General features: G+C 49.0%; 64 protein-coding genes, 2 pseudogenes and 1 riboswitch (1 of these 67 running past the window's edge). Of the genes and pseudogenes, 39 read left to right on the plus strand and 27 right to left on the minus strand.

The features are described from left to right. The first annotated feature begins 128 nt into the window (after nucleotides 1-128). Complete coding sequence (locus B4C70_RS02275) at nucleotides 129-566, plus strand: GNAT family N-acetyltransferase (protein ID WP_290776783.1); 438 nt, start codon at nucleotides 129-131, stop codon at nucleotides 564-566. On the opposite strand, the gene B4C70_RS02280 is transcribed toward B4C70_RS02275, so the two are convergent. After that, nucleotides 558-941, minus strand: coding sequence for a GNAT family N-acetyltransferase (locus B4C70_RS02280; protein ID WP_290776785.1), 384 nt, complete (start codon nucleotides 939-941; stop codon nucleotides 558-560). The two genes, B4C70_RS02275 and B4C70_RS02280, sit on opposite strands and share 9 nt — an antisense overlap. Then, nucleotides 938-1603 (minus strand): HAD family hydrolase, encoded by a 666-nt coding sequence (locus tag B4C70_RS02285; protein ID WP_290776786.1) that lies wholly within the window; start codon nucleotides 1601-1603, stop codon nucleotides 938-940. The genes B4C70_RS02280 and B4C70_RS02285 overlap by 4 nt, the downstream gene beginning before the upstream one ends. A 39-nt stretch (nucleotides 1604-1642) precedes the next feature. Here B4C70_RS02285 and B4C70_RS02290 point away from each other — a divergent pair, with 39 nt between their 5' ends. Both B4C70_RS02290 and B4C70_RS02295 read left to right on the plus strand, forming a co-directional pair. Next, the gene (locus tag B4C70_RS02290) at nucleotides 1643-2488 is read left to right on the plus strand and encodes an alpha/beta fold hydrolase (protein WP_214729480.1); all 846 of its coding nucleotides are present in this window, start codon (nucleotides 1643-1645) and stop codon (nucleotides 2486-2488) included. Next, nucleotides 2485-3174, plus strand: a complete 690-nt coding sequence (locus B4C70_RS02295) for an alpha/beta fold hydrolase (RefSeq protein ID WP_214729482.1) — start codon at nucleotides 2485-2487, stop codon at nucleotides 3172-3174. Before B4C70_RS02290 ends, B4C70_RS02295 begins: the two co-directional genes overlap by 4 nt. Here the strand turns inward: B4C70_RS02295 and B4C70_RS02300 are convergent. Both B4C70_RS02300 and B4C70_RS02305 read right to left on the minus strand, forming a co-directional pair. Further along, complete coding sequence (locus tag B4C70_RS02300) at nucleotides 3136-4014, minus strand: sensor domain-containing diguanylate cyclase (protein ID WP_214729484.1); 879 nt, start codon at nucleotides 4012-4014, stop codon at nucleotides 3136-3138. The two genes, B4C70_RS02295 and B4C70_RS02300, sit on opposite strands and share 39 nt — an antisense overlap. A 124-nt stretch (nucleotides 4015-4138) precedes the next feature. Then, on the minus strand, nucleotides 4139-4657 hold the full coding sequence (locus B4C70_RS02305) for a DUF4256 domain-containing protein (RefSeq protein WP_290776788.1): 519 nt from the start codon (nucleotides 4655-4657) through the stop codon (nucleotides 4139-4141). Nucleotides 4658-4852: 195 nt separating this feature from the next. Here B4C70_RS02305 and B4C70_RS02310 point away from each other — a divergent pair, with 195 nt between their 5' ends. The 3 genes from B4C70_RS02310 to B4C70_RS02320 all read left to right on the plus strand — a co-directional run bounded on the left by B4C70_RS02310 (nucleotide 4853) and on the right by B4C70_RS02320 (nucleotide 7074). After that, nucleotides 4853-5245 carry a hypothetical protein gene (locus B4C70_RS02310; RefSeq protein WP_290750545.1) on the plus strand — a complete coding sequence of 131 codons (393 nt, stop codon included), beginning with the start codon at nucleotides 4853-4855 and terminating at the stop codon, nucleotides 5243-5245. A gap of 107 nt (nucleotides 5246-5352) precedes the next feature. Continuing rightward, the gene (locus tag B4C70_RS02315; protein WP_290776789.1) at nucleotides 5353-6042 is read left to right on the plus strand and encodes an ABC transporter ATP-binding protein; all 690 of its coding nucleotides are present in this window, start codon (nucleotides 5353-5355) and stop codon (nucleotides 6040-6042) included. 63 nt (nucleotides 6043-6105) lie between these two features. Then, the gene (locus B4C70_RS02320; protein WP_290776799.1) at nucleotides 6106-7074 is read left to right on the plus strand and encodes an LLM class flavin-dependent oxidoreductase; all 969 of its coding nucleotides are present in this window, start codon (nucleotides 6106-6108) and stop codon (nucleotides 7072-7074) included. Between the two features lie 57 nt (nucleotides 7075-7131). Here the strand turns inward: B4C70_RS02320 and B4C70_RS02325 are convergent, their stop codons facing one another. Then, nucleotides 7132-7860, minus strand: coding sequence for an SDR family oxidoreductase (locus B4C70_RS02325; RefSeq protein WP_035407846.1), 729 nt, complete (start codon nucleotides 7858-7860; stop codon nucleotides 7132-7134). An 85-nt stretch (nucleotides 7861-7945) separates the two neighbouring features. Between B4C70_RS02325 and B4C70_RS02330 the strand changes: the two genes are divergently transcribed. The 8 genes and pseudogenes from B4C70_RS02330 to B4C70_RS02365 all read left to right on the plus strand — a co-directional run bounded on the left by B4C70_RS02330 (nucleotide 7946) and on the right by B4C70_RS02365 (nucleotide 13964). Continuing rightward, complete coding sequence (locus tag B4C70_RS02330) at nucleotides 7946-8395, plus strand: hypothetical protein (RefSeq protein WP_290776800.1); 450 nt, start codon at nucleotides 7946-7948, stop codon at nucleotides 8393-8395. A gap of 284 nt (nucleotides 8396-8679) precedes the next feature. Next, nucleotides 8680-9222 carry an alkaline shock response membrane anchor protein AmaP gene (amaP, locus tag B4C70_RS02335; protein WP_290776801.1) on the plus strand — a complete coding sequence of 181 codons (543 nt, stop codon included), beginning with the start codon at nucleotides 8680-8682 and terminating at the stop codon, nucleotides 9220-9222. Nucleotides 9223-9237: 15 nt separating this feature from the next. Further along, the gene (locus B4C70_RS02340) at nucleotides 9238-9444 is read left to right on the plus strand and encodes a DUF2273 domain-containing protein (RefSeq protein ID WP_035407857.1); all 207 of its coding nucleotides are present in this window, start codon (nucleotides 9238-9240) and stop codon (nucleotides 9442-9444) included. A gap of 42 nt (nucleotides 9445-9486) precedes the next feature. Then, a complete protein-coding gene (locus B4C70_RS02345) occupies nucleotides 9487-9924 on the plus strand; it encodes an Asp23/Gls24 family envelope stress response protein (protein WP_035407860.1) in 438 nt (145 codons plus the stop codon). Between the two features lie 135 nt (nucleotides 9925-10059). Further along, a complete protein-coding gene (locus B4C70_RS02350) occupies nucleotides 10060-10398 on the plus strand; it encodes a hypothetical protein (protein WP_214729498.1) in 339 nt (112 codons plus the stop codon). 107 nt (nucleotides 10399-10505) lie between these two features. Next, nucleotides 10506-11260: pseudogene (locus tag B4C70_RS02355) on the plus strand (SDR family oxidoreductase). Nucleotides 11261-11375: 115 nt separating this feature from the next. Continuing rightward, nucleotides 11376-12290: a methyl-accepting chemotaxis protein gene (locus tag B4C70_RS02360; RefSeq protein ID WP_349678010.1), complete on the plus strand. Its 915-nt coding sequence runs from the start codon at nucleotides 11376-11378 to the stop codon at nucleotides 12288-12290. Between the two features lie 384 nt (nucleotides 12291-12674). Continuing rightward, nucleotides 12675-13964, plus strand: coding sequence for an MATE family efflux transporter (locus B4C70_RS02365; protein ID WP_290776804.1), 1290 nt, complete (start codon nucleotides 12675-12677; stop codon nucleotides 13962-13964). A gap of 40 nt (nucleotides 13965-14004) precedes the next feature. On the opposite strand, the gene B4C70_RS02370 is transcribed toward B4C70_RS02365, so the two are convergent. Next, nucleotides 14005-14604: a TetR/AcrR family transcriptional regulator gene (locus tag B4C70_RS02370; protein WP_290776806.1), complete on the minus strand. Its 600-nt coding sequence runs from the start codon at nucleotides 14602-14604 to the stop codon at nucleotides 14005-14007. A gap of 109 nt (nucleotides 14605-14713) precedes the next feature. Between B4C70_RS02370 and B4C70_RS02375 the strand changes: the two genes are divergently transcribed. After that, nucleotides 14714-15241, plus strand: a complete 528-nt coding sequence (locus B4C70_RS02375) for a hypothetical protein (protein ID WP_290776808.1) — start codon at nucleotides 14714-14716, stop codon at nucleotides 15239-15241. Between the two features lie 16 nt (nucleotides 15242-15257). Here the strand turns inward: B4C70_RS02375 and B4C70_RS02380 are convergent, their stop codons facing one another. Further along, nucleotides 15258-15641, minus strand: coding sequence for a hypothetical protein (locus B4C70_RS02380; protein WP_290758543.1), 384 nt, complete (start codon nucleotides 15639-15641; stop codon nucleotides 15258-15260). A 145-nt stretch (nucleotides 15642-15786) separates the two neighbouring features. Between B4C70_RS02380 and B4C70_RS02385 the strand changes: the two genes are divergently transcribed. Next, complete coding sequence (locus tag B4C70_RS02385) at nucleotides 15787-16194, plus strand: hypothetical protein (protein WP_290776810.1); 408 nt, start codon at nucleotides 15787-15789, stop codon at nucleotides 16192-16194. A 26-nt stretch (nucleotides 16195-16220) separates the two neighbouring features. On the opposite strand, the gene B4C70_RS02390 is transcribed toward B4C70_RS02385, so the two are convergent. Continuing rightward, nucleotides 16221-16790 carry a recombinase family protein gene (locus tag B4C70_RS02390; RefSeq protein WP_290776812.1) on the minus strand — a complete coding sequence of 190 codons (570 nt, stop codon included), beginning with the start codon at nucleotides 16788-16790 and terminating at the stop codon, nucleotides 16221-16223. A 199-nt stretch (nucleotides 16791-16989) separates the two neighbouring features. Here B4C70_RS02390 and B4C70_RS02395 point away from each other — a divergent pair, with 199 nt between their 5' ends. Beyond that, entirely contained in the window at nucleotides 16990-17463 is a 474-nt protein-coding gene (locus B4C70_RS02395; RefSeq protein ID WP_214728684.1) for a hypothetical protein, read from the plus strand. A 10-nt stretch (nucleotides 17464-17473) separates the two neighbouring features. Next, on the plus strand, nucleotides 17474-18175 hold the full coding sequence (locus B4C70_RS02400) for a nucleotidyltransferase domain-containing protein (RefSeq protein ID WP_290776815.1): 702 nt from the start codon (nucleotides 17474-17476) through the stop codon (nucleotides 18173-18175). A gap of 67 nt (nucleotides 18176-18242) precedes the next feature. On the opposite strand, the gene B4C70_RS02405 is transcribed toward B4C70_RS02400, so the two are convergent. Beyond that, nucleotides 18243-19028 carry a pentapeptide repeat-containing protein gene (locus B4C70_RS02405; RefSeq protein WP_290776817.1) on the minus strand — a complete coding sequence of 262 codons (786 nt, stop codon included), beginning with the start codon at nucleotides 19026-19028 and terminating at the stop codon, nucleotides 18243-18245. 44 nt (nucleotides 19029-19072) lie between these two features. Between B4C70_RS02405 and B4C70_RS02410 the strand changes: the two genes are divergently transcribed. The 4 genes from B4C70_RS02410 (at nucleotide 19073) to B4C70_RS02425 (ending at nucleotide 20840) form a co-directional block, all read left to right on the plus strand. Then, entirely contained in the window at nucleotides 19073-19501 is a 429-nt protein-coding gene (locus B4C70_RS02410; RefSeq protein WP_290776819.1) for a GNAT family N-acetyltransferase, read from the plus strand. Then, nucleotides 19501-20124 (plus strand): hypothetical protein, encoded by a 624-nt coding sequence (locus B4C70_RS02415; RefSeq protein ID WP_290776821.1) that lies wholly within the window; start codon nucleotides 19501-19503, stop codon nucleotides 20122-20124. The genes B4C70_RS02410 and B4C70_RS02415 overlap by 1 nt, the downstream gene beginning before the upstream one ends. A gap of 31 nt (nucleotides 20125-20155) precedes the next feature. Further along, nucleotides 20156-20485, plus strand: coding sequence for an antibiotic biosynthesis monooxygenase (locus B4C70_RS02420; RefSeq protein ID WP_058703391.1), 330 nt, complete (start codon nucleotides 20156-20158; stop codon nucleotides 20483-20485). Between the two features lie 118 nt (nucleotides 20486-20603). Further along, nucleotides 20604-20840 carry a hypothetical protein gene (locus B4C70_RS02425; RefSeq protein ID WP_290776825.1) on the plus strand — a complete coding sequence of 79 codons (237 nt, stop codon included), beginning with the start codon at nucleotides 20604-20606 and terminating at the stop codon, nucleotides 20838-20840. A gap of 1 nt (nucleotide 20841) precedes the next feature. Here the strand turns inward: B4C70_RS02425 and B4C70_RS02430 are convergent, their stop codons facing one another. Both B4C70_RS02430 and B4C70_RS02435 read right to left on the minus strand, forming a co-directional pair. After that, nucleotides 20842-22113 carry a hypothetical protein gene (locus B4C70_RS02430; protein ID WP_290776827.1) on the minus strand — a complete coding sequence of 424 codons (1272 nt, stop codon included), beginning with the start codon at nucleotides 22111-22113 and terminating at the stop codon, nucleotides 20842-20844. After that, on the minus strand, nucleotides 22110-23378 hold the full coding sequence (locus tag B4C70_RS02435) for a hypothetical protein (RefSeq protein ID WP_290776829.1): 1269 nt from the start codon (nucleotides 23376-23378) through the stop codon (nucleotides 22110-22112). Before B4C70_RS02435 ends, B4C70_RS02430 begins: the two co-directional genes overlap by 4 nt. Before the next feature lie 154 nt (nucleotides 23379-23532). On the opposite strand from B4C70_RS02435, the gene B4C70_RS02440 reads away from it, so the two are divergent. Beyond that, the gene (locus B4C70_RS02440; protein ID WP_290776831.1) at nucleotides 23533-24351 is read left to right on the plus strand and encodes an alpha/beta fold hydrolase; all 819 of its coding nucleotides are present in this window, start codon (nucleotides 23533-23535) and stop codon (nucleotides 24349-24351) included. A gap of 71 nt (nucleotides 24352-24422) precedes the next feature. Here the strand turns inward: B4C70_RS02440 and B4C70_RS02445 are convergent, their stop codons facing one another. The 9 genes from B4C70_RS02445 to B4C70_RS02485 all read right to left on the minus strand — a co-directional run bounded on the left by B4C70_RS02445 (nucleotide 24423) and on the right by B4C70_RS02485 (nucleotide 35331). Beyond that, nucleotides 24423-25454 carry an NAD(P)/FAD-dependent oxidoreductase gene (locus B4C70_RS02445; RefSeq protein WP_290776833.1) on the minus strand — a complete coding sequence of 344 codons (1032 nt, stop codon included), beginning with the start codon at nucleotides 25452-25454 and terminating at the stop codon, nucleotides 24423-24425. A 55-nt stretch (nucleotides 25455-25509) separates the two neighbouring features. After that, the gene (locus B4C70_RS02450) at nucleotides 25510-26232 is read right to left on the minus strand and encodes an energy-coupling factor transporter transmembrane component T family protein (RefSeq protein ID WP_290776834.1); all 723 of its coding nucleotides are present in this window, start codon (nucleotides 26230-26232) and stop codon (nucleotides 25510-25512) included. Continuing rightward, entirely contained in the window at nucleotides 26204-27733 is a 1530-nt protein-coding gene (locus B4C70_RS02455; protein WP_290776835.1) for an ABC transporter ATP-binding protein, read from the minus strand. The genes B4C70_RS02450 and B4C70_RS02455 overlap by 29 nt, the downstream gene beginning before the upstream one ends. Then, nucleotides 27730-28302: an ECF transporter S component gene (locus B4C70_RS02460; RefSeq protein ID WP_290776836.1), complete on the minus strand. Its 573-nt coding sequence runs from the start codon at nucleotides 28300-28302 to the stop codon at nucleotides 27730-27732. Before B4C70_RS02460 ends, B4C70_RS02455 begins: the two co-directional genes overlap by 4 nt. A gap of 100 nt (nucleotides 28303-28402) precedes the next feature. Next, nucleotides 28403-28502, minus strand: a riboswitch (TPP riboswitch). A gap of 95 nt (nucleotides 28503-28597) precedes the next feature. Beyond that, entirely contained in the window at nucleotides 28598-29269 is a 672-nt protein-coding gene (locus B4C70_RS02465; protein ID WP_214728666.1) for a 50S ribosomal protein L25/general stress protein Ctc, read from the minus strand. Nucleotides 29270-29559: 290 nt separating this feature from the next. Beyond that, a complete protein-coding gene (locus B4C70_RS02470) occupies nucleotides 29560-31110 on the minus strand; it encodes a GNAT family N-acetyltransferase (RefSeq protein ID WP_290776837.1) in 1551 nt (516 codons plus the stop codon). Between the two features lie 13 nt (nucleotides 31111-31123). Further along, nucleotides 31124-31654: a glycerol-3-phosphate acyltransferase gene (locus B4C70_RS02475; RefSeq protein WP_290771953.1), complete on the minus strand. Its 531-nt coding sequence runs from the start codon at nucleotides 31652-31654 to the stop codon at nucleotides 31124-31126. Next, on the minus strand, nucleotides 31651-34260 hold the full coding sequence (locus tag B4C70_RS02480; RefSeq protein ID WP_290776838.1) for a DEAD/DEAH box helicase: 2610 nt from the start codon (nucleotides 34258-34260) through the stop codon (nucleotides 31651-31653). The genes B4C70_RS02475 and B4C70_RS02480 overlap by 4 nt, the downstream gene beginning before the upstream one ends. 30 nt (nucleotides 34261-34290) lie before the next feature. Further along, complete coding sequence (locus tag B4C70_RS02485) at nucleotides 34291-35331, minus strand: tyrosine-type recombinase/integrase (protein WP_290776839.1); 1041 nt, start codon at nucleotides 35329-35331, stop codon at nucleotides 34291-34293. 429 nt (nucleotides 35332-35760) lie between these two features. Here B4C70_RS02485 and B4C70_RS02490 point away from each other — a divergent pair, with 429 nt between their 5' ends. The 9 genes from B4C70_RS02490 to B4C70_RS02530 all read left to right on the plus strand — a co-directional run bounded on the left by B4C70_RS02490 (nucleotide 35761) and on the right by B4C70_RS02530 (nucleotide 44894). After that, entirely contained in the window at nucleotides 35761-36162 is a 402-nt protein-coding gene (locus tag B4C70_RS02490) for a CoA-binding protein (RefSeq protein WP_023468336.1), read from the plus strand. 178 nt (nucleotides 36163-36340) lie between these two features. Next, nucleotides 36341-38311: a DNA topoisomerase IV subunit B gene (gene parE, locus B4C70_RS02495; RefSeq protein ID WP_035407952.1), complete on the plus strand. Its 1971-nt coding sequence runs from the start codon at nucleotides 36341-36343 to the stop codon at nucleotides 38309-38311. Next, nucleotides 38304-40709 (plus strand): DNA topoisomerase IV subunit A, encoded by a 2406-nt coding sequence (gene parC, locus B4C70_RS02500; RefSeq protein WP_290776840.1) that lies wholly within the window; start codon nucleotides 38304-38306, stop codon nucleotides 40707-40709. The genes parE and parC overlap by 8 nt, the downstream gene beginning before the upstream one ends. Before the next feature lie 297 nt (nucleotides 40710-41006). Beyond that, nucleotides 41007-41477 (plus strand): NUDIX domain-containing protein, encoded by a 471-nt coding sequence (locus B4C70_RS02505; protein ID WP_230088538.1) that lies wholly within the window; start codon nucleotides 41007-41009, stop codon nucleotides 41475-41477. Nucleotides 41478-41763: 286 nt separating this feature from the next. Beyond that, complete coding sequence (locus B4C70_RS02510; RefSeq protein WP_214723219.1) at nucleotides 41764-42411, plus strand: hypothetical protein; 648 nt, start codon at nucleotides 41764-41766, stop codon at nucleotides 42409-42411. Then, nucleotides 42408-43202, plus strand: a complete 795-nt coding sequence (locus B4C70_RS02515) for a DUF3307 domain-containing protein (RefSeq protein WP_290776841.1) — start codon at nucleotides 42408-42410, stop codon at nucleotides 43200-43202. The genes B4C70_RS02510 and B4C70_RS02515 overlap by 4 nt, the downstream gene beginning before the upstream one ends. A 28-nt stretch (nucleotides 43203-43230) precedes the next feature. Further along, nucleotides 43231-43800 carry a histidine phosphatase family protein gene (locus B4C70_RS02520; RefSeq protein WP_290776842.1) on the plus strand — a complete coding sequence of 190 codons (570 nt, stop codon included), beginning with the start codon at nucleotides 43231-43233 and terminating at the stop codon, nucleotides 43798-43800. After that, nucleotides 43797-44657: a ComEC/Rec2 family competence protein gene (locus tag B4C70_RS02525; protein ID WP_414654415.1), complete on the plus strand. Its 861-nt coding sequence runs from the start codon at nucleotides 43797-43799 to the stop codon at nucleotides 44655-44657. The genes B4C70_RS02520 and B4C70_RS02525 overlap by 4 nt, the downstream gene beginning before the upstream one ends. 21 nt (nucleotides 44658-44678) lie before the next feature. Further along, complete coding sequence (locus B4C70_RS02530) at nucleotides 44679-44894, plus strand: DUF3006 domain-containing protein (protein ID WP_029341721.1); 216 nt, start codon at nucleotides 44679-44681, stop codon at nucleotides 44892-44894. A gap of 33 nt (nucleotides 44895-44927) precedes the next feature. Here the strand turns inward: B4C70_RS02530 and B4C70_RS02535 are convergent, their stop codons facing one another. Beyond that, nucleotides 44928-45155 (minus strand): hypothetical protein, encoded by a 228-nt coding sequence (locus tag B4C70_RS02535; protein WP_058703407.1) that lies wholly within the window; start codon nucleotides 45153-45155, stop codon nucleotides 44928-44930. A gap of 222 nt (nucleotides 45156-45377) precedes the next feature. Here B4C70_RS02535 and B4C70_RS02540 point away from each other — a divergent pair, with 222 nt between their 5' ends. The 3 genes from B4C70_RS02540 to B4C70_RS02550 are packed head-to-tail and all read left to right on the plus strand — an operon-like array spanning nucleotide 45378 to nucleotide 48306. Next, nucleotides 45378-46286 carry an AAA family ATPase gene (locus B4C70_RS02540; RefSeq protein WP_290776844.1) on the plus strand — a complete coding sequence of 303 codons (909 nt, stop codon included), beginning with the start codon at nucleotides 45378-45380 and terminating at the stop codon, nucleotides 46284-46286. A gap of 2 nt (nucleotides 46287-46288) precedes the next feature. Next, the gene (locus tag B4C70_RS02545; RefSeq protein WP_290776845.1) at nucleotides 46289-47335 is read left to right on the plus strand and encodes a DUF58 domain-containing protein; all 1047 of its coding nucleotides are present in this window, start codon (nucleotides 46289-46291) and stop codon (nucleotides 47333-47335) included. After that, entirely contained in the window at nucleotides 47332-48306 is a 975-nt protein-coding gene (locus tag B4C70_RS02550; protein WP_290776846.1) for a hypothetical protein, read from the plus strand. Before B4C70_RS02545 ends, B4C70_RS02550 begins: the two co-directional genes overlap by 4 nt. On the opposite strand, the gene B4C70_RS02555 is transcribed toward B4C70_RS02550, so the two are convergent. Next, a complete protein-coding gene (locus tag B4C70_RS02555) occupies nucleotides 48236-48664 on the minus strand; it encodes a helix-turn-helix domain-containing protein (protein ID WP_349678011.1) in 429 nt (142 codons plus the stop codon). The two genes, B4C70_RS02550 and B4C70_RS02555, sit on opposite strands and share 71 nt — an antisense overlap. Before the next feature lie 111 nt (nucleotides 48665-48775). Between B4C70_RS02555 and B4C70_RS02560 the strand changes: the two are divergent. Next, nucleotides 48776-49452: pseudogene (locus B4C70_RS02560) on the plus strand (SDR family oxidoreductase). A gap of 113 nt (nucleotides 49453-49565) precedes the next feature. Here B4C70_RS02560 and B4C70_RS02565 read toward each other — a convergent pair. From B4C70_RS02565 to B4C70_RS02575, 3 genes are all read right to left on the minus strand, one after another. Continuing rightward, on the minus strand, nucleotides 49566-50084 hold the full coding sequence (locus B4C70_RS02565; RefSeq protein WP_290776847.1) for a hypothetical protein: 519 nt from the start codon (nucleotides 50082-50084) through the stop codon (nucleotides 49566-49568). 326 nt (nucleotides 50085-50410) lie between these two features. Then, complete coding sequence (locus tag B4C70_RS02570; RefSeq protein WP_290776848.1) at nucleotides 50411-50737, minus strand: hypothetical protein; 327 nt, start codon at nucleotides 50735-50737, stop codon at nucleotides 50411-50413. A 159-nt stretch (nucleotides 50738-50896) separates the two neighbouring features. Beyond that, nucleotides 50897-51901 (minus strand): helix-turn-helix transcriptional regulator, encoded by a 1005-nt coding sequence (locus tag B4C70_RS02575; protein ID WP_290776849.1) that lies wholly within the window; start codon nucleotides 51899-51901, stop codon nucleotides 50897-50899. A gap of 113 nt (nucleotides 51902-52014) precedes the next feature. Here B4C70_RS02575 and B4C70_RS02580 point away from each other — a divergent pair, with 113 nt between their 5' ends. Then, nucleotides 52015-52866, plus strand: coding sequence for an alpha/beta fold hydrolase (locus B4C70_RS02580; RefSeq protein WP_290776850.1), 852 nt, complete (start codon nucleotides 52015-52017; stop codon nucleotides 52864-52866). Here the strand turns inward: B4C70_RS02580 and B4C70_RS02585 are convergent. Then, a complete protein-coding gene (locus B4C70_RS02585; protein ID WP_029341707.1) occupies nucleotides 52854-53522 on the minus strand; it encodes a hypothetical protein in 669 nt (222 codons plus the stop codon). The genes B4C70_RS02580 and B4C70_RS02585 overlap by 13 nt on opposite strands. A 145-nt stretch (nucleotides 53523-53667) precedes the next feature. Here B4C70_RS02585 and B4C70_RS02590 point away from each other — a divergent pair, with 145 nt between their 5' ends. Continuing rightward, a complete protein-coding gene (locus B4C70_RS02590; protein WP_290776851.1) occupies nucleotides 53668-54204 on the plus strand; it encodes a flavodoxin family protein in 537 nt (178 codons plus the stop codon). Between the two features lie 79 nt (nucleotides 54205-54283). After that, nucleotides 54284-54601 (plus strand): hypothetical protein, encoded by a 318-nt coding sequence (locus B4C70_RS02595; protein WP_064299885.1) that lies wholly within the window; start codon nucleotides 54284-54286, stop codon nucleotides 54599-54601. A 112-nt stretch (nucleotides 54602-54713) separates the two neighbouring features. On the opposite strand, the gene B4C70_RS02600 is transcribed toward B4C70_RS02595, so the two are convergent. Next, nucleotides 54714-55076, minus strand: the 3' portion of a protein-coding gene (locus tag B4C70_RS02600; protein WP_290776852.1) for a YciI family protein. Its footprint extends 3 nt past the window's final position; the window shows 363 of its 366 coding nt (coding positions 4-366); its start codon lies off the right edge, out of view; it ends in the stop codon at nucleotides 54714-54716.

A 55076-nucleotide genomic window follows, 5' to 3' on the forward strand; every position in this document is an offset into this window, starting at 1 on the left:
TTGATGCGTTTACCGTCTATCAAATCAAGGATGATCCGGTATCTGAGCACGTGCTGGTCGTCGGTGAGGAAGAGGGTCGAGAACGGGTGATGATTCTGTCGCCCACACGATAATGGGGGGAGAGAAATATGACCATCCGGTCTTGGACAACAGACGATCTACCACAATTGGTCGGATTGATGACGCAGCTTGGTTATCCGGCAAGCGAGGACGTCTTACGCGAACGATTTTCGCGGGTCACCCGTCATCCGGATTATGAATTGCTTGTGTTAGAAGACGACGATATTCTTCTCGGCTGCGTCGGTCTGTTTCAGGCGCAAGCGTTCGAGCATGATACGACCTATGTCCGAATCGTCGCGTTTGTCGTCAACGCGAAATATCGTCGGCAGGGAATTGGACGCCGTTTGATCCGAGCAGCGGAAGACTGGGCACACGAAAGAGGAGCAACTGCCGTTTTACTGAACAGTGGTAATCGACCAGAACGCGAAGCAGCCCATCACTTTTATCAAGCGATGGGCTACAGCGTGACGAGCACAAGTTATTCGAAATCACTCGCTTCATCGTGATTTACGGAAACCATGGAAAGCACGAAATCCTTGTTGTTCATAAAAGGAAGCAGCTTGACGGGTTGCCAGGAGATCGATCCGCGTCGGATAGGTGAGTTGCAAGTGATCGAGCAACTGTTGCCCATACCCACGCTTGCGTGCGTCTCGGCTGACGAGGAGCTCACAGACGAACGTCGTCACTGAACCGTCCGTTAAAGCGCGGACATAGGCAAGGATTTCTCCGTCAGACTCAAGGACGAAAGCGGCATTTGCATTCATCCACGCGTTGCGGGTCCGCTCTTGATCAGCGACGAGATCCTGCCATCCTTCTAATGCGTTCAATCGATGAATCTGCTCAAAATCGTCAGGTTGGAAACGGCGAATCTGTTCCGTCATGGCTGGTTCTCCTTTCGTATCAAGTCTTGGAGTGGGGCAGGTAACTGGCGCCAGTCCGAAAATTGCGTGTCAGTCAATGGAACATCGCCTGTGCGCTTCCAAAGCGCCTGCATGCCGAGGGCGCGTGCCGGTAAGATGTCGTGGTCGTAATTGTCGCCAACATAAAGGACTTTGTCCGGGCGAACACCTAAACGATCCGTTAAGCGAAGGAAAAATGTCGGATCCGGTTTACGAACGCCTTCTTGTTCCGAGATCCCGATCTGCGTAAAGGAGGGAGACAGTCCGATGGCGTCACAGACGGCACGTTGGAACGTCGTCCGACCGTTCGACAGTAAGCCGATGGGTAGCTCAGGCGATAATTGCGCAAAAAAGGTGTCGACTCCCGGAAAGCTCCGTGCGAAGAACGGATAACGCGTCACGTAGTCGTGTAGCAGTACTTCAACAGAAAGCGACAATTCGAAGCGACGAATCATTTCCGTATAGACGACGTCCTTCCAGACGCGTCCTTCTTGATCAAGCAATAAGAACGTCGTGATGTAGTCGTCGATCGGAACATGCGCAACTTCACGAAAACGTTGATGCTGATCCCGAAGGAAATAGGGAAGAGAACCGGACCGGTCATGTAACGTCTCGTCTAAATCAAACAATAAAGCACGAATCAAGGTAAACACCATCTTTCAAAGTATAAAGGAGTGATTATAATGGAACGAATTATGCAACATCAGGGAAAACAAGTGACGTATTATGACGACGGTTCGACAGGTCGACCGTTGTTAGTGTTACCCTCGCTCGGTGGGACGTATCAGGACTGGGCGGACATTCTGACGAAACTGACACCGGACTACCGCGTCGTCAGCTTTCATCCACACGAATGGTCGGACGATTACATCGACGGGACGACCGGCATCTTACGGCAAATCAATCAGTTTCTTAACGCGACGAATATCACGACTCCGGTCACACTCGTCGGACATTCCTACGGCGGTCTCGTCGCACAAGCTTTCGCTTTACATTATCCGAAACGTGTCGCCGGTCTCGTCCTTGTCGAGGCGACGTCCGTTGACTTAGCAGAACTCGATCAGCTCGATACACCGACGCTCGACCGAGAAGGGGATGACGCGGTCTGGATCGACCGGTTCGCGGAACTATCAAAAGCAACTGATTTACGTGACCGTTTCCCGGACGGGGATGACCGTACGGATTGGAACCCGGCGTATTACCGGGCGATGCATGCGATCATTTCAAAGTGGAAGAGTGATGCGAAGGCGCTTCAACCACTCATGCGTGACCTTGGGTTCCCGATGACCGTTCTCGGTCGGGATAAAACGAACTCAATCCAGACGATGATAGCAGCCGGTTTTCCGGAAGATGAACTCGAACGAATGGAAATTAAATGGCAGGAATTAATACGGCGACAGGCGAATCTATCCTATCAGGCGAACGTGACGTTCGTTCCGGGTACATCACACCAGATGCATCGCGATCGTCCGGACGTCGTCGCAAGCGCGATTTTGACACTACATCAATTTAAGGAGTTTACCGTATGACACGTATGTATGTACTACATGGTTTAATGGGGACGGCAGCGACACACTTCGCGCCACAACTATCCGCTTTAGCGGATGATTTTACGTTCATTCCGATTGATCTGCCTGGTCACGGAATGACGACGGAGCCGGCAACGGACGATTACTTATCACAAGCAACACGTGCCATCCGCGAACGGATGGCACAGGAAGGTCCAGGATGGATTCTCGGGTTGTCGCTCGGCGCGACGCTTGCGATGCAACTGGCGCTCGACCCACCGGACGAACTCGAAGGTGTATGTATCACGGGTTTTTCACCATTCATTCCTAAAGCGATGGAACCGCTGATGCGCGAACAACGGGAGTTTTTCCTTAACCTCGAACAGCAGGCACCGGAGATTGCCGACCAATTCGAGCAGTTGCATGGTCCTGCCTGGAAAACGACGGCGCGGGCAGTTCTCGATTTGATGACGTTCCGTTTCCCGGCACTGACGGAAACGATGCTGCAGTCGATCACCTTGCCGGTCATCATCCTAAATGGAACGAATGAAACATACGAAGTCGACGCAACCGCGTTCGTTGCGGAACATGTGCCGAACATCATCGTCTTACCAGTCGAGGGAGCGGGGCATACGGCGAATCTCGATCAACCAGAACGCTTCAACGCCTTATTGCTTCAAGCGCATCAATCCATGCTGACGACTTAAGCGATCATTCATCTTTTCTTGATACATCCGTGCATCTGCCTCATGCAGGACGTCGTCGATCCGGCGTCCTGTTGTCGAATGAACGGCACCGATCGCGAGTCCAATCTCGTGCGTCGCGAACGTCGAGCGGACGTGTTCGACGAATGCCTCAAACGTGTCAATCGACGGACTATCGTCGATCAAGACGAATTCATCACCACCGATCCGGTAACCATGATCTGTTAAGCGGCGGATGCAAAGTCCTGTTTGTTCAAGCAAGGCGTCACCGACCGCGTGACCGAATCGGTCGTTAAGCTCCTTTAGTTCATTCAAGTCAAGCAGAATCAATCCATACGTCATCTTCTCTTGATCGAGATCGCGGACAGCCTCGTTGAAGGCATGGCGATTCCCAAGCCGTGTCAAGGCATCGATACGGTATTGATCGAGCAGTGCCTGTTGTGATTTCAACTGCTCGTCAATGTTACGGATCACCCCTTGGATGGCAACAATCTGTCCGTTTTCGCAAATTGGTGTCGCATATTCTTCGAACCAGACGTACGTCCCGTCATTTGTCCGCCAGCGTTGCCGGAACGGTTGATCGTAGTCACAGTCGCCCGAAATCTTCGACATCAAGACTTCGATGTCTTCCGGATGAATCCTTGCAAAACACTGATCCGGATCCATATAGCTGGCTGCTGCCACTCCCTTGCCGATATGGTCATCGAGGGACGGACTGATATATCGGAATCGATATTCCGGATGGACTTCAAACACATAGAAGATATCTTTACATAACGCAATTGTATCCGGTTGTTGCTGGTGGAATAACCGGAAACTGAGCAACATTAAAAGACTACCCATAATCAATCCCAATACAAATATGACGTCCACCTCCTGTACTCAACGTCCATCATATCACGATTGGGTATTATTCCCTATTATTGTAAAAAACCGCTACGTTTGGACTACGAAGCGGTTTTTTGGCTTATTCCAATTCAAGTAAAACACGAAATCCGCGGCTCGCATAATAGGAGTCCACTCCGTTGTGATAGATGAATGTCGTCTCATAACGACGATCTCCAAACAAAGCGCCACCTTTTTGACGAATCACGTCTGGTGTTGCGAGCCAACTGGAGGTCTTTTCGTCAAACGAAAACTGTGTCTGAAGTTTTTGATATTGTTCTGGTGTCAACAGGTCGAGTTCGAGTGCTTCAATCATTGACTCGACGCTAGCTCCGGGCGCATTTTTCTTTCGACCGAGTCGAGCGACTTCGTCAAAACAAACGCTTCGTCGACCAGCTGGACTCTCTTTGACCGTATCGATGATGACGAATCGTCCATCAAGGTTTACGATATTCGGTTCTCCTCCTGTTTGTTCCATCCAAGCGAGTGCTGCTCGTTTTGAAGGTGTCAGGCGTGACTCGACCTCCATAAACGAAAGACCATCGTGGTAATCAGGTGTAGCTTCAAAGAGATCACGAAACACCGTTAATTGTTCATCCATCGATAAAACCTCACTTTCATATTCTCTTTTTTCATTATTCTATGAATTCGCTCTCATTGCAATCGTACATAGACTGAATAAGTCAATCTGAAGATAATTGACAAATGAAATCGAACTACCTACACTAATTGTACATATTTGGTTTCTGTCACGATCGCGTGTACAGGAATAACATTCAGGAGAGGAGCCAACCGTATGCGCTGGATCAGTTATGCGGCTGTCGTGACGATTCTTTCGTTCTTAGCGTTCACGGCGTATTCGTTCCTGACAACGATTGATTTTGAGATCGTCTATCAGTTCGGGACGTTTGCGATGACGTTATCCTATTTTATCTTTGGGTTACCGATGTTATGGATTGTCCGACATTATCCATTGACCCTTCGGTTGCTTATCTACGTGACGACGAGTAGCGTCGTCCTGTTTTTGTTCATTGGTCTATATGAAGTGTGGCACGAAGCATCGCTGTCTCCACTACCACCAATCGGTAGCATGATTCAGTTCACGACTCTTGCATGTATATTGTTCGTCTTACCGTATGAGATCGTCTATCGTAAAAATTTCGTTTCTATTCAACCAAGAGTTTCCTGACAGTATTCTTGTTCCGTAAGAGTACTGTTTCTTTATTTCCTTTCATTTAGAAGGAATTACCAATCTATTCTTGAATAGTAGTTATCAAGAATAATGGAGGGGTACATATGGAAGGAACATTTCAATGCAAACAGATGGCAAAATCATTTGCAGGAGACGGTGTCGAGACACAAGCGTTACAAGACATCGACGTGACACTTGAGGCGGGCGATTTCATTTCGATCATCGGACCTTCGGGATCTGGAAAATCAACGTTACTCAGTCTAATCGGCACGCTCGATCGACCGACGAGCGGGGAGTTGCATTATGACGGGAAACCAATCAACAAATTGAACAGTAAAGAATTATCCGACTTTCGCTTCGAAAACATCGGCTTCATCTTCCAGCAGTTTCATTTGATTCCGACGCTGACGGCGCTTGAAAATGTCATGGCGCCACTGTTCGGTCGGAAAGTACCGTATGATAAAAAAGAACGCGCCGAGCAGTTACTCGCGCAAGTCGGTCTCGCCGATAAAGCAGGCAGTTTGCCGTCGCAACTTTCCGGTGGACAACAACAACGGGTCGCCGTTGCCCGAGCACTCGTTCATGAACCGAAATGGTTGCTTGCCGATGAGCCAACAGGGAACCTCGATACAGATACTGGAGAAATCATCTTCAATCTTTTACGGTCATTAAACGAAGAGAAAGGGTGTGGCGTCTTGTTTGTCACCCACGACCCGGCACTTGCGGAACGAGCGAATCGAACGATCGAGATGCGAGACGGCGTTATTATCGAAGATCGTCTCGTCCGTGTCTGAGCCTCGTTTTTGAACTCCGTTCCTCCACCCTTTACACTTAAGAGGGTAGAGGAGGAATGCGTGATGCGACTAGGAATACTGGATCAAGTACCATTGCATGAGGATGATACGGTCGAAGCGACGATGGAAGCGACGGAACGACTCGTCTTAGAAGCCGAGCGACTCGGTTACGAACGGTACTGGTTCGCAGAACACCATAATACGAACGGTTTGCTCAGTGCATCACCGGAGTTGTTCATTGCCCGAATGGGTGCGCAGACTTCAAAAATCAAACTTGGTTCAGGTGGAGTGTTGTTACCGCAATATCATCCGCTAAAAGTGGCCGAGAGTTTTGCAACACTCGACGCCTTTTATCCGGGACGGATCGAACTTGGGATCGGCAATTCTCCGGGTGGAAGTGAGCGGACACGACTTGCTTTAACAGATGGTGAAAAAAATCGAGCAGCTGAGTTTAGTCGACTCGTTCAGGAAACGGCTGGATTCTTGACAGATAGTCTATCGAATCGACACCCGTACCGGATCGTCAAGACGACACCGCGTGATCGGCAAGCGTCTCCGATCTCAATCCTTGGTCTGTCGCCACGTAGTGCGCAAATTGCTGCAGAACAAGACCGTGGTCTCGTTTTTGGTCACTTCATCAATCCGGATCGTTGGGAAGAGACACTTTCCACTTATCGTGAGGCAGGAGGAACAGACGTCATCGTCTGCGTTTTCGTCATCTGTGCCCCGACGCAAGAAGAAGCAGAACGTCTCGCTCGAACTCAAGATGCCTGGATTCAAGGCGTTCGACTCGGCAATTCAATCGTTCCGTCGTTTGCCTCGACTGAAGCAAAAATCTGGAATGACATTCAAGCGGAACGGGTCCGTAAAGATCGACGGCGAGCGATTGTCGGTACACCGGACGTTGTTGCGCAGGAGCTTGAAGCATTAGCAACGCGTTATCAAACAGATCAGTTTTTACTCATCAACAATGCCTTTGATCAAGAAAAGCGATTGCAGTCGTACCAGCTCATCGCGGAGCGACTTCTTTAAACAGAACAGGACCCCTCAATAGCTGTTTTGCTAATGAGGGGTCCTGTATACATTCAATTAACGTTGCGCTGTCGGACGAATTAAGATCTCGTTGACCGCGACATCTTCTGGTTCGTTGACAGCATATGCGATAGCACGCGCAATCGCGCTCGCATCAATGGCTTTCAAGTCACCAATTCCTTGTTTGATCTCTTCATCCGAGATATGGTCCTTCAATTCCGTATCGACCGCTCCCGGTGAGATGATTGTTGCACGGATGTGATTGTCGACCGATTCTTCCTTACGAAGACCTTCCGTGATGGCGCGCACCGCGAATTTCGTACCGCTGTAGACGGCGCTCGACGGCATGACTTCATGACCGGCGACAGAAGAGATGTTGATGACATGTCCGCTTTTTTGTTCGCGCATATACGGCAGGACTGCTCCGATTCCATGGAGGACGCCTTTAATGTTGACATCGACCATCGTGTTCCATTCGTCCTGCTGATTCTTATGGAGGTGCGATAGTGGCATTAATCCAGCGTTGTTGACGATGACATCAACAGAACCAAACTTGTCTTTCGCAAGTTTTGCGAGCGCATCAACTTGCTCACGATCGGTAACATCCGTCACTTGATAAACGGCTTGACCACCTTCAGCTTCAACCGCTTTGACAAGCTCTTGCAAACGATCTTCCCGACGTGCAGCAAGAACGAGTTTTGCTCCTTGTTTCGCAAGCTCTTTCGCGGTTGCTTCCCCGATACCGCTTGATGCCCCTGTAATGATGACGACTTTATCTTGAATCATCTGAACTCCTCCTTCTGAATAACGTACTCCTTGAGAGATATTGCCTCTTTTGTTGATTTAAAAACATCACGTAGGAGGTTTGTCTATGAAACGTTTTTTATTTATTGGATTGATTGTGATTGCGATTGCAGTCGGATGGTTTTTTTCACGTGATCCATTTCGACATCAACCACCAGAACCTACCGTGACAATCGAAAACCGTGAAGTAAAGGTATATAGAGGTACCTATAGTTGGTCAGGCATCTTTCGCGGAGAAACAGCTGATGCAAAGGCCGAAGCCGTCGATTTAGTAAAAGGTGATTCGAGTACGCGAGCCAATCCTGAAGATCGATTGACGATTCGTTTTGAAGACGGACCAGCTCCGAAGTCCGTCGCGATTGTCTTATGGTCGGTCAAAGATCATAAAAAGATGAAAACATATAAGAAGATTGAGCGGATTACCGTTCCTTCGACTCCCGGAAAGTATGTCTATCAGATTAAAGCCGATTGGAAAGAAGGTAATGGCGATTTTGCCTTTCCAATTGATGTGAAGTGAATAACGGGACAAAAACATATTGACAGGATATATGTTTAATGGTAAATGATTCGAATGCTGACCTCTTTTTAAGTGGAAAGAGGTCTTTTGCGTGAAATATAGTAAATAAGGCACTAGTTTTGATTAATTTAGTCTGAATAATCAGAATATATGAACATTTGAACGAAAGTGTATTTAAATGTTTCGGGTTCTAATGAACGGGAATAAACACACCATACACATAATATTTCATGTGTTGAATCACCTAGGTGAAAGAAGTCAATAATCGTAAAGGAGAGGTGCAGATGAATGGGTTCAATCGATTCTTACTCATCATCATAGGCATACTCGGACTAATCAGTGTCGGGCTGCTTGTGCTCGGTGTGTATGATGTTCCACGGCTTAGTTCGCTAATCGAGCAGTGGCAGGATCAGCAATGGTATAGCTATACCGTTCTATCCATTGGAGGATTTTTAGCATTCGTATTCGTCATTCTATTATTCACAGGATTATTTAGCCGCTCGAAAGGTCAACGACTGTTGATTCAAACGGGTGACGGAACGATTACGATTTCGAAGGAGACGATCGAACGGACGGCTTTAGAGTCGATTCGTGGAATCCGTGGTGTACGGACACCGCGTGTCCATGCCGATATTCATTCGAAAAAAGAAACGGTCGCTTTAAAAGTCGACTGCTCGGTCTTTGGACAAGATGGGTTACCGACGATTGCGAAGGAAATTCAAGAACGAGCTAAACAAGCTGTCGAATCCTTACTTGAGTTGCCAGTAACGAGTACGAAAGTCACGATCAGTGACACGAAAACGAAAACATCGGAACGTGTCGTCTAAAGGAGGAGAGGGAACATGAAGACAAGAGAAGCACTCTATCCGTATCGGTTCCGACTGATCGGAGGACTTGCCGGTCTAATCCTCGCCATCTTATTCCTGACGATTGGCTTTGGTCCGACAATCCTTATCGTTGCCTTCGCAGCAATTGGATTTTTAATTGGAAAATGGCGCGATGGTGCACTCGACATTGAAGGGTGGATTCAGTTCTTTCAACGGGACTGATTCATATATAACTTACTAAACATTTAAAAGGAGAGATTTCAAATGGCAAACGAAGTAAACCCAACAACTGAAAACGAAGTGGTACGCGAGAATAAATTGACATTCGAAGATCAAGTCATCAAAAAAATTGCTGGGATCGCGTCGAACGAAGTGACAGGCATCTTGTCAATGAGTGGTGGATTCATGAGTGGACTGACGGATCGTCTCCGGAGCACGGAAGACATCACAAAAGGAATTGGTGCCGAAGTGGGAGAACGTCAAGTTGCACTCGATTTGAAAGTCATCGTCGAATACGGTAAAAATATTCCGTCAATTTTCCAAGAGACAGTCGCTAAAATCAAAAAATCAATCAGTGACATGACAGGCCTTGAAGTCGTTGAAGTCAATATGCATGTCGAGGACGTCATGACACGTGCCGAGTTCGAAGCTAAAAATAAATCGAACAACGAACAAGAAGAAAAAAGCCGCGAACTGCAATAAGCAAGTCGAAAGACCCGACAAACTCGTCGGGTCTTTTTTCATGTATTCATCAAATAACGTAATTCTCAAAAGTAGCGGTTAGATGGGGTACGATAGATATAAGAATGATCATTTATTTAAGGAGGCATCACATCTTTGAATCAAAACGATTCGTATTATATGTGTCCCGTATGTGGATGGAATAAACTCGAAAATCCGCCATATTATGAACACTTTGCGGGGAGTAACGAAATTTGTCCATGTTGTGGTTTCGAGTTCGGTGTGGATGATTTCGACTGCGCGGAAATAGACATGGAACAGTTGTCAGATGAAGAAATCGTTAGACAAGCACATGCAATCTATCTACAAAACTGGATTGATAGTCACTTTAGATTATTTGATCCAAGTATATTCCAAGCATCGTTGAAAATCGGACAGCGACTACGTGCTGAAGTCGCGATGAACCAATTACAACGAACTAGCTATAGGACCTGACGAAACTCGTCGGGTCTTTTTTTCATGGAATCGACATGACGTTTGATACATTTGATGATGAGAACGGGAATAGATTAGTATCACGATAGACGAAAGGATGATTCACGATGCGACTAACAGGAAAAACGATCATCGTCACCGAAGCCGGCTCAGGAATGGGTGAAGCCATGGCAAAAGTGTTTGCACAAGAAGGCGCACGAATCGTCGCAGCATTCGGTTGGAAACCGTTGAACGGGTCGTCTCTGACATCAAGGAAGCGGGCGGAGAAGCGATGGCTGTTGCGAGTGATATCGCACAACAAAAGGCAGCAGGACAACTCATCAAACAAGCAATCGACGCTTTCGGTAAACTGGACGTTCTCGTCAATAATGCCGGGATCATGGACGGGATGGAGGGCGTGGCAGACATCTCAGATGAACGTTGGGATCATATCCTTACAGTCAATACGACAGGAACGATGCGTCTGATGCGCGAAGTGGTCAAACACTTTAAAGAAGTCGGAGGTGGCGTGATTCTGAATAACATCTCGATTGGCGGTCTGAATGGTGCCCGAGCAGGAGCAGCCTATACGGCTTCCAAACATGCCGTCATCGGTCTGACGAAGAATACCGCCTTCTTTTATGCCGGAGATGGTATTCGCTGTAACGGAATCGCACCTGGCGCTGTCGAGACGAACATCGGACAATCGATGTCGAATCTGAATGAATTCAGGATGGGGCGCGCGATGCTTGGCATGGGTCTCAATCCACGATCCGGTCAGCCGAATGAAATCGCAAATTTGGCATTGTTTCTCGTGTCCGACGAGGCGAGTTTCATCAACGGGGCAATCGTCGTCGCAGATGGGGGATGGAGTGCGTATTAAAATGAATACTTTATTTACTAGATTTTAATTTAAAATAGCAGGAACTTGTCGATATAAGGGGTAATATGACAATAGGTAAATCATGACCTCAGTTTGAATCCAGGGAGGAATCGGCATGTCGATGCATGAGCAAGTAACACAGGTCACCGACACACAAGTCATCCGGGCAATCGAACAAAATCTAGCCATCATTCGTTTTGATGATCGACGCAAAGTCGCATACGTAAATGAGTTGTTTGCCCGGACGATGGGGTACGAAGTGGAAGAGTTAATCGGTAAATACCATCGTGATCTCTGTTTTCCGGCTTTCGTTAATAGTCCAGATTACGAGTTGTTTTGGCGAAAATTGATGCAAGGCATCACGTATCAGGATAAGATTGAACGCCGGGCTGCTGACGGACAACAGAAGTGGCTCGAAGCGACATATATGCCGATTTACTCGGATGACGGACGTCGGGTCGTCGGGGTCTCGAAAATTGCATCGGACATCACGATTCGCCAGCAGGACGTTTTACGAATGGCGGCCGAACTCAACGAGACATCAGCCTTCTTGACGGTCAAATCGGAAAGTGGTCGACAAGACGGTTTGAACGTTCTTGCGACTGTCCAACAAATCGAGTCGGAATCCGTCGAGAACTTATCGAGTCTTGTCGCCTTGCGTAAAGATGCAAACTCGATCACTGACATCGTCAAGACGATCCGTGAAATTGCGGCGCAGACGAATCTACTCGCCTTGAATGCGGCCATTGAGGCAGCACGTGCTGGAGAACATGGACGTGGATTCGATGTCGTCGCGACCGAAGTCCGAAACCTGTCGAATAAAGTCTCGCATTCGATCGGAGAAATCAAGGAGAATATCGAAGGGATCGTTGAGCGGATCAAGGAGGTCTCGCACAGTATCGAACGGATTTCAAGCAAGGTAAAGGACAGTACCGATCAGCTTGAACATACGGTGAGTGAGTTCGATCAGTTGGCTGATTCTGCGAAACAACTGGAGCACCAGGCAAAACAATTCGTCGATGTCTTATGAACGAATGACACTATTTAAATAGACTTAAGAAGTCAGACCCTAGGTCCGGCTTCTTTTTATGCATTTACAAAAAAATATGGCAAACAATTAGCAATGCAATGCTGTTATAGAGGTAGAAAAAGAATACGAAAAGATCGCAAATAAAGAAAATATCACACTATTTATTTCACTTACCAAATTTATTCTTATAATTTTAAATCCGACATAAAGTTTAATCTATACAATTGGTTCATGCTACTAAAACCATAGTCTTTAGAAAAAGAGTTTGATATCCTTAGGGCTTACATACCTTGTATGTTCGAAAATTACTTTGAAGGGATGTGAACCAATGATTTTTGAACCAACTACTACATCATTTGTCTTACATATGAAGGTCCAACTAGTATGGTGAGTACTCAACCGAACCACAAAACGTTTTGGTTACTTGCCTATCCGCTCATTCTCTCAAGTATTGCGACACCGTTGCTTGGTGTGACCGATACCGTCGTCATCGGTCAATCGGGTGATCCGCGCGCGATCGGTGGCATTGCTGTTGGTGCCGTCTTCTTCAATACAATCTACTGGTTGTTCGGCTTTTTAAAAGTCAGTACGACAGGATTCAGTGCTCAGGCAAGCGGCGCGAATGACGTGCACGCCTTACGGACGTCCCTCTACCGACCGTTGTTTCTAGCAGCTTGTATCGGTCTGCTTATCCTGTTGTTCCGACAGCCGCTCGAGCAAATCGGACTGTACTTACTTGCACCACCCGTTGACTTGCTTGATGCGGTCAAAACGTATATCTCATACCGGATGATCGGCGCACCATTCGTCTTGATGGGGTATGCGTTACTCGGCTGGTTGATTGGTACCGGTCAGGTCAAGCACGCCTTGTTCGTCCAATTGTTCAGTACAGGAGTCAATGTCGTTCTCGATATCGGATTCGTCTACGGATTGGATGCCGGTGTTGCTGGAATTGCGGTTGCGACCGTCATCGCGGAGATCAGCATCGTCGTCTGTGCTCTGTACCTAATCCGTGGTCATTTGGCGATGACGCGTGATGAATGGCGTGCCTTGACGGCATGGCAGGCGTACCATCAATTCTTTCAAGTCAATCGTGACTTGTTCATTCGCACGATTTTCCTTCTACTCGTCACCGGCTGGTTCACACGTGCTGGTGGACAATTCGGACCGGATGTCCTCGCGGCCAACGCGATTCTACTACAAATCCAGTATTTGATTTCGTACTGGTTCGGTGGACTCGGTCATGCGTCAACCGTTCTCGTCGGTCGGGCGAGAGGGAATCAAGATCAGGCAGGATACCGGACGAGTGTCCGTTTGGCACGGACGTTCGGATTCTACTCGGTCGTCTTCTGGTCACTAGTGCTCCTCTTCCTTGAGACACCGCTCCTTCAATTGTTCACTTCAGAAGAGGCGATCTTAAACGCAGCGCGCGATTATTACTTCTGGATCATCATCCTACCGCTTCTCGCCGGTTGGGCGATGATTTATGAAGGCATCTTTGCCGGGCGGGTTGAAGCAACACCCGTCCGGAATTCGATGATTCAAGCAGGAATTGGTTTTGCGGTCGTCCTCCTGTTGACACCGACTTTTGAAAATCAGGGTGTCTGGGCAGCTTTTTTGACGTTCTTTTTAATCCGCTCCTTATCGTTGATCCTCGTAGAAGCGAAACAATGAATAACCCGAAGTTCCCTCATGTAGATGAAGGAACTTCGGGTTATTTGTCGTCGATCGCTAAAGGACGGACGAATAGGGCATTCAAGTGATGGACAAGGATATGACGCAATCGTTCTTTCGGGAGACGTTCTGGTCGAAACAGCGCATGAAAGGCTAATCCATCAACGAGTGCTGCGAGACGTTCGCTCTCAAGTTCGATGTCTATATCTGCTCGGAACGTACCGTCCGGAATCCGTGTCAGTAATACCAGACACATGTGGTAAATGTCGTCTGGATTCTCTGTTGATTGAGACGCATATGCAGACATCATGAATTGGAACCAGACCTGCATCTCAAGCTGATGCTCAGGTGCATACGGCAAGACTTCTAGTAAGACGTTGCATAACGTCTCTTCTGGAGTTCCTCCTCTCTCGAAAATGGTTATAATGCGTTCTTGGACCCTTTCTTGAACGAGTTGCATCGAGAAACGGAGCAATTCTTCTTGGGTCGTGAAGTAATACCGTAAGGCACCAAGGGACAGACCTGCTTCCTTGGCGATCGTCCGGACGCTAGCTTGTTCGATACCGACATTAGAAATCGTGCGCCACGTCGCTTCTGCGATGAGGTGTTTTCGTTCTTCGTGATTGACTTGTTTTGGCATACATTAAGTATATCAGCTTTTTTAGCACGAATGTATTAAAAAGACTAGTCAAGTAATGAAAGTGATGTTATCTTTATAATACAGTCGTATTAAAAAGGAGAGGATCACGATGCAACTCGTCGCTTGGGCAATCGTCTGTTGTGAAATTCTATTTTGGGTAGTCATCATCGCAGGACTGATCGTGCGTTATGGATTCAGACGAGAGAAGCTTGGTTTTCGATTGATGGCGATGTCACCCGTGATTGATATCGTCTTACTGGTCTTAACAGTGTTTGACTTAAGTCGCGGTAGCACAGCTACGCTTGCACACGGTCTCGCTGCGATCTATATCGGCGTCTCACTTGCATTTGGGAAACAAATGATTGCCTGGGCGGATGGAGTCTACCGCCGTTTTGTCCTAAAAGAGCACGTAGCAAAAGAACGCATATCGCGTGCGCGACGCGAACGCAACGGATTCTATCGGCACATCCTGGCATTCTTGATTGGAGGTGCCTTACTCGGAGCAATGATTCTCTGGCTCGGAAATACCGAACAAACCGAAAGCCTCTTGCGGACGTTACAACTGTGGGGACTCGTTCTTGTGATAGATGGCGTCATCTCGATGAGCTATACCGTTTTTCCAGCTCGCTCTAAATAAAAACGAACCTTGGCTGTCAGCGGTCGACAGTGAAGGTTCGTTCCCGAATCGTATTCGTATGTACTTCTTTCCGGGCGTCGATTGAATCCCGAATGTGGATGATGTAGCGACGTCCTTTTTTGTATCCAGTACGCGGTGGTTTGATTCGGATTTCTTTGCCGTCTAGGACTTCAATCTCCGTTTGCATCCGCTCACCATTTGAATCCGTCACGGTAACCGTACGGTTTGAGACTTGTTCCTTGCGTAGTCCTTTTGCGTATTCGATGTCGAAAGTATGATACGAGGAGATGGAGCGGGCACGTGATTTGAAGTGTGGCTCGTCCGTCCGTTCGTCGAGAGTGCAGTAGCAACCCGTGAACAAGAGGCTCGCCGAGAGGAGTATCGAAAATAGATGTTTCACGAAAACGCTCCTTTATGTATTTGGTAATTTTAGTATAAGACAAATTTTAGGTTACGACAATCCTTCTTGAGACCGAGTCGTTGACATCTATTAAAATGGAACAGGTCCATGCTATAATCGACCGAGAGAAAGGAAGCGATACACCATGCCAGTACAATCAGACCAACGTGAAATCATCGTCTCGATTCGGACGAGTTATGACTTTAAAGCCGATACCGGACGCGCAATCCGCGTCATCGAGTTTCACGGACGCCGGACGACACTGTTCGATACGTTCGAAGCGTCGTCACCAAAACGAATGATTTTGATCGAGATGATCCGCGCCGTCCAATCTTTCAAGGAACCCTTCCGCATCATCTTCAACGTCGAGTGTAACTTTGGCTTCAAGTATTTGACGGATCAGCGGAAATGGGAAAACCGGGACGTCGGGAATACGTTCCTCGACTTGATTGAACAAGGCGGTCATACGTATGAATTACGGGATTGTTCGTTCTATGAAGGCGGTAAAGCCCTCCAAAAATGGCTTGGCAACACATTAAAGCAAAATAGCTGACAAAAAAGGCTGATTCCACAATGGAGTCAGCCTTTATCCGTTGCATCGATCGTCTCGCTTTCGAGATATCGGTATAACGTACTTTTACTAATACCGGTCTGTTCTCGGATATCAGCGAGCGAATACTCTTTGCTTTGATACATTGCGATCGCGCGGCGGACATTTTCATCCGGCTTCCGGGGGCGACCGGTCTGCTTTCCTTGTTCTTTTGCTTTTGAGAGTCCGGCACGCGTCGACATGCTGATGACGTCACTTTGCAGCTGGACCAGGTGGCGTGCCGTTTCAAGAAACGACAAGGAGGCACGCTCGCTCGTCCGAATCTGTTCGCGGAGTGACCACAGCGTCGCACCGCGTGTCTCCATGTGCTCGAGCATCTCGATCAAGTGCCGCGTCGAGTCTGCTAAGATGTAGAGATGCGTGACGATGACTTCGTCTCCCGTCTGAAGTGTCTCGAGCATCTGTTCTAATTCTGTCCGTCGTTTGGCCGAATCATGCGTCTCGATGACACGTGTCGTCACATCAATCTTGTCGGCTTCCGCTTGTTGCGTAGAACAGTCTGGATCATTCGGATAGGGTCTCATGTAGAAATATTGCATGAATGGAGCTCCTCTCTGTCGATCACGATCGACGTCAGTTCTTCATCAGTATACCGTATTCTCACCTCCGTGCCGCAGAAAACCGAAAACATGCCTTTCTTCTCATGTTCGTATCGACTAATTTGTGGTAAATTGAGTGGAAGTAAGTTTCTCGGACTCATCCCGATACCATTCATTCTTTTTAAATGAGGTGCTCATCATGAACAAAGAAGATCATCAACTCGCCCGTCAGCTCTTGACGACCTATTTCATCGGCACACAGTTAGCGACGGTCCATGTCGCAGGCTACGTCACGCTCGAATTCATCAATTTGTTCGATACGACTGCGCCTGAACTACGACTTCGGATCGAGACGGATCGTCTGTTTTATGGCGATGTCGAGACGACACAGGACTGGGTCGTCCGCCATGCGACGAAGGAAGAGATGTTACACTTGATCGTCTCGCTTCACGCGGAACGGATCACGGGTGTCCGGATCGGCAAGACGGCACCACACCTATTCTTGACCTTCAGTAACGGACAAACGCTCGTCCTGAACGGGTCGGATACATATTACGAATCGTGGGCGATCGATATCGGTCTCGCGCCACACCAAGCCGACGCGACGATCGTTGCCGTACCGGGTGACGAACTAGCCGTCTTCTCCGGGATTGGCGAACAAGTTGAAGACTAAGTGGACACGCATGGAGTGGTGTGATTGGATCATGCCGCTCGTCGCGTCACGTTATCCGGATCATTGTGCCGTCTTACTTGCCGGTAGTCATACGCGAGGACAAGCGACCGTACAATCAGATGTCGATTTGATCATCTTTGAAGCAAGGCGAAGGCAGGCATACCGGGAATCGTTCATCCATGACGGTGTCCCGATCGAAGCATTCGTCCATTCCTTTGAGACGATCGCGCATTTTTTCGAGAGTGACCGGGAACGTGGTCGCCCGTCCTTGCAACGCATGATTGCTGACAGCTGGACGATCGAGGATCATCCGCGACTTGCAACTATCCGTCAGGAAGCCGTTCAACAATTGGCGGACGGACCTGTTGCGTGGACGACTTCGGAACAAGAGCGCGCACGTTATTTTTTAAGTGATATGCTCGACGACTTCGAGAGTGTGACGAACCGCGCGGAAGGTTTAGCGATTGCGTCACGTTTATATGAACAGAGCATCGAGTTCGTCCTTCGCGCCAATCGTCGCTTCATTGGACAAGGAAAGTGGGCGATACGTGCTCTTGCGGAGTTTGACGAAGACTATGCTAGTCGACACACAACGGCATTCGAGTTGTATTATCAATCGGATGATCGACGAGAAGTCGTCGCATTAGTCGATGATTATCTTGCACCATTCGGCGGGCGTTATTTTGACGGCTTTACGCTCGGGAAACGATAACAAGCAAAAGGAGGTACGCTTTCGGATCAATCGACCGAAAACGTGCCTCCTTATCGTTCGCTTCTGTTTAACGCCAATGGGACGGACGGAGTAAGCGACGCGGTAACTGCGTCGCTGCATTGCCGATTGCCGCATTGATTTGTGCCTGTGTCAAAAAGAGTGCATCCGTCAGATCGGCGTCTTTGACGTTACAGTCTCGCAAATCCGCCCCGAGAAAGTTGACTCCGCGCAGGTCACTGTGCGACAAGTTCGTCGCGAGCAACCATTGATTCTGAACACTGGCACCTGAAAAATCTCGTCCTTGTAGCTGTTTTCCGACCCAGTCGCGTGGTGTCTGGTCGCGTCTTCCGCTATACTGAGCTTGAACACGTGACGCAATCATTTCAAGGAGTGGTCGGACGGTTTGACGAACAGGTATCAAGTCAAGTCGTTCAAATTGATCGGCTGGTAATGCCGCGTACCGGGTTAGTGCGGCAAGTGTCTCATCGAGTTGATCGTGGATGTCACGCGTGACATCACGTTTCCCGTCGGTTATGTACCACATCATCTCAAACAAATGAACCATCTTCGGGAAGGCAGCATAGATCGCTTGGCGTCGCTTGGGTGCATCATCGCCTTCGAATGTCTGCTGTGACAGATGCTGTCCGGCACCAAAACAATCATAGACGGTGCAGCCTTTGTAGCCGCTATCGCGTAACCGGTCATGGATGCGACAGCTGTAATCCGCGTTAAGATTACGACACGGTGTCGCTTCCGGTTTATCATGACCAAAATCACTGGATTTCGAAAAAGCGAGTGCCGTACAACATAAACCAAAACACTTCGTACAATCAATTTGGAATGTAGGTTCCATCGTATTCACCTCCACTACTACTATAGCAAGAAAGGAGTCCGGATATGCTGCAATTTCAACTCAATGAAAATGAAGACGGACAGGACTGGCTTAGGCAACAAGTGCGTCAATATAATGTCGAACGTTCACCGCTTCATGCGACGAAACGCTCCGAGGGAACACAAGCCGTCACATTACTTGCGACGCGTAGTGATCAACCGATCGGCGGCATCTCAGGGGAAATGTACTGGGGCTGGTTACATATTGAATGGTTCTTCGTTGCCGAAGAGGAACGGGGAAGTGGGCTCGGTACTCAGTTATTCCGTCAACTGGAGGAATGGGCACGAGCAGCGGGTGTTCAGCGAATCCGCGTCGAGACGTTCTCGTTTCAAGCGCTCCCGTTTTATGAGCGACAAGGATTCGTCGAAGTCGGACGAATCGATGACTATCCACCAGGGATGAGCTATCATCTGCTCGTCAAACAGGTCGACTGATGAAACGGCGTCTTTTCCTCATCTTATTGTTCGGTCTCGTGCTCGGAACGCTGACGGGGATGCATCCACGTCAAGAGACCGTTTCCTTTACGGCGAAGCAAGTCGCTCGGTTATATACACAGATGACGAACACGCCAATCGAAGCGCGCGACGTGTACTTCGTCGAACGACTGTCTGACCATTACGCCGTCGCGTATCTTGAAGCGAAACACGACCGCTTGTTTTTGCTCCTGCAACAAACCGATGAGGCACAACGAATCGACCGAATCATTCGCTCGAAACAGACGAGGGAGACGGATTGGTTTGAAGGTCGTTTGTTGACGACGGACGAAGGTCGATACCTTGTCGCCTACGGCATGAACGGTTCGAAACAAATGAAATCGATCCGGTTCGAGCCGTATAAGACGACGGCTGATGGCGAAGCGCCGCTTCGTCCGATGCAACGCTCATTGTCGGTAGCAGATCAGGAACGTTTCCATACTGTCCAACCGTTACCGGATGCCTTCCCGCATTCGCTCTATTTCGAGATGATCGCGACGAGCGTAGACGGAAAAGAGACGATCCAACGATTGACGTTACCAAGCGATAACGCATCCGCGTTTTCAACCCGGAATGACTTTTAGTATACTGAAGACGAAAAAGGGGGAGAAGAACATGTGGATCGTCATGAACCAGTTACACGTCGTGAAGGGCGCAGCAGATCAGGTCGCAGCGCGTTTTAAGACGACGAAAGGAATTGAACGGATGGAAGGGTTCCACCGGATGCAAGTCCTCGTCGATATCAGTCAGGAAGAAGAAGACATCGTCACGATCATGACGACATGGTCGAATCAAGCAGCATTCCATGCATGGCAAGAGAGTCAAGCGTACAAAGGCGTGCACCATAAGCGGGATAACGGAACGTCCGAAGTCAAACCACTCGTGACGTCGAATACCGTCACGGAATATGCGATCGTCGCTGATCACAGTGCCGTCGTGGAATAAACAACAACACCCCTTGGGAGGACGCCTCTCAAGGGGTGTTGTCTAGTACATTACAATAGATTGTTTTTCCGTAATCTGGGTATAATCTAACAAACTAGATGAAGCGAGGTGACACCGCATGGTCTATCGTAAATCTGTCGTCTCTAGCCTGTCCGTCCTCGGTGGTATGACCCTGCTCTTTGGTTTCTTGACGAGCGGTGGCTTCATTTATCGCTACTTCTTCGTCTTACTGTTTGCTTGCGTCTCCTTCTTACGTGAACCGTTGACACGTAAAGAGTGGTTGCGAGAGGGGATCGCCTTCATCTTCTGGTGTTCCTTGATTTATTTACTGCAACACTTCGTCTTCATGACATAAGTCATTTTTCATACTGCTCGAATAAAGGGAGGATGATGTCACGACCCGTTGCTGATAAGTGGATTGACACGTCACGCTTTGGATCCTTTAAGTAGATGTCAGTCTTTTTGACGCGTTTATCAAGATAGACTTCGTACTGTTGACCAGTCACGCCTTTTCGGAACGTCAAGTATCTCCACTTCGCCCTCTTGCCCCGCACATCAGCCTGTTCACTCGTCTTGATCGCTTTTTTTAATTTCCCGGATTCATCACTTGTCATCATTATCATGTTTTCCCAATCAATATCTTTTTCCGAATAATGATTTCCTCGATCATCTTCTTCAAAACGGATATGTGAAAACTGTTTTTGATGGAACAATGTCTCGTTTTGGTTTTCCGCAACGTCGTCGTCTGTTGTTCGATCCGGTCCTTGGACTTGGAGTTCAGTCGGTTGTTGCATCGTATGGCGAATCGATAATTCGTAGCGGAATTCGCGTCCGTTTTTCTCCGTTGCGATGACCGTTCCATAATGCTCCGGCGTGCCGTCACCCGGAACGAATCGGACCTTTCCTGGTTGTTTCATTGAATGGATCGGGTGTTCCACACGGCGTCCACCATACAACTGCGGTATACGAACCGAAACGTCGTATGTCGAATCGTATTGTTGATTGTAGACGAGATAGAGATTGACATCACGGGTGAACGGTGTCAGAGAATTCGCGTATGCGAAAGTGGTCGTCCGTGCATCTTTTTTTGTGACATCCGTTGCCTCGATGACGAGGTAACCTGATCCTGGAAGTTCTAATTTTCGAGCAGAATGGTCTGCGATTTTCTCATCAGGATTGAACCAGTCGTCTTTTTTTAATACAACAGGCTTCATGCTAAAGCTCTTCCGTTGTGGAGTCAGAGCAGTCTTCTTGAAGATGTCTTCTTTCTTTGGTAATGGATAGTACCCATCTTTAGACGATGTCTGACAATATAAATACGTCTTTTTCCCAGCTTTCACGTAACGAACGGTTTGACTATCATAATCTTCGAACGGATTCGTCATCATGACGGAATAGATGTTACCGACAGCGTAATTGACGGGTGCATCGCTCGCTTTAGACGCACACGTTTTTTGAATGACGGTTCGCTCTTTAGCTGACAAAGTGCGAGATTCTTTTTCGTTGAATTGCCCTCCATCATACATTTGCGATAAGTAACCCCATTTGAAATTCGGCGCATCACTTTGACAACCGCTTAATGCTAGTGTCGCTCCAAGTGTTAGTCCGATCCAGTAACGTTTGTTCATTGATTAAGCACCTCACTAAGTGCTTCACTTGTCGTACCTGACAGCTTCGCACCTTTCTTTGATCCCGGTTTGACAACATAGATTTCAAGCTTTTTAGCTCGTTTGCGTTCGAATAGTTCGAACGTTTGACTTTTTCCTTTGCGGATCAAGGTCAATTTTTTCTGTTTCAGCTTTGTTCCTTGTGGCTCCATCACATCGGTCTCTTTTAATTCTTGAGCCATTTTTATTGCTAGTTTATCCGGAATGGCCGAGATGAATTTAAAATCGTTATCGACGAGCTGCTTTGGTGAGTCGTGAATGTAACCGACATATGTGGTTGGTGATGCATCAAGAAAGCCATATTTGTAATTCGCAGGTTTTTTGTAGGTCTGATTGAGACGCATATATAGCGATGTTTCTTGAACGATTTTGCCTCCTTCTTTCTTCCAAACAGTCGCAAAAGGAACCGTCTGACCCACTGAAAGCGTATCAGGAAGTTGCTTTCGTTTGATTTGATATGATTGCCCCATTACATGGTCTTGAATGACGGATGGAATCCCAATACGATCACCACTGGTCATGAGTTCGATCGATGTGTGCTGCAAACCACTATTCGGAATGACACGAAAAGCTAAATTCAATTCGGAACCGGCTCGGGACTCGGTCGTCTCGAAGAGTGTTTGTTCTTTATCCTTATTTTTGTCTTTCATGAAGAGAACGAATTGTCCTTCCGGTGGTAAGGACAATTGATACGATGGGAAGAGGTAACGACCAAGTCCTTTCGTGTCTTTACTTTCTTCATTTTCTTGTTTTTGTTGATCCGTCACTTCTTTTGGGACAGGTTTAAAGCGAACATCTGTCGATTTAGCTTTAAGCGATTGGTTCGACCAATCGACGAATGGATAATCACTGCGCTTGATTTGGTGGACCGCATAATCCGCATGGCGAATCGGCTGACACGCCAGATAGTCCTTTTTTTCGTCCGACAGGAAACGGACGTGTTGGAACTCGCGCCCTTGGACACTCGGAGGCAGGAAGTATAAATCAAATCCTTCATATTGCGCATATCGATCAGGCAAGCGCGTCATGTCAGGTTTTTGCTGACAAGCCTTCAACAAAGCCGCCGTTTGTTTTTTCGGGAGATCCGGTATCTCTTGACCATCAAAGGTAGTCGAGATACCGCCCCAGTAATTAGAATCATATGTAAGATCTAAGTATTGTTCTTTTCCGCATCCAGCAAGAAGAACTGCTCCTGCGAGAATACCAGTATGTATATAGCGTCTCATGAAAAACCTCCTCTATACGATTGTCTGTATTTTACCATATTTTCTATAATAGACAGAATTTTCTATAACGTTTCAACATCAAGATGTTTGACATCTCTCGACTCGGGAATAATAGATGCATGCATGGTCAATCTATTACTATGGGGGTTTTATGGTGGGTACATTCATTCAAGCAGTTGATGGCACGAAGATTTACGTTGAGGATGTCGGATCGGGTCAACCGGTCGTCTTTTTACACGGATGGCCGGCAAACAACAACATGTTCGAGTATCAAAAGAACCTGCTCGTCGAAGAAGGGTACCGTTACGTCGGAATCGATTATCGTGGTTATGGCAAATCAGATGCACCGGCAACGGGATATGACTATAAGACGATGGCGTCCGATGTCAATGAAGTCATCGAACAGCTCAAATTAACGAATGTCACGTTGCTCGGCTTCTCGATGGGAGGAGGAATCGCCTTGTCCTATCTCTTGCACTATGGGGATTCAAAAGTCAGTAAGCTCGTTCTCGCAGGAGCTGCGGCACCAGTCTTTACGCAACGAGACGGTTACCCATATGGGATGACGAAAGAAGAAGTCGATGCGTTGATTGCTGATACGAAACAGGATCGTCCGTCGATGCTCAAAGGATTCGGTGAAATCTTCTTTGCGAAGGAACATCCAGAACCGCTACAACAATGGTTCCATGGTCTTAGCATCGCCGCTTCGTCCCACGGAACGATTCAGTCAGCAATCGCCTTGCGTGACGAAGACTTACGTGGAAAACTCAAAAACATTAAAGTCGATACGTTAATCATCCACGGTAAAAAAGACCGAGTCTGTCCGTTCGAGTTTGCGGAAGAGATGCAAAAAGAAATCCCACATGCACGACTCGAAGTCTTCGAAGAGAGTGGACACGGGATGTTGCTTGACGAACAAGAGAAGTTCAACGAGACATTACTGACGTACGTTAAAGGAAATGAAACCGTCTAATCCAACAAGCCATGGACACGCGTCCATGGCTTGTTTTTGTGTACAGAAAAAGTGTGCGCCGGCGCACACTTTTATGAGCGATACTTCCGCATGAACCGTTGATCAATCCAGCGCTTCAGGTACCAACCGAACGGGTGCGTCGAATAATGACGACCATACAGGGAAACCGCATGACGCGGTCCCATCGATAAAATCGTCAAATAGTTCGTTTGCGGACGATAGGTTTGCAGTGCTTCTTCCTCTAGGTATCGTAAAAGGTTCGTAAGCAAAATTGGCGCTTGCCGGACAGCCGTGACACCATTCTTCGGAATGTCGGGGTAGGCGACGAGGGTCGCAGCGTCACCCGCAGCAAACAAACTTGGATGATCGAGCGCTTGTAACTGTTCATTGACGAGTAAAAATCCGTTTTCCGTGAAGAGATTGCTGTCTGCAAACAATGCCGGAGCTTTGGCACCCGTCAAGCGGACGATTGCATCTGACTCGATTGGTGGATGATGCATAAAGCGGAATGGTAGTTCGTCATCTATAGGACGTTCCCGGATCCAGTACACTTCGAGTTCTTTTAACCGTCTCGTAATGGCTTCCGCTGCCGGATGACGAGAAAGGATATCTGGATCCGTGATCAATGTGATCGGTACACCCGCCGCTTTCAAGGACGCCGCCACCTCGACGGCAGCTGCTCCGCTCCCAATCACGACCGGACGCTTTGCTTGTTGCAGTCGCTTTAATGTATCCGGTAACCGGTAGTTCGGTTTAATCGATAATCGCGTCGTATCTTCCGACCAGTCGAACGAGCCGATATTTGTCGAGACGACGTCATAAGTATAGTGTCTGCCGGATGCACCGAAGACGACTTTTTCAACGGGGTCGATTTTGATGACGGTCTCCTCGATGAATGGTTTATCATAAGCGCGACATAAGACGGCGACGTCGATACGGATCTCATCCATGTCGTATGTTCCGTCAGCAAGCCCAGAGTACATGCCCGAGTAATATTGGTACGTCGAGGCGTTCAGGACCAGCCACTCGACGTCTTCTGTTGGTCCGTGTGTAATGCAATGCAGGTGAGCGTGACCTGCACCAATCAAGAGGATACGTTTCATGTCGTTCTCCTTCAATCTGTCTTGCTAGAGTGTACCCGGATACGGGTGACGGTAATCATAGCCAAAAGACAAGACTGATGAATAGGAGAATGACCACGAGATAAATAATATCCTGACGCTGAACGACCGGTACCTCGTAATACGTTCGCTCTGCTGAAAAGTGACGGGCTTCGAGAGCAATCGCCATCCGTTCTGCCCGCTGGATCGATCGTGAGAAGAGCGGCAAGCCAATTGAAAGAAATCCATCACCAGGAAAGCGACTGTGCACATTGCGAATCATCCGGACTTGCCGCAAAACGCGGACTTCTTCGACCAGTTGCGGCAGAAAGCGAATCCCGGCAAGGAATCCGTAAGCAAAGCGGGGCGATAACTTCGCCTGATGGATCAAGCTCATTACGAAACGGGTCGCGTCGGTCGTCGTGACGAAAGCGAGGCTCAAGCAGACGAACGTGGCCATCCGCAAGGCAAGTAACCAGCCGTGCGCGACGCTTTCCGACGTGACATGAAACCAACCAAACGACCAAAGAATATTCGTTCCTTTGCCGAAAGCCGCCATCATCCAGAACGTCAATAAGAATAATAGACTATACGGCGCAAGTCGCTTCAAGAAATCAAAAGGACCCCATCCGGAGAGGAGTAGCAGTGCGATAGCAAAACTCAGGAATACTAACGTTTTGACCCAGTCATTCGTTGCAATCAAGGCAAACATGATCAAAAACAATCCGCTTCCCTTGATGACGGGATTGAGTTTAGCGAACGGGGACACGTTCGTTTGCATCACGTTTCACCTCCTGGAATTGGTACGAAAGTGGACGTTGTAGCTGACAGCGCTCGAGTAATGGAACGTTAGCGAATAACTCGCTTGGGCGACCGTCAAAAGCAATCCGTCCTTGCTCCATGACGAGGACACGATCCGCATACCGGGCGACGAGCTCCATATCATGCGTCGCCATGACGAGTGTCGTACCGTTCTGTTGTTCCATCTGTAACTGTTCCATTAAGCGTCGTGTCGTCAATCCATCTTGTCCGAAGGTCGGTTCATCGAGCAACAATAAGTCTTTCGTTTGTCCGAGCATCGTTGCGACGCTGAGCCGTCGTTGTTGCCCCGTACTAAGAGCAAGGGGTGACTGCTGTTTGACAGATGTCAGTTCCAGCCGTTCGAGCAACGCCGCGCGCTTAACGTTCGTCGCTGCCCGGTGGCTCCAGTCGATTTCCGCTTCGACCGTCAGCTTAAGAAACTGCAGATCCGGTTGTTGAAAGACATAGCCAACGTGCTCATAAAAGCGACGCCGGGAGTAACGATGAACCGGTCGCCCCTGGAGCTGATACGTTCCACGATTGGGAAGCAACCGCCCGAGTGTCGCAAGCAGTGTACTTTTCCCGGATCCATTTGCCCCAAGCAGCATCACCCATTCTCCTGTCTGCAGGGAAAATGTCGCATCGGTCAGCGGATATGGTGCTTTCGTCGATAATGCAGCGACGTGTAACAAAGAGCGACCAGCTGTAGCGACGGGGGAAGGCACATGAAGTCGCGCCGCTTGCGGTCCATCTATGGGTAACGTCTCTAACGTATACGGATACAAAGAGGGAACGGCAATACCTTTCGTTTGAAGCTCTTTGTAATCCTGCGGGAACAGATCCCGTGGATCTGCTGTCGCAGTAATCGATCCGTCCTCAAGTAAGACGACCTGGTCGACGTACGGCAAACAGACATCAAGTTGGTGTTCGATCAAGACGATCGTTAAATCGTGTTCTTTTTGAATTCGAAAAATCAACGCCATCAGCTCATGTTGTCCGATTGGATCAATCTGAGCCGTTGGTTCATCGAGTAATAAGATCGTCGGCTCAAGTGCTAGGACCGCTGCGAGCGCGAGACGCTGTTTCATTCCACCGGATAGACTCGCGATCGGTGTCGAGAAGGGGAGGGGGAGACCGACGAGTGCGAGTAAGCGTTCAATTCGTTCATCCATCTCCACGCGCGGAATCGAGCGATTTTCTAAACTAAAAGCGATTTCGCGTCCGATTGTCTCCATGCAGAACTGTTCTTCTGGATTTTGAAACAAGATTCCGACCGAACCGGACCGGTTAACGGTACCAGTCTGTTCGACTTCAATCGTTTCCGGTGTCAGTCCGGCAAGGGCATGAAGTAATGTCGTCTTGCCACTCCCACTTCGTCCGAGCAGAAGGGTCGTCCCTTGCTCAATCGTCAGCGATACATGATTGAGCACCGATTTCATCTGACCGGGATAGCGGATGCTGAGGTCGTCGACAGTAATCATGCGATTTCTCGTTTCGCACGTCCTGCCGCAAACCCGTTCAAGACACCAGTCGCAACAAGGCGACGGACGAGAATGGCTGCAAGCAAGCCACCGAGTAATGCGCCGCTGATCAATTGTAAGCCAGTTGTCGCAAGCAACGTCGTCGTTGTGTAGTAACCGAATCCGTTCGCGATTAGACTATAAACGATGCTACCAATCGCGGCTCCGACACCCGATAACATCAAGGTCCATGTGTCATAACGACGGTAACGCGTCATCGCGAAGACGATTTCCGCACCAAGTCCTTGGCAGACTCCGATCAGAAGAGCGGATAAACCAAAATGACTACCTGTGAACAGTTCGACGGCTGCCGCGACGACTTCCGCAATTAAAGCGGCACCTGGCTTTTGAATGATTGCTGCGACGAGCGGACTCGCAATGATCCAGATGCCAAACATCCAGTTGGCACCGACAGGACCGAAGATCGCTGAGATTGGTAACCAGAGTGTTGACCAACCAAGATAGATGACGCCGCAAGCGACGGCGAGCATCATCATGACCATGATTTCTTTCATTTTCCAGTGTTGCATTAGATACGTCCTCCTTTGAATGGGGGAGACGCCAAAAAAGACCGCCCTCCGTAAAAAAGAGAGCGGTCCTCAGAAAAACTGCGCGCAGCAGGAGTCATTGGATGTGATCGCTCCACTTTCCTACGCTAGTATGAACTAGATCAGGTTCGAAGGGTCCGAAGTGAATCGTCTCAGCCAATTGGGCTCCCCTAGTGGATATGGTAATAGGTGATACGCTGTTCACTTTAGGCAATCCAGCGCCTGTTGTCAAGACACAAAAAAACGATACGCCGCAAAGGGCGTATCGTTAAACGACTTATTTATTGTCTTCGTTCTCTTCAGCTGTTTCTTCTGAAGACGCTTCTGTTGCTTCCGCTTCGTTGTCTTCGCCAGCTTCTGCTTGTGCCTCTGCTTCCTCGATTTCTTCAAGATCCTGCTCGAGTGTCGATTCGACGACAGCTGCGACTTGAATATCGCCTTCTGTAACGATGCGGAAATCTTTTTGTTCTGGAAGATCGGCTACAGAAATCGAATCGCCGATTTCGAGGTTCGTGACGTCGACTTCGACGTTCTCTGGTAATTTATCTGGTGTAGCGGCGACTGTTACTTTAAAGAGTGTTTGTGATAGGAAGCCACCAACTTTTGCACCGGCTGCTTCGCCAACGAGTACAACGTCTGCTTCGACTTCTGTTTCTTCATCCATTTTCACGGCGATGAATTCAACGTGATCGACTGTTGGGGTGAAGACATCCATATCACGGCGATTGATCAAGACGTTAATATTTTTACCATCGAGTTTGAGTGAAATCAAGACGTTTTCACCGTTTTCTCGGACGATTTTAAGCAATTCTTTTTCTTCAAACGCGATTGGTGTACTTTCCACTTTGTAACCATACACGACGCCAAGAGCTTTTCCTTCATGACGCAATTGTTTACGGAGTGAGCGTGGACGTACCTCGCGTTTTTCGGCTGTTAAATTAACTGACATGTTCATTTCCCCCTTGAATTTGGTATAGCCCTCAAAAGGTAATGAATGTAGGAGCAGGACGAATCCTGAACAATATGAATCATGCTAAGACAATCGGTTTCAGACTCTCATGAATCTGACGCTTTCGTGACTTTGCATTTCTCTCCCAGGTCATTACGCTGATATTGAGAAACATGTGTGAGTAAGTCACCGGTTTGATGCGGTGCTAATGAGTTTATACCCCTATGTTTTAAATCCATAAACCTCTTTTTTATCTTTTCGAAGTCGAAAGACCTCCAAACCGCTTGAAATCAAGGGTTGAGAGGTCTTTCATTTTTTTCATTCTTTATGGTGATTCGTTCATTTTCACGAACTAAAACACGAACGAGACGTTCAATTTGTCGCATCGTCGTCTGTCCCATCGTCGAAATTTGAAGCCACTGATTGTAAACGAGATAGTCGCTTTCGTACTGGACGTGATACCCCTGAATACGCAGAGCGTCGCCTAAATCAGTTGCGGACGGATGAACGATCGTCAGTATTCCCGGCGCTTGTGCTTCTTGTTGTGCGAGGAGTTGTAATCCAGTTGCGCGGACGGCTTGTTCGAGATAGGTCATCTTGATTGCTGCTTGATTAAGATCGAGGGCATCAAGCGCTGCCTGACAGGCAAGCAACAGGTTCGACGAGCCGGAAAAGGCAACCCCTTCTGCGTAGAGTCCTAAATCCAGATAACGGGGAATACAGAGAGAAGGTAGGACGCGATCTGCGTGACCAATGAACGCAAGACCCGGTAAACCACCAATCGCTTTCCCGGAAACAGTCGTGACGAAAGTGCAGCCATCGTATGAGAAATGTCCGGTTCCAACAGCGCTGATCGCATCGACGACGAGTGCAGTTCGTTCATCTAACAGCACTTTTACTGCATCAAGATCATAGAGAACACCCGTTGACGTCTCACAATGCGTCAACCAGATCCAGTTGTATGCCGTTTGCCTCAATTGATGAGCGAGTTGCTTCAAGTCGATCGGGTGACCGGGGGGAAGCGTATGGACATCAAAGGACTTGCCGGCACGTGCCGCGTGATCAATCAAGCGTTGACCGAACTCGCCGCCGTTCAGGATCAATCCATGTCCAGTGAGTTGTTGCGCGACAATATCATTGGCGAGCGTACCGCTGCCGACGGCCATCGAGACATGTGGCAAATCCAGCAACTGACACATTCGGCCACGTAAATCTTGATCGAGCTGCCGCATCGAGGCCGTACGGTGTGGACGCGGTGCTTGTTGCGCCGCTTGACGGACCGTCGGCGCAACCTCGACCGGACCGGCTAGAAAATGCAGGGGACGTAAGACATCCGCGATGACGGATCGTTCATATGTTGCGCGCGACAACAACATCGGTACAAACTGAGCATCGCCACTGCCAAGCGTTGGTGCAATCGGTGTGAAGCCGAACCGCGCGTATAGTTTTGCTTCTCGCGTCGTACCACTGATATAGACATGATCAATCGTCTCCCGCTCGAGGTAGACCATTAAAAAGCGCATCAATTGCATGAACGTACGACTATTGCGGTATTCGGGACGAACGCTAAGTAAGCGGATTTCCGCTGGGTCCGTCAGTGTCTCTTCTAGCGTCACGCCCTTTTCCTCAAGCGAAAAGGGACGATGCTTTCGAATGGCGATCATCGCGACGAGTCGATCGTCTTCCTTACCGATCAAGTAAGTGTTCTGATCATGGAATCGATCAATTCGTTTCCGTTCGATGTTCGGTTGATGTTGCGGAATCTCTTCTGTAAAGGTGAGGTAGTTCAATTCATGGATTGCTTCCGCATCGTCCGCAGTTGCAATGGAAAAGTCGATCATGGAGACGTCCTCCTTATGTAATGGCTGGCTTGTGGAGTGCATCATGAGCCCACAGGACAAGTAGACTTACGGCAACGGTACACAAGATATTGACTGACCCTGCGTCTAAGAAGACGGGTAGTAACGGAAGTAAAACGACCGGAATAAGCCCCGCTTTGACACTATCTTTCGTTACGAGATAAGACAAACCGAGTATGCCTAATCCGGCAAGATATGCCCATGGCGTGATAGCGAAGACGATTCCGGAAAATACAGCGTACCCTTTACCGCCGCGTCGTGGGTGAAACAACGGAAACAAGTGACCGATGAGCACGGCGAGGGCGACCGGATAAAACGTGTCAGTGATCTGCAACGCAAAGACTGTCTTCGCGGCATCAAACAGATAAACGAATAAAAAGGCCGGAAGCCCACCGGCACGATGGGCATTGCGGGCACCGATGTTTCCGGAACCGACCTGTGCCAAATCGGTACGACTAATGTACTTAAAGAGCGTACCACCTAAAATACTACCGATGAGATAACCAAGCAGGAGATCCAGGATCACCGTTGTTCCTCCTTTGTCGTTACGAGATGAACGAGTTCCTTGACGGTCAAAGCGTCACTGTCTGGAGCCGTCAGGACGGCATCGACCATTTTGGCTTTTCGATCTTGTAATTCCGTCATCTTCTCTTCGATCGTTCCACGTGTCAGCAATTTGATGACGGTCACGTCAGACTGTTGTCCAAGCCGATGGGCGCGATCGGCTGCCTGTTGTTCGACGGCCGGATTCCACCAGCTGTCAAAGAGGATGACGGTATCAGCGGAGGCGAGGTTGAGTCCCGTTCCGCCAGCTTTAAGCGAAATCAAGAAGAGATCGACTTCACCGTCATTGAACCGGTCGCATAACGCGACCCGGTCTTCGAGCGGTGTCTCACCCGTCAATAGGAAGTGGGGGAGGTGACGTTGCGCGAGATCCGAACGAATGCGCTCGAGCATTTGCGTATACTGTGAGAAGATCAAGATCCGTTTTCCGGCTGCTCGTTTTTCTGCAATCAGTGAGAGCAGACGCGTTCGTTTCGTTGCTTCCCCTGTGTACCCCTCGACGAATAATCCCGGATCGTTGCAAATTTGCCGCAACCGCGTTAAGCCCGCCAGTAACTTCAAACGATCTTCACGTTTCGTTTCGTCTAAATGCTGCAGCGTCTCGAGTTGCAATTTGGCGAGATACGACGCATATAACCGTTTTTGATTCGGTCCGAGCTCGACATAATGATGCTCGATCTGCTTCTTTGGTAAGTCCTGTAAGACATCTTTTTTCTCACGCCGTAATAAAAATGGTTGAATGAATTGTTGCATGTCATCAAACGACCATTTCTCAAACGTCGCTAAATCCGGCAGTAATTCCGGAAACAAGACATGGAAAATCGACCAGATATCGCGCGGTCGATTCTCAAGTGGAGTTCCCGTCAAGGCGAACCGGCGTTTTGCTTGCAGATGTCGCAGTTGACTGACCGTTTGTGACTGCGGATTCTTCAAGTGCTGTGCTTCATCAAAGAAAACGACGTCATATACAGGGTGGCGACGGACGTCGGTCCGAAGCGTCGTATAGGAGACGATCGTCACTGTGTTTTCAGCCAAGTACTCCAGTTCGGAAAGTCGGCTAGTTTGAGAACCCGTCACGACATGAACCGGTCGACCGGGTAAAAAGCGCTTCAGTTCCGCCTCCCAGTTGCGGAGCAGTGATGCTGGTGCGACGATCAGTGCACGACTATCCGAAATCGTTGCTATATAACCAATCGCTTGAATTGTCTTTCCAAGCCCCATCTCATCGGCCAAGATGCCGTGACATCCGTGCGCGTCCAAATTCTTCAGAAATTGAATGCCCGTCCGTTGATACGGATAGAGTTGTGACTCTAACGAATTCGGCAAGTCGAGCCGGAATCCTTGTCCGGATTTCAATTCGAACCATTTCTCGAGCAAATCAGCGTGAAGATGGAGGATGGAAGCGCCAATCAGATGCTTCATGTTCCGGACGGCAGGTAAGACGAGTCGTCCGTCGCGTAAGTCGCGTTCACTCGCTTCCATCTGGGCGAGAACCCGTTGCAACTGCTGAAAGGCCCGTGCCTCTAAAGATACGAACTGTCCGGATTTCAAGCGGTGATAGCGTTTTTGTAAGATGAGCGACTTCAGGACACGTTTCAGTTCGTCTTCCGGAATTCCGTCCATCGAAAAGTTGAACACAAGCCAGTCGAGGCGGTCTGTCACGTCGACTTCGATCCGCGGATGAAATGGTCCTTTTGGTAACGTCGTTCGGATGGCTTGCGTTGCAAATAACACCAGTTGACCGAGCGCAACCCGTTCGTCAAGCAGACTCCGCAAAAAAGCATACTGCGCGGCGTCACTGGTGATGACATAGTGCGAATTCGATGGTGTTGCTTGGAATTCACGTAAATAGCGTAAGACACTTTGCTCCGTTACTTGATCCCGTCCAACATAAATCGTCTCGTCGAGTGGATTCAGCTGAATCCCTTGATAATCAAACGACACGCGGACTTCAACTTTCTGAGCCGTTCGATCGAGATGGAGCTTAACGATCGGCGTACCGGAAACAATCCGTTCCTGTAAATCAGGACTGAACGAAACATCCGCAACCCGCTGCAAATACTCTGTCTGTCCAAGCAAACGATCGAAGTAGGGCAGGGACAGTTGATGCTGCTGTTTATCCGTCAATCGTTTGAGCGTCACGACGGGTCCAGTCAGTTCGAAATGAATCGCCACCCGACGATCAGGTGTGAGACTGCGTAAATAGTTGCGCGCGCCTGCGTCGTCGACTTGAATTGCCGTAAAAGGGCGGATTTGCGGCGAGAGCGGTGTTGGTGTGCCGTGTGCCTGCACATGATGCATCGCCAGCAAAACAGCGACGATGTGTCCACAAAATGACGTATCCATCGCAAGCGACGGACAGTTACAGCCAGCGTCGACGCCGTGCGCCTTGACGCGGACCGTCACCGTGAATCGTTCCTCACCGTCTACGCTCGCTTCAATTAGCTCGTCACCCATCCGGTAATTGTGTAACGTGACCTTTCGGGCAGCGACATACTTCTTTCCCCGTCGAAAGGCATAGGCATCAGACATCTGTTTGATTTTACGTTCACTGAGCCCGTAATTCATGAGATACCCCCTTTAGTTAACATAATATTATTATCGTTCACCATCAAATAAATCGACGGCGCGTTTTTTCTCCGAATCACCGATATGGGCATAGACCTGCGTTGTTGCGACGGATTCGTGACCGAGTAACTGCTGGATCGTCAGGACGTCGACCCCGCCGGTCGCAAGTCGTGTCGCAAACGTATGCCGTAGTTTATGTGGCGTAATTTTTTTGCGCTCTAAAAAGGGGAGGACTGGCTTCAGCCGTTCCGTGTGCCGCTGCAAAATATGCTGGACTGCCCGTGGGCTGAGTGGTTTCCCGTGTTTTTGGAAGACAGGTACGGCGCCGCTCGTTGGCATCTGATAATGGATCGCGTATTTGCGTAAGGCAATTCGTGCTGGTTTCGCAAGTGGAATCAATCGTTCTTTATTGCCTTTCCCGATGACGCGGAGCGTATTTTCGTGGAAATCGACATCGTTCCAAACGAGTTGCGTCATCTCACTTAAACGCATCCCGCTATAGCCAAGTAATTGGAATAACGTCACGTCGCGGACACGATCCCGTTCATAATGCGACGCTTCACGGGCATTCATCTCAACGTTTGACGGTAATAACTGAATCAATTCGTCCCATTCGCGTTTTGTCAGATAAACCGGTTCCCGTTTGGCTTGTTTCGGTCGATTGACTTTGGCGACCGGGTTTTCCGACAACTGACCGGTATCGACCAAATAACGAAACAGTGACTGTAACGCTGATAACTTCCGGTTGATGACGCTCGGTGCATTTTGTTTCGTTAAGGCAAGGTATTCGGCGTAGGCTTCGATTCCTGCTGCATCGATCTCGACAAATGCTTCAAGTGGAATATCTCGCGCTGTTACCTCTTCACCTGACGCCGCAGCGACGAATTGGAAGAACGCTTCATAGTCATAGACGTACCGACGCATCGTTGCTAATGAGAAATGTTTGGCTGCTAACTGATCTAAATAGGACTGAATGAAGCGTGGCATCCGCTCATAACCGGGAATCGCTGGTGCTGTAGCCGAAACGGTCGATTTATGTATTGTTTTTCCTAGGTTTTTAAATAAACTCATCCGACAATCACCCCTCTAGTAGTAGTATACCAAACGTTGATACGTCAGTCACTTATTTGCGTGAAATAGTTATTTCACGCAATGTTAAATTGTCAGACAGGGAGCGCTCAGTTGCATCGACAAGGTGATAGACGGGTCGTTGGTCAACTTGATGCACGTGAGAATTTAACTTATTTTTAGAGGTTTAAGGGTTGTGGAGTCTATTTAATAACAATAATAGTATTATGTCACCTAAATCACTAAAAAAGAATGAATAGTCAATTTCGCTCTCAGTTGCATCGAGAAGTCGTTCGACGGGTCATCGGTCGACTCATTTGATTTCAAGACGATTTCTGAAAAACGTCGAAAACGTGCTCGATTTCGCATACTTCATCTCGGTTCGGGTAAAGAGTGTTAGGTAAGAGTTATTTTCATAAGGGGGAGTTCTAGATGATTACCGATCAACAAGCACGTCAATATTTGAAGGATGCGAAACGCATTGCCGTCGTCGGCGTCTCGAGTGATTCCGGAAAGACAGCGAACTGGATTGCTGACTACTTAGTCCAGCATGGATACGAAGTCATTCCAGTCAATCCGACGTTAAACGAGTGGAACGGTCAAAAAGTCTATCCGAGCGTCGCAAGCATTCCAGGACACATCGATATCGTTGACGTTTTTCGTCGGTCTGAGTTTTTGGCGGATGTCGCGAAAGATGCTGTCGCTCACGGTGACGTCGGGATGATCTGGAATCAACTTGGTCTCTCAAGTGTCGAAGCAGAGAGCCTGGCGCTCGGCGCTGGCATTCCATATATTGAGAATCGTTGCATCAAAATCGAGCATCAATACCTGTAAGTCATCGCACGACTTTAGGCATCTTCACCCGTTCGTGAAGGTGTCTTTTTTCATGCCCATTACAGGTTATGCTTGTCAGGAAGCAAGAAGATGCCTACAATTAGAGACAGACTACTTGAAATAACGAACGAACGTTTGTAAAAACGACGTCGTAATTTCGAATTTTGAGGTGAATTGAATGGCGACAGACTTAAATAACTACAATGATGATGCCATACAGGTGCTCGAAGGACTCGAAGCAGTCCGGAAGCGCCCAGGTATGTATATCGGTTCTACCGATCACCGTGGACTTCACCATCTCGTCTACGAGATCGTCGATAACGCGATCGATGAAGCACTCGCAGGATTCGGGGAACAAATTGACGTTACGATTCATAAAGATAATGCAATCACCGTCCGTGACCATGGACGTGGGATGCCAACGGGGATGCATGCATCGGGAAAGCCGACTGCTGAAGTCATCTTCACGGTCCTTCACGCTGGCGGTAAGTTCGGTCAAGGTGGCTATAAGACGTCCGGTGGCTTACACGGCGTTGGGGCGTCGGTCGTTAACGCCTTATCAACGGATTTGAAAGTAACGATCTTCCGTGACGGGAAACAATATGAGCAAACGTTTGAAAACGGTGGGATTCCGAAGACGACGTTGCTTGAAACGGGTACGACGCGTCAAAAAGGAACGAGCGTTTACTTTAAACCAGATGGCTCGATCTTCAGTACGTTGACATACAACTACGATACGCTCGCGGAACGCTTACGCGAATCCGCTTTCTTGCTGAAAGGTCTGAAGATTACGCTGACGGACGAACGGTCCGATAAACAAGATATCTTCCAGTACCAAGACGGTGTCAGCGAATTCGTCCAGTACTTGAACGATGATAAAGATACGCTTCATCCGACGGTCGCGTTCGAAGGAACGGAAAACGAGATCGAAGTCGATATCGCCTTCCAGTTCACGGATGCGTACTCGGAAAACGTCCTGTCGTTCGTCAACAACGTCCGGACACGCGACGGTGGAACACACGAAGTCGGTGCGAAGACAGCGATGACACGGGTTATGAATGAATATGCCCGAAAGAACACGCTCTTGAAGGAAAAGGATAAGAACCTTGACGGAAATGATATCCGCGAAGGCTTGACGATGATCGTCTCGATCCGAATTCCGGAAGAGTTCCTCCAGTTCGAAGGACAAACGAAGTCGAAACTCGGTTCACCGGAAGCGCGGACGAGCTGTGATGCTGTCATCAGCCGTCGTCTCTCGACGTACTTGGAAGAGAACCCGCAAACGGCGACGCTGTTGATCAAAAAAGCAATTCGCGCTGCGCAAGCCCGGGAAGCGGCACGGAAAGCGCGCGAAGAAGCACGAAACGGGAAAAAGAAAAAACGTTCGAGCATCTTGAACGGAAAACTAACACCTGCGGCTTCGAAAAACGCGGACAAGAATGAATTGTTCCTCGTCGAGGGTGATTCTGCCGGTGGTTCTGCCAAACAAGGACGAAACCGGACGTTCCAAGCAATCCTTCCACTTCGTGGGAAGGTCTTGAATACGGAAAAAGCGAAACTTGCCGATATCATGAAGAATGAAGAGATCAACACGATCATTCACGCGATTGGTGGCGGTGTCGGAGCCGATTTTGACTTGTCGGATTGTAATTTCGACAAAGTCATCATCATGACGGATGCCGATACCGATGGCGCACATATCCAAGTCTTGCTATTGACGTTCTTCTTCCGCTACATGCGCCCGTTGATCGACGCTGGGAAGGTCTTCGTTGCCTTACCACCGCTCTATCGTGTCTCCAAAGGGAAAGGCAAATCGGAGAAATTTGAATACGTCTGGGACGAAGAGACGCTCAAGAAAACGACGAAGAAGTTCGGTAAAGGTTATATGATCCAGCGTTACAAAGGACTTGGGGAGATGAATGCACCACAGCTCTGGGAAACGACGATGGATCCTGAGACACGGACGTTGATTCGGGTCACGATCGACGATGCTGCTGTTGCTGAAAAACGCGTCTCTGTCCTCATGGGCGATAACGTCGGGCACCGCCGAACGTGGATCGAGGACAATGTCGCCTTCGGTCTCGCGGAAGACCTCTCGATCATCGAGAATGAGCACGTGACGAAAGAGAGTGTGAACGAACATGTCTAATCTACAAAACATCCTGAACCTGTCGCTCGAGCAAGTCGTCGGCGACCGGTTTGGTCGTTATTCGAAATATATCATCCAAGATCGTGCCTTACCGGATGCCCGGGATGGTCTGAAACCGGTTCAACGCCGAATCTTGTATGCGATGCATACGGAAGGTAACCTGTTCGACCGGGCCTACCGGAAATCGGCGAAGACGGTCGGTGTCGTCATCGGTAACTATCACCCGCACGGTGATTCATCGGTCTATGAAGCAATGGTCCGCTTGAGCCAAGAGTGGAAACTACGCTATCCGTTGATTGATATGCAAGGGAACAACGGATCAATCGACGGCGATAGCGCGGCAGCGATGCGGTATACGGAAGCCCGTCTGTCGAAAGTCTCAAGCCTCATTCTCGACGGGATCAATAAACAGACCGTCGATTACACGCTCAACTTCGATGATACGACGGAAGAACCGCTCGTCTTACCGTCACTCCTGCCAAACTTGCTGATGAACGGTTCGACGGGAATTTCCGCCGGTTACGCAACCGAGATTCCACCGCACCACGCGGGAGAAGTCCTCGATGCTGCAATCGGTCGGATCTCCGGGACAGTCCAGAACGTCGATGATCTATTGACGCACATGCAAGGTCCGGATTTCCCGACTGGTGGTGTTGTCCAAGGGCTTGACGGCATCAAGAAGGCGTTCGAGACAGGACGCGGGAAAGTCATCATCCGCTCGCGCTCAACGATTGAGACACTGCGGGGCGGTCGTCAGCAAATCGTCATCACGGAGCTCCCGTATGAGGTCAATAAAGCGAATCTCGTCAAACGGATGGAAGAACTCCGTCTCGACAAAAAGGTTGAAGGGGTTGCGGAAGTTCGTGATGAGACCGACCGCGACGGCTTACGCGTCGTCATCGAGTTGAAGAAGGAAGCGGACGCAGAAGGTGTCTTACACTTCTACCTCAAACAGACTGACTTACAAATTGCCTATAACTACAACATGGTCGCGATCCATGAACGGACACCGCGGCAAATGGGCGTCTTGACACTACTTGATGCGTATCTTGCACACGTCAAGGAAGTCGTCATCCGCCGGACAGCGTTTGATCTCGAACAAGCGAAACGCCGTCAGGAAGTCGTTTCTGCCTTGATGACAGCAATTTCTGTCCTCGATGAGACGCTTGCTTTGATCCGTTCTGCGTCGAACAAAGCGGACGCAAAGGAGAAGCTGATCGCGCGCTTCAACTTCACGGATCGCCAAGCGGAAGCTGTCGTCATGCTCCAACTTTACCGGTTAACGAATACCGATATCGTCGAGTTGCAGGAAGAAGCAGCGAAACTCGAGAAGGAAATCGCTCGTCTTGAGAAGATCCTTAACGATGAAAAGACACGGAATCGTCTCATCATCAAGGAATTGACAGTCTTGAAGGAACAAGTCGCAGACAAACGTCGCTCGACGATCGAAGCGGAAGTTGAAGAACTGAAGCTGAAGACGGAAGTCATGATCGCTGTCGAAGAAACGATGGTCTTCCTGTCGAAAAACGGGTACGTCAAACGCTCGTCGCTCCGTTCATTCGGTGCTTCGAACGACTTACCGGATTTGAAGGAAAAGGATCGTCCGTTGCTCCAAGGGCAAGCGATGACGACGGATCACTTGATCGTCTGGACCGTTCGCGGGAATTACTTGCTGATTCCGGTCCATCAATTGCCGGATACGAAATGGAAAGATGGCGGTCAACACGTCGCGAACCTCGTTCCACTCGAACCGGGTGACCGGGTTCTCTCAGCGGATCTCGTTCGTTCGTTCGACGAAGCACAGCATTGCTTGTTCGTGACTCGTCAAGGGATGGTCAAACGCTCGAAACTGAGTGACTACAACGCCCAGCGGAAGTCAAAACCACTTCAAGGTGTCCGTTTGAAGGCAGACGACGAAGTTTTGTATGCTCAGGTCTCAACAGGTCAAACGGAACTGTTCCTTGCGACACAGAACGGTTTCGGTCTCTGGTTCACGGAAGACGACGTTCCTGTCGTCGGTGTTCGGGCTGCCGGTGTTAAAGCGATCAACCTGAAGGATCAAGATGTTGTCGCGGGTGCAATTGGCTTCAAGGAAGCACCACAGATCGTTCTCTTGACGCAACGGGGTGCCTTGAAGAAGATGCGCCTCGCGGATCAGTTCCAAGTCTCGAGCCGTGCGCTCCGTGGCTTACAGTTGCTCCGTGATTTGAAATCGAAACCACACCAAGTCGCAGCATTGATCGACGTCACACAAGCGAAAGAATTGGTCCTCAGCGGAAAAGAGCAAGAGAAAACGATCCAAATCGGTTCGTTATCGTTCCTCGACCGCTTATCGAACGGTTCATTTGCCTACGATGAAGAGAAATTCGGTCCCTTACTCGACTGGTATACACGATAAGATGAGGCTCCTCCGGATAACGGGGGAGCTTTTTTAGATTTAGCAGGGCAGGAGAGGGAATTTTGAGACGAATGCTCGGAATTTTGAGATTTATCGCTAGAAATATCGTTTACAAATTGAAACACTGACCAATAACAGCTACAATAGAAGAAATAGTTAGGTCACGATTCGTCACGAACAAGCGTCGGGTCACGCGTCTCCGCAGCTTTGCTTATAGCGTCAATTGATCAAGCAGCTACGGGACCGTCCCTTTAGCTGCTTGTTGTGCAATCTGCCGACCTTGGAGAGGTGATGAAGATGAAATTCAGACGTCGCGAAAAAGTAGCAATCTATATCACTCGGGAAAAACCTAACGGATGGGAACTACTTGTTTTTCATCCACAATCGGCTCCTGAGAGTGATTGGCAGATTCCTGCAGGTACGATCGAAGATGCTGAAATCGCAAAAGAAGCGGCTGTCCGCGAGACGCTTGAGGAAAGTGGTCTCTCGTTAGCATCCGTCCAGTACATCGGCGAAGAAGAGATGCGTTATCCGGAGCGAATGCGGGTGCATTACACGTATTTCTATCATGCGCACATTGAATGCCAAGAGAACCGCTGGACGCATTGTGTTGCTGGTGACGGTCAGGATTGCGGTGATTTCTTTGATTTCGCGTGGTTGCCGCTTGAACGGATCACGCAACTCGAACGCCGCCATCATATATTCTTGGATCGTTTGATTCATCGATTGGAACGGACACGTCCGTATGATTGTCGAAAACACGGTTAATCCCGTGTTTTTTTGTTTCGTCTCACTATCTTAAGTTTACCTTGATTATGAGACGAATTCTTATAACTATTGATAATATATGTTATGTTAACTTGAATAAAAAAATGATTTTTTAGTCAGATTCATCCATCCCCCCTGTCGTGTAAAAATCGGTCTATCGTCCTGTTGGTCTTCTTCTTCATTCTTTGTTACTCTAATAACAGTAACACCGCGAATGTTACCTTTTTAACGGTAACAAATCAAATGTTTCCATGATTGTGGCAACAAATGAACAGGAGGAATCGTCATGCAAGCTGTTGCCTTGTCGTTTGATGTCAAAGGCTCCCGCGATTATCCGAGCAAAGAAGCATTACTTCAAGCGCTCCGAGAACTCGCGAACGATCTAAATACGGCATTTCCAACGAGTATCGTTCCGTTCCAAATCAAATCCGGTGATAGCTTACTAGCGGTATTTGCGGATTATCCGGTTAGTTATCCGGTCATGCTGCACTTATTGAATCAAGAATTGCCAGGTTACATCGGGATCGGATTTGGTCAATATGAGACGATTTCAACGACCCAAGCCGAAGAAGCCAATGGCAGTGCGATCATTCATGCCTTTGAAGCACAGGAATTGGCGAAGACGCTTCCGTCACGGATTGCGTTTGCTGGACCGCCCTACTTACCGACCGCCCTGCTGAATGGCTATCTCGAGATGCTTTATCCGGCGTATTTCGGGAAGACGGACCGTCAGATTGAACTGCACCGGTTGATGGATCAATATCCAGATGATACGTATGAAGAGATCGGTCTGAAGATGGGCTTTAAAGAACAAGATGCCCGCGCGAATGTCGCAAAACTCGTTTCCCGCTCGCAGCGTAAGCAACGGAAGCGTCTTGAAGCTGCCTTGACACAGGCACTGGAGCAATTCCAAGTCTGGGAGGCGATTCGGTGACCATCTTACTTAGCCTTATACTTGTCCACCTACTTGCTGATTTTCCATTACAGACGAGACGGATGGCGCTACTGAAACACCGACACCAACGGATCTTATTCCAACATATTGCCGTTCATGCGGCTCTGATGCTACTTGTCCTTGCGTTCTTCGGCATCCGAGGGAGATTAACCATCGACATCGCCGGATGGCTTGGAGGAAGTATTCTCGTGTTTCACGCCCTACTCGATGCCTCCCCGCTCAAACGTCGCGTCAAGCAAGCGGCGGCGTACTGGATCGATCAAGCGTTACATATCGCTGCTATCATCGCTTTGACATGGATATTCATCCCGATCGATTGGTCGTTGTCGTTCTCACGACCCGAGCAGGTCCTCTGGATTCTATGCTTTAGTTTAGTGACAACGGAGTTACTCGGCCACGGGATTGCCTTAATGCTCGCACCATTTGCTCCGCGCTTGATCGAAGCGCATTTCGAGCGAAAAGTGACACGTAAGGAGCAATTAGACGGCGTTTCGCGGACCGTCACACATGAAGTCGAAGATTCTGCGCGCAGTTATACGACGGAATTAAACGGAATCGGGCGTTATATCGGTCTCGTCGAACGGGCGATCATTACCTTGCTCGTCGTCACGAACGCAACCGGAGCCATCGGGTTCATCATTGCTTTGAAGGCACTGGCCCGTTTTAAACAGTTTGAAGATCGCCGCTTTGCGGAATATTACATCATCGGGAGCTTGCTCAGTATCTTAGGTGCGATTTTATGTGGACTCGCGATTCGCGTCGCACTCTAAACGATGAATGAAAGTGAGGGAGACGGTCTTGACCGTCGCACGAAGTATGAAACAAATTGGATTAGTGAGACATCACCGGGTGACGGAAGGATACCCGACGAAAGGCTGGATCAGTGCCAGCGATATTGAAAAATGGATTGAACGGTATGATACGTCAGACATCGATATTCAACCGGTCGAGCTCGGTCAGATCGACTGGACAGTCTGTTATGCCAGTAGCATGCCACGCGCCGTCCAGACGGCGAAGAGTGTCTACGATAAAGAGATCATCGTGACGGATCTACTACGGGAAGTACCGTTTCCGACGATTCAGTCGAATCTACGGTTACCGTTTCTTGGCTGGGCGGTCCTCGGTCGACTCGCAGCCCCGTTCAGCAAACGGATTCAGGCGGAGATCAAGGAAGCGAACGAACGGATTGAGGTCCTATTGAATCAATTGATGTTCGAGGACGATGAACGAGTATTGCTCGTCGGTCACGGCGGCATGATGATTTTGATGCGGGCTGCCTTGAAACGGCGCGGTTACCGCGGACCGCGGTTCGGTCATCCGCGTAACGGCATGCTCTATCTGTTCGAGAGAGAGGAACCGACATGTTGAAGTGGGGATCAACGATTCTGTTAGCACTCTGCCTGATTGTCATCTTCTACACGACCCGGGATGAAGAGCCCCCTGCCCCAACCGCGGGACAAATGGAGGTATATGGTTTTGACGTCGGTCAAGGGGATAGCACGTTCATCCGGACGAAGGAAGACGCGATCTTGATTGACGGTGGGAATAACGGCAAAGGCGAAGATGTCGTCCGCTACCTGCAAGAATTGGGTGTCAAACGCTTAACAGCAGTCATCGCGACACATCCGGACGCCGATCATATCGGTGGACTTGATACCGTCCTCGATGCCTTTCCAGTCGATAGCGTCTATGCCCCGCGTGTCACGCATACGACAGAGACATACCGCGATTTCCTCCTTGCCGTCAAGCGCGAAGGGGTGACGATCAAGTCGGTTAAGGCAGGTCTTGAGATACCGAGTGAAGCCGCACGCTTTACGTTCCTTGCGCCCCTAACGGACGGAACGCAGGATCTCAACAGTTGGAGTGCCGTTCTGCGGGTCGAACATGGACAGGATCGGTTCCTCTTCATGGGTGACGCTCCGATCCGGACGGAACGACAATTGCTCGAGTCAGATGTCGATCTTAGCACCGATGTCTTGAAGCTTGGGCATCACGGAGCAGACACATCGTCCTCCCTGGCCTTCCTAAAAGCCGTTGATCCGAAGCGAGCGTTGATCTCAGCCGGGAAGGACAATGCCTATCGTCACCCACGCCCCTCCGTCTTACAGGAGCTAAAGACAGAACGGATTACGATTGACCGGACCGATCAAAGTGGAACGATCCAGTATATCTCGACCGGTGACGGCATCAAGGAATCGAACCGGACCGATTTACGGCCGAAATAACGAGACGTGGAGGTGCATCAGATGCGATTGACCCTAGCTGATTTTGAAGACGATCTAGCGATTTGCGAGACCGACGACCGCGAGACGATCACATTACCGAAAAGTCGTTTGCCGCGCCAGGCGACGATTGGCGACCGACTCGACTGGACCGGGCGCTCGATTCGGATCTTACGCGATGAGACGAACGCACGTAAAAAAGAGATCTCCGAGTTGATGGATGATCTCTTTGAAGAATGATGAGACTCCCTCGGAATGCTGAGGGAGTCTTTTTTAACCGAGTAGACTGATGACGAGTCCAGCGAGGATGCCTGCTGTGAATAAGGAACCGAGCGTATACGTCAGCAAACGTAATCCGAATGGGAGCCGACGAATCGCGGCAAAGGCTCGGCGATTCGGAGGTCCTCCAGCAACAATCCGTTGATACTCGTCAATAGGACTGTGAGCAACATCCTGTTGCTGGTTTAGAGTAGAGTTCGATTCGGTCGTGTGTGGTTTCATCTGTCCATCCTCCCTATTCCAATGACTATATCCTTCTATTCGCTAAGTGACTTCATAATCCTGTTTCAATTTTTTTAATATTTTACGAAAATTTTGGATGAAAATGGTAGTATAAAAGATAGACGTATTTCTTTATGCGTGATTCCTGGAAAATCACTAGCAGTTTTTTCTGAATTTTCGTACACTTTAGAAATACGATGCATCTTAAAGGGGGAATCATCTATGTTTCAAACGTTACGTACATCACTCAAACAATCTGTCCTTGGTCAGGACGATGTGATTGATCATTTATTGATGGGCTTACTCGCAGAAGGTCATGTGTTGCTCGAAGACCGCCCGGGGACCGGTAAGACGACATTAGCAAAAGCACTGGCGCAGACACTCGAAGCGAAGTTCTCACGTGTTCAATGTACAGCGGATACGTTACCGACCGACCTACTTGGGATGGAGCTGTTCAACCCGCTGACAGGATCGTTTGAACAACGGTTTGGTCCGCTGTTCGCGAACATCGTCCTCGTCGATGAAATCAACCGGACGACTCCACGGACACAGTCAGCATTGCTCGAGGCAATGGCGGAAGGGCAAGTGACGATCGGGGATACATCTTATACGTTACCGCAACACTTTCTTGTCATCGCGACACAAAATCCGTTCGATGGACACGGTACATTCCCATTACCGCATGCCCAACTCGACCGTTTCTTGTTCAAGTTATCGTTCGCTCCGCTGACACGTCAAGCGGAAAAAGCATTATTACGCGGGGTGCACTTAACAGCAGCCGAACTACAGATTCCGCTCGAACAACTCAATGACTGGAAAGAGGAAGTCGTTGCCGTCTCGATCGAGGATAGCGTCGAAAACTACTTACTCGATGTCTGTGACGCACTCCGCGCCCATCGTGACGTTGAGATCGGACCGAGTCCACGAGCGACGCTCGCACTCTTAAAAGCAGCAAAAGCACGGGCCTGGATGCAGGAGCGGACGTACGTCACACCAGAGGACGTCAAGCACTTGGCGACGCCATTGCTTGCCCACCGTCTCGTCTTGACGCTCGAAGCGACGCTGAAGCTATCGAACGAACGTCTCGTCGAGCAAGTCCTCGATTCACTCACTGTTCCGACTGAGGTGTAATCATGCAATTGATCATACCAAAAGGCTTTAACCTCATCATTCTTACGATGACAGGTGCAAGCGGCGTCATCGTGGGACTCTATGGTCCTGTCTGGATTGCGGCTTTATTACTCGCCTATACATTATATGGCTGGGTGATGCCGTATTATCTCGAATACGTTGCGAAGCGGATTCGCGTCCGCCTCCTTGAGACGGTTCGCGCTTTTCGAGAGGAAACGATCCAGATACCGTTCGAATTGTCGAACCCAACGAAGTTACCACTCGGTCGCATCACGATTTCTGGCTTGCTCGGGGATCAGATCAAGCTTCCTGATGCGAGTAGTCAATTTTGGCGTCAACACTTATATGTCAGCAAACAGACGATTGTGCCGTTTTCAATCGATGTCATTGCCGCTCACCGAGGAACGATTCGGATTCAGTCGTTTGACGTCATGATCTTGGATCCGTTTCATTTGATCACAATCTATGTGACGCTTGATATCCAAGAGCTGGGTCACGTCTTCCCTGACTTTGCACCAGCGTCAGTCGAGTGGAATGAGCGGATGATTCCCGGTGAGACGATTGATCGCTCGAGTCCGTTCACCGATCGCTCGAGTTTCCACTCCGTCGTCCCCTACTCCGGAGATGCGAAGTCGATCTACTGGTCCGCTTATGCGAAGACGAATGAGCTGTACTCGTATCAATATGATCGGAAACGTAACCATGATTATGCCGTCATCGTCGATGGCTTGTCCGCAGACGGACTCGCCCTCCGCTCGGACTTCGAGAAACTATTATCGCGTGCCGCGACGATCATCCGTGAACTCGAGAAACAAGGGGCTTCCTACAGCCTCTGGATTTCGATGGTCAACCGATCCGGTCAGTGGTACCATGTTCCGTCTGGTATGGGAAAACATCAATTCCTACGGACGATGGAATGCCTTGCCCGGATTTCCGAATACGATCTACCGCTCGAGCGACGGTACTTCACGAAGCGATTGCAACGTAGTGTGCCGTCGACGACGGCGGAGATTCATCTCGGTCACCGGCAGAAAGGAGTGAGCGCATGATTCTCTGGTGGATATTCCTTGCGAGTCTGTTACCGGTTCCGTTCTATCTCGCGATCGCTCTTCCGGTACTCGCTTTCGTACCACATCGTTCGCTTCGAATCGGATTACAGTTACTCGTAGCGGGGTCCTTGTTTTTCCTCTCTCCCGTAGCTAGCGTCTTAGCCCTTGTCTTCGTCGCCTGGACCGCGTTTCTTGATACGGTCGATTCGCCGTGGCGATACGCTACGAGTGCGATGGTCATCGGCGTCGTGATGGTATTGTTCCCGGGAGTGACACCACCAATTGGCGCATTTTTAATTTTGGTCTTCGTCATTGCGTATCCATTCGTCGTCACCTACATGACAGAATGGCGGCGTATCTTCCCGACGATCGCGCTGGTCCTCAGCGCGGGGCTGATCATCGCTGTTGTCTTCCGTCTCACGAAAGAAGCGCTCGTCGGATCCGTCATGAGTGCGATTCGTCCGCTATTTGAAGCATTCGGTTCATTGTTCCTTTGGACGGAACCACTTGGTCAGGAAGCGGACACGATGACGAACCGGGCAATGGGGCTAGAGAATATCAAAGGTGTTCAAGACGTGGAGCAAGCTGCCGTCCAGGCAGGAACACCGGATTGGATTTGGATCGCAACGACGCTTCTGACGGTGATCTTAGTTGCGGTTACGCTTTATGTCATCCGGAAGCGAAAAGTCATAGCGATCGAAAAAGAACAAACCGTCAAGCACTCCAAACAAGTACGGGCGCATGCGCCAAAGCGGCATAGTCATCATCCGCTTCTGAAGATTGCCTCTCAACTCGAGCAAGCCTTCCCAAGACGTCATGAAGAGACGACGCTTGAATGGCTGACACGGATCGAGTTCCCAGATGCGTCACCAAACGCTCGACTGATTGACGGGATTGAGTTCAGTCCAAGTGAACCGGCCTACGACATTCAGACGTTCCGCCGTCAAGTACGAGAACAAATCGAACGTTAACGAAAAGCCCCTGCTCATGGAGCAGGGGCTTCCTCGTCGCGCATAATTGGTTGCGTGGTGTCGTCGCGAGTCCCCAGTCGCAGATCGCATCGAGTAGTGGAATCAAGGACGTACCTTTCGCACTTAACGCATACTCAACACGAGGTGGGATTTCCGGGTAGACGGTCCGCGTAATCAAGCCATCTTGTTCGAGTTGCTTCAGCTGCTGTGTCAGCGTCTTCGGTGAGACGTCCTGGATATAACGCTCCAGTGTATTAAAACGTACCGCGCCTTCCTCATGCAGCTCGTACAAGATCATCACTTTCCACTTGCCTTGAATCTGACGCATCGTCGCATCGAACTCATTTATATACGGCATACCGTTCCCTCCCTTACCAAAAGGTAACCGACTGACCTAAAAGTGCGTACTTCTCGGATTGGTTTCCCTCTGTTATCTTCAATTTATCATATCAAATAAGGAGACGATATCATGAAAACAGGATTCATTGCCATCACCGGTGCTACGTCAGGAATCGGGCATGCGATTGCGCGAACGTTCATTCAGAAAGGGTACCGCGTCTTATTGCTCGGACGACGGATTGATCGTCTTACGAGCCTTGCTTCAGACGATGTCTTGATCCGCCAAGTCGCAGCCACCGACCGAGTTGCCCTCGATGCTGCTTTAGCAGACGCGACGGAAGCGTTCGGACCGGTCGAAGCCATCATCAATAATGCAGGACGGATGTTACTCGGTCAAATCGAGACACAAGACGCGGAAGAATGGGAAGAGATGTTTGACGTCAACGCGCTCGGTGTCTTACACGGCATGCAAGCCGTCCTTCCCTCGATGGTAGAGCGCAAGACCGGCAGATCATCAATATCAGTTCGATTGCGGGTAAAAAGACGTTCGCAGACCATGCCGCGTACGTCGGTACGAAATTCGCCGTCCACGCGATGAGTGAGAACGTCCGAGGTGAAGTCGCGTCTCACGGTGTCCGCGTCATGACGATCGCAACAGGTGTCGTCGAGACGGAATTACTCGGTCATACGACAAGTGATGCGATCAAGGACGGCTATAACGAATGGAAACAGCGATTGACGGTGGACTCGATCCGCAAGTCGTCGCGGACACCGTCTTATTCGCCTTCGAGCAACCGCAACATGTGAACATCCGGGAAATCGTCTTAGCCCCGACGAAACAACTCGATTGACGAAAAAACAGATCGAAGTGTTTGGAAGTAGATGTACTTCCGAGCGCTTCGGTCTGTTTCATTCAAGCGTTACTTTGCTAAGTGACTCTGTTCAATCGTTTGAAAGATCGATTGATAGATCTTCAGTTGCTCTGAACGATTCGGTCGTTCGATTCCCTCACCAAACAACCAGGTCGTCTTTTGTGTACCGTCATAGAGCATACCAGCCGCAAACGTCGGATTCGGCACCGAGATGCTTTCCTCATAGGATAGACTCGGATCAAGAAACGGTTCGATGGATTTTTGAGAGCCGATAAAGAAAAAGGGAATCTGCGCCTTCCGGTAGACGGTAGCATAGTCACGTCCTGCTACCTGATGTAAGTACTCCGGCATAATCATGACGGCGTCGTATCGTCGTAAATCTCCTTTGATCTCCTGCAGATCAATCGAGTGGAAGTCCGGGGATTGCGTAAGTACTGGAGCCGTTCCGACGACGGCGATGGTGAGATCGATGGTACTGGCTTTTGGCGTCAACGTTGGTTTTTTCATCATACATACGGTAAGCAGTAGACTGAGTGCAAGTAAAGTCATGACGGTTCTTTGTCTCATCTGTCCCTCCATGATTTCCTAATATTAGGTCTTTCGCCTAGTTCCTTTATACCATAGAAATGGGTGACGTTATGTTTTTGCACAATAGGGAAATCGCGTGAATAAAGTACCAACAGAAGCCAATAAAAAAAGACTCCCTGATTGGAGTCTCCTTACTTTTCAGCATCGATTTTCGAAGCTTTTTTTGCAATGACGACAATAAAGACGATGGCACCGACAGGAATCACGAGCGGCATCCAGTCGAGGATATACTGTGCGTTCATCGTATCCCCCCTTACCTAGCAAGCTATAAGCGTAGCATATGCCAATTGCTGGGGAGTTGCAAGTCACAGTCGGGGCAGAAGTTCGTTCACGATCGCGTAATAAATCAAGATGCTTGTCGAGAACGTATACCCGATGAATAAAAGGGGTGTGAATTTAGGTTTCATGCGTCGTTCAATCAAGCGTAATGAGCCGATGGTGACGACAAGAGCGACGACCGGACTGAATCCGAACACGACGATATCTAAGGATGTCACGACATCTTCTGGAAACACGAGATGAAAGACAAAAAGTGAAAATAAGTACCACGATGTATAGGATAGACAAACGAAGAAGAGGAAAGCAGCTAGTTTCCGCATCCCGTTTGATTGGCTTTTTTCCATCTGTTGCATGTCGTTCCTCCTACATAAGTATCAGATATCCTTAATAGTAACTGGAACTATTCGCTTAAAATATTCAAATATGAATATCCGACAAAAAACGACAAAAAGTTTTTTTCTCGACAAATAAAAAAAGCAAGATCCACGGTCAAGTGAACCTTGCTTCAGCCCTTAAAGAGCAGGTGTTACGACTTGGTACATCGTCGCAAGACCTGCCACCTTGTTCTTGAATGTCTCCCGACGTTCGACAGGTGCGATGATTTCCGCCTGGTTGCCGAATTGAATCAGCCACATCATGAACCCGTCGGAAAAGAGCGCATCGACTTTGACCTCGAACCAGAGGTCATCGAGGCGACGGCAGCGGATATCTGTCCCGAACCGGTCGACGACGGTTGGCATCAGACTCTCCTGGAATTTAAGCGTCAATTGCTCGTTTTCTCCCCCGTACATGTTGAACATGTTACTTAGGTAACTCGGCTCGACGTGAACCGGTTCTTCCATCGGTTCGAACGCTTTACAATCGACGATTCGGTCGACCCGGTACGTCCGGATCTCTTTGATCCGCTCATCGCGTCCAATCAAATAGTAATTTCCGTTATCCATCAACAGGTGAGCCGGAGAAACGAGATAATGCTCGCCATCCTTCCGTAACTCGAACTTCCGCGTCCGTTCATTGAACTTTCCTTGGTACTGGAAACTGATGACGAAACCATCGCTGATGGCTTTCTGGATCGTATCGATCGAGCGGGACGTCATTCCTTTTGGTTTTTTGACAGTATGTAGCACCGGTTGGAGTGATTCCGCCATCTTATCACTCGTCAACGACTGAATCGTTTGAACGAGAGACGTCGTCTCACTCTCCGAGATGAACTTCGCACTGGCGATGGCATCGACCAGCAATCGGAGCTGATGATGCTCAAAAGGACGACTGACGAGATGATACGGAATGGCAAGTCCATTCTTCGTCTCTTCCGCCACGACGTCGAAACCTGATTTGGCAAGTGCCGCAATATCATCCTTCAACGATTTTCGGGATAGCTTCTCGATCAGTCCTCGTTTCGAGAGTTCCATGCTCAATTCCTCAAGCGTTAACGTATGGTCTTCATCCGACTGACGTTCGAAGATTTCTCGTACAGCAAGTAAGCGGTCACGGTTCGTTAATTTTTCGTTAGACACTACGCATCCTCATTTCCTAAGTCACAATGGTTTGGTTATACTTTACAGTATACATGAAAATGAATATTAAATTAACAATAAAATGGTAAAAACTAAGAGATAGGAGAATTTGGATGCATTATATCGCAGAATGGAATGGTCAGCGCTTTGATTACCGGGATAGCGGGAGCGGTCCTGTCATTCTTTTGATTCATGGCACGCAGTCGGATTACCGAGAAGTCTACCATGTCGAGAAGTTAATCACGGCAGGATATCGTGTCATCGTACCGTCACGTCCGGGATATGGAAGAACGCCGCTTCAGCTCGCGGATAGTCCAGAGGCGCTTGCGACGTTCTACGCTGGGTGGCTTGCTTCCCGCCAGATTAAACAGTACACCGTTTACGGCATCTCTGCCGGCGGACCGACGGCAATCACGCTTGCTGGAATGGATCCAGGCGTCCATGCCCTCGTTTTAGCGTGTGCGATGACGCACCGGATCTCGCTTCCGTATCATCGTCTTCTGATCCAACCGGTCTTACAACGTCCCCTGCAGTTCATCCAGTGGGGGCTTTGGACGTATGTGAAGGATAAGATTCGCAAGTTTCCTGAAGAAGCTGCGGTGCGGATGGTCGAGATGACGAGTCTGTTACCACGCGAAACGATCCGTACCCACATTAGTGAGACGGATGCGTCGTTATTATATGAGGTTGGTCTTCAAAATGGTCCTGGGCGAGGTGTCTTGTTTGATATCACACAAGACATCGAACGAGAACGGCTTGAAGCCGTCACGTGTCCCGTCTTGATCGTCCATTCGAAGTCAGACCGTGCTGTTCCGTTCGAGCATGCGGAACACGCACGACGGAGTATTCCTCACGCGCAGTTCATTGAATCGAAAAGTCCCGGTCACCTGATTTGGATCGGTCCATCCGCGCGTCGGGATGAACGGATGATCGAACGGTTCATAGCTTTAAATCAGATGACTTGAAGGCGAAGCCGCATTTTTAGCTTCTCATCATCCTCTTCGATTGCAATCAGACCACGACGCGTCAATTCACCAATCGCACGACGTGTCCGGTCTTGATTAAGTCGGGCACAGCGGGCAATCTCAGCGATGCCCATTCGACATGACAGTTGGTTCGCCTTAATCTTTGATGAAGGCTTCGCAACGGAGCGTTGTAAGAGACGCCAAAAGACATGACGGGCATCCTCTGATAAAGCATAGGCATTTTTCTCGATCACCGGCGGCATGTAACGAACGTCTTCTCGAATCCGGCGAATCAGATAGAGACTAAGCCATTCTTCGAGCTCCGCTTGAATTCGTGAGAATTCGAACCACCAAAGCTGCTCGAGTGCCTCCTCTTCTTTCGTCGCCAGTTGCCAGCTAGCAGGAATCTCATCAAACTCTTCCTCAAGCCAGTCTTCGTAGTCGAGTGCCGTCTCATACAAGACTTGTGACGGAATCTGCTCGAGTGACGTCCGATGTTTATAGATATCAAAGCTCATCCGTCGAAAATGTTCGACGGATGCAGCCACTTGGCTCAAATGAATTAATTGTTTCGTAATGAGTCGCGCCAGTCCATCCATCTCGAGGTGGATGGCATATAAGTGTTTTTCTAGCGCAATGAGCGTACTTCTCTCCATTCGACCGTTCCTCCCCTATTTGTTTTTCGTCTTCTTGTCTTTTTCCGCAAAACCCTTATTCAAAACCAATTGTGAGCATATCGGTGTATTGACAGTGCAGTTTGGAATAGAATAGAACAATCGAATTCAAAAGGAGATGCACGATATGTATACGATTTTTGGTAGCTCACGCAAAGGAAACAGTGAATGGCTCGGGGAACGAGCATTGAAAGGAATCCCTCATGTTGCTGTCGATTTAGCGAACGTCTCGATTCAGCCGATTGAAGACCGCCGTCATCATGGAGGATTTTTGCCGATTGGCGATGACTATCGCCGGATCGTCGAAGAGATGCTTGAACACGATGACATCCTGTTCATCACTCCGATTTACTGGTACTCGATGTCGACGAAGATGAAATTATTCATCGACCGATTCAGCGAGTCACTGCGCGACGAAGAACTTGACTTCAAAAGCCGGATGGCGGGGAAACGATTTCACTTGATTGCGGTCGGAGGAGATAATCCACGCGTCAAAGGACAAGCGCTCGTCACGCAGTTCGAGCATATCGCATCATTCCTTGACGCGACGCTTGAGACAGCGATTCTTGCCGAAGGGAATGCACCGGGAGAGGTCGAGTACGATCAAGAAGCGGTTGCGGCAATCGCGGCGTTTCGTGAAAAAATGTCAGGAGCACGTGTTTAAGCACTATTCGTGAAGGGAAATAACTGAAGCAGAGCGCACGACTATCTAGCGTACGACTCAATTCAGGAGGTGGTCAGCCATGTTCGCATCTAAAAAACGATCGAATCGCAAGTGGAAACAACTGACTTCACGCCAGCATATCCTTCATCTTGAGCATCTGTATCAATCACGCGAAGAGACGATCGTTCGTGATCGCCTCTCCTTACAACACATCATGGAACGTGCAGTCCGGACCGGACAGACAGTCCACGTCCGATTGAAACAACTCGATACGGTATCCGGTTCGATCCAAGCGATTTTTCATGACCGCGGAACGATCGAACTCGTCACATCGACAGGTATGCGCCGGATGGTACGAGCAGCGGACGTCATCGATATCGAGTGGAAGACAACCTAACAGTATGTAATCCCTTCTCGACTAGAGGAGGGGTTTTGGTTTACGTGAGTCCTTTGCCACCGAGCGGTTGATCTGTCATTACAAATCGTAAACGTCGTCCATAACCCATACATTAAGAAGTACCTGATAACGGTCGGACTTCCGCGCGCCACCCGTAAGATTCCCCTTCTGCGACTTGGGTCGTCGGGTGAAGGGAAGCCAGTTCCATCGCCTGATCGAAATCACGTGCTTCAAAGACAATCAAACTGCCGATCTGCTCCCCGTGCGTTCGATCCGGTTCTACTTTTTTCTGTACGACCCCATCCTGCCAGTAAAATGCTTGTGTCGTAAGACCGGGGTGCCAGTCTGATAGGACGTTGACTTGTTCATTAAAGGTGTCCATTAACGCATCACAACGCGACATCAACGTATCGATCTCTTCCTTCGATAAAGCATCCATTCGGTCTGCATCATAATAGCCGACATATAAGAATTG

Source organism: Exiguobacterium sp. UBA5002 (assembly GCF_002396765.1).
Classification (GTDB): Bacteria; Bacillota; Bacilli; order Exiguobacteriales; family Exiguobacteriaceae; genus Exiguobacterium_A.

Excerpts from the sequence above, each read along its gene's own strand:
- B4C70_RS02275 (WP_290776783.1), top strand. The coding sequence starts at position 129 with ATGACCATCCGGTCTTGGACAACAGACGATCTACCACAATTGGTCGGA.
- B4C70_RS02280 (WP_290776785.1), bottom strand. The coding sequence starts at position 941 with ATGACGGAACAGATTCGCCGTTTCCAACCTGACGATTTTGAGCAGATT.
- B4C70_RS02290 (WP_214729480.1), top strand. The coding sequence starts at position 1,643 with ATGGAACGAATTATGCAACATCAGGGAAAACAAGTGACGTATTATGAC.
- B4C70_RS02295 (WP_214729482.1), top strand. The coding sequence starts at position 2,485 with ATGACACGTATGTATGTACTACATGGTTTAATGGGGACGGCAGCGACA.
- B4C70_RS02300 (WP_214729484.1), bottom strand. The coding sequence starts at position 4,014 with ATGGGTAGTCTTTTAATGTTGCTCAGTTTCCGGTTATTCCACCAGCAA.
- B4C70_RS02305 (WP_290776788.1), bottom strand. The coding sequence starts at position 4,657 with ATGGATGAACAATTAACGGTGTTTCGTGATCTCTTTGAAGCTACACCT.
- B4C70_RS02310 (WP_290750545.1), top strand. The coding sequence starts at position 4,853 with ATGCGCTGGATCAGTTATGCGGCTGTCGTGACGATTCTTTCGTTCTTA.
- B4C70_RS02315 (WP_290776789.1), top strand. The coding sequence starts at position 5,353 with ATGGAAGGAACATTTCAATGCAAACAGATGGCAAAATCATTTGCAGGA.
- B4C70_RS02320 (WP_290776799.1), top strand. The coding sequence starts at position 6,106 with ATGCGACTAGGAATACTGGATCAAGTACCATTGCATGAGGATGATACG.
- B4C70_RS02325 (WP_035407846.1), bottom strand. The coding sequence starts at position 7,860 with ATGATTCAAGATAAAGTCGTCATCATTACAGGGGCATCAAGCGGTATC.
- B4C70_RS02330 (WP_290776800.1), top strand. The coding sequence starts at position 7,946 with ATGAAACGTTTTTTATTTATTGGATTGATTGTGATTGCGATTGCAGTC.
- amaP (WP_290776801.1), top strand. The coding sequence starts at position 8,680 with ATGAATGGGTTCAATCGATTCTTACTCATCATCATAGGCATACTCGGA.
- B4C70_RS02340 (WP_035407857.1), top strand. The coding sequence starts at position 9,238 with ATGAAGACAAGAGAAGCACTCTATCCGTATCGGTTCCGACTGATCGGA.
- B4C70_RS02345 (WP_035407860.1), top strand. The coding sequence starts at position 9,487 with ATGGCAAACGAAGTAAACCCAACAACTGAAAACGAAGTGGTACGCGAG.
- B4C70_RS02360 (WP_349678010.1), top strand. The coding sequence starts at position 11,376 with ATGTCGATGCATGAGCAAGTAACACAGGTCACCGACACACAAGTCATC.
- B4C70_RS02365 (WP_290776804.1), top strand. The coding sequence starts at position 12,675 with ATGGTGAGTACTCAACCGAACCACAAAACGTTTTGGTTACTTGCCTAT.
- B4C70_RS02370 (WP_290776806.1), bottom strand. The coding sequence starts at position 14,604 with ATGCCAAAACAAGTCAATCACGAAGAACGAAAACACCTCATCGCAGAA.
- B4C70_RS02375 (WP_290776808.1), top strand. The coding sequence starts at position 14,714 with ATGCAACTCGTCGCTTGGGCAATCGTCTGTTGTGAAATTCTATTTTGG.
- B4C70_RS02385 (WP_290776810.1), top strand. The coding sequence starts at position 15,787 with ATGCCAGTACAATCAGACCAACGTGAAATCATCGTCTCGATTCGGACG.
- B4C70_RS02390 (WP_290776812.1), bottom strand. The coding sequence starts at position 16,790 with ATGCAATATTTCTACATGAGACCCTATCCGAATGATCCAGACTGTTCT.
- B4C70_RS02395 (WP_214728684.1), top strand. The coding sequence starts at position 16,990 with ATGAACAAAGAAGATCATCAACTCGCCCGTCAGCTCTTGACGACCTAT.
- B4C70_RS02400 (WP_290776815.1), top strand. The coding sequence starts at position 17,474 with ATGGAGTGGTGTGATTGGATCATGCCGCTCGTCGCGTCACGTTATCCG.
- B4C70_RS02405 (WP_290776817.1), bottom strand. The coding sequence starts at position 19,028 with ATGGAACCTACATTCCAAATTGATTGTACGAAGTGTTTTGGTTTATGT.
- B4C70_RS02410 (WP_290776819.1), top strand. The coding sequence starts at position 19,073 with ATGCTGCAATTTCAACTCAATGAAAATGAAGACGGACAGGACTGGCTT.
- B4C70_RS02415 (WP_290776821.1), top strand. The coding sequence starts at position 19,501 with ATGAAACGGCGTCTTTTCCTCATCTTATTGTTCGGTCTCGTGCTCGGA.
- B4C70_RS02420 (WP_058703391.1), top strand. The coding sequence starts at position 20,156 with ATGTGGATCGTCATGAACCAGTTACACGTCGTGAAGGGCGCAGCAGAT.
- B4C70_RS02425 (WP_290776825.1), top strand. The coding sequence starts at position 20,604 with ATGGTCTATCGTAAATCTGTCGTCTCTAGCCTGTCCGTCCTCGGTGGT.
- B4C70_RS02430 (WP_290776827.1), bottom strand. The coding sequence starts at position 22,113 with ATGAACAAACGTTACTGGATCGGACTAACACTTGGAGCGACACTAGCA.
- B4C70_RS02435 (WP_290776829.1), bottom strand. The coding sequence starts at position 23,378 with ATGAGACGCTATATACATACTGGTATTCTCGCAGGAGCAGTTCTTCTT.
- B4C70_RS02445 (WP_290776833.1), bottom strand. The coding sequence starts at position 25,454 with ATGAAACGTATCCTCTTGATTGGTGCAGGTCACGCTCACCTGCATTGC.
- B4C70_RS02450 (WP_290776834.1), bottom strand. The coding sequence starts at position 26,232 with ATGCAAACGAACGTGTCCCCGTTCGCTAAACTCAATCCCGTCATCAAG.
- B4C70_RS02455 (WP_290776835.1), bottom strand. The coding sequence starts at position 27,733 with ATGATTACTGTCGACGACCTCAGCATCCGCTATCCCGGTCAGATGAAA.
- B4C70_RS02460 (WP_290776836.1), bottom strand. The coding sequence starts at position 28,302 with ATGCAACACTGGAAAATGAAAGAAATCATGGTCATGATGATGCTCGCC.
- B4C70_RS02465 (WP_214728666.1), bottom strand. The coding sequence starts at position 29,269 with ATGTCAGTTAATTTAACAGCCGAAAAACGCGAGGTACGTCCACGCTCA.
- B4C70_RS02470 (WP_290776837.1), bottom strand. The coding sequence starts at position 31,110 with ATGATCGACTTTTCCATTGCAACTGCGGACGATGCGGAAGCAATCCAT.
- B4C70_RS02480 (WP_290776838.1), bottom strand. The coding sequence starts at position 34,260 with ATGAATTACGGGCTCAGTGAACGTAAAATCAAACAGATGTCTGATGCC.
- B4C70_RS02485 (WP_290776839.1), bottom strand. The coding sequence starts at position 35,331 with ATGAGTTTATTTAAAAACCTAGGAAAAACAATACATAAATCGACCGTT.
- B4C70_RS02490 (WP_023468336.1), top strand. The coding sequence starts at position 35,761 with ATGATTACCGATCAACAAGCACGTCAATATTTGAAGGATGCGAAACGC.
- parE (WP_035407952.1), top strand. The coding sequence starts at position 36,341 with ATGGCGACAGACTTAAATAACTACAATGATGATGCCATACAGGTGCTC.
- parC (WP_290776840.1), top strand. The coding sequence starts at position 38,304 with ATGTCTAATCTACAAAACATCCTGAACCTGTCGCTCGAGCAAGTCGTC.
- B4C70_RS02505 (WP_230088538.1), top strand. The coding sequence starts at position 41,007 with ATGAAATTCAGACGTCGCGAAAAAGTAGCAATCTATATCACTCGGGAA.
- B4C70_RS02510 (WP_214723219.1), top strand. The coding sequence starts at position 41,764 with ATGCAAGCTGTTGCCTTGTCGTTTGATGTCAAAGGCTCCCGCGATTAT.
- B4C70_RS02530 (WP_029341721.1), top strand. The coding sequence starts at position 44,679 with ATGCGATTGACCCTAGCTGATTTTGAAGACGATCTAGCGATTTGCGAG.
- B4C70_RS02535 (WP_058703407.1), bottom strand. The coding sequence starts at position 45,155 with ATGAAACCACACACGACCGAATCGAACTCTACTCTAAACCAGCAACAG.
- B4C70_RS02540 (WP_290776844.1), top strand. The coding sequence starts at position 45,378 with ATGTTTCAAACGTTACGTACATCACTCAAACAATCTGTCCTTGGTCAG.
- B4C70_RS02545 (WP_290776845.1), top strand. The coding sequence starts at position 46,289 with ATGCAATTGATCATACCAAAAGGCTTTAACCTCATCATTCTTACGATG.
- B4C70_RS02550 (WP_290776846.1), top strand. The coding sequence starts at position 47,332 with ATGATTCTCTGGTGGATATTCCTTGCGAGTCTGTTACCGGTTCCGTTC.
- B4C70_RS02555 (WP_349678011.1), bottom strand. The coding sequence starts at position 48,664 with ATGCCGTATATAAATGAGTTCGATGCGACGATGCGTCAGATTCAAGGC.
- B4C70_RS02565 (WP_290776847.1), bottom strand. The coding sequence starts at position 50,084 with ATGAGACAAAGAACCGTCATGACTTTACTTGCACTCAGTCTACTGCTT.
- B4C70_RS02570 (WP_290776848.1), bottom strand. The coding sequence starts at position 50,737 with ATGCAACAGATGGAAAAAAGCCAATCAAACGGGATGCGGAAACTAGCT.
- B4C70_RS02580 (WP_290776850.1), top strand. The coding sequence starts at position 52,015 with ATGCATTATATCGCAGAATGGAATGGTCAGCGCTTTGATTACCGGGAT.
- B4C70_RS02585 (WP_029341707.1), bottom strand. The coding sequence starts at position 53,522 with ATGGAGAGAAGTACGCTCATTGCGCTAGAAAAACACTTATATGCCATC.
- B4C70_RS02590 (WP_290776851.1), top strand. The coding sequence starts at position 53,668 with ATGTATACGATTTTTGGTAGCTCACGCAAAGGAAACAGTGAATGGCTC.
- B4C70_RS02595 (WP_064299885.1), top strand. The coding sequence starts at position 54,284 with ATGTTCGCATCTAAAAAACGATCGAATCGCAAGTGGAAACAACTGACT.